This window comes from Streptomyces neyagawaensis, assembly GCF_023516595.1.
GTDB classification, from domain to species: domain Bacteria; phylum Actinomycetota; class Actinomycetes; order Streptomycetales; family Streptomycetaceae; genus Streptomyces; species Streptomyces neyagawaensis.
Genome location: NZ_JAMGBG010000060.1, coordinates 1 through 43,441 on the forward strand (window position 1 = coordinate 1; position 43,441 = coordinate 43,441).

The window sequence follows — 43,441 nt, forward strand, 5'->3', positions numbered from 1 at the left end:
TTTCCCCTATGGCCCCACGGTGGATGGTGCCGACGCACAATGAGCACTCCCAGTGGTTCCGGCACCCCGTCCCTTCCCTCGGAATCGATGTCACCGGAGGGACCAGGGACGCGCTGCTGCGCGGCGAGTACGTGCCGCGCCAGCGCCTGGTCGAGACGGACTTCTGCGAACGGTTCGGCGTCCGAGCGGGATCCCTTGAACCGGGCGACCGCGGCTGCCGGGGCCGTCGACGCTGGTCGGCAGTCGCTCTTCACCGAGGTGAGGCGAGGTCGGCGGTGAAGGCGCCGCTGGTAGCCCGGGTGCCCTCGATCTCCAGCTCCCCGGTGGCCTCCTCGGTACGGCCCACGGCCGTGGTGTCCTGCCCGAAGAGCACCTCGTCGACCCGGCAGCCAGCCTGCGAGCCACTGCTCTCCCCCGCCCCGAGCCGTCGACCCCGGCTCCGGCCTCCTCGCCGGAAGCGCGGACGGAGGGTCCGGCTTGCGGGCAGTCGAGAGAGAGCCGCCGGGGCGTCGTCCTGGATGTAGTTGATGTACACGTGCGGGCCGCCGACGGCCAGGACAGCGGCCGTCACCACACCGGCGATCAGCAGGCGTTGGGGGCGCCTGAGCATGCCAACCGATCTTCTTCATGGATGTGGGCGGAGGGCGGCCCTGGAGTGGGACCCCGCCCCCGGAGCGACCGTCAGCTTCCCGAAGATCCGGCTTTCTGGGCCATGGTCCTGGCCCAGGCGACTTCGAGCTTGCCCGTCGGTGTACGGGGCAGGGTGCCCGTCAGCACGACGGACCGTGGGACCTTGTAACCGGCGAGGCTCCTTCGGACCCAGTCGGAGAGTTCCTCACCGGTGGCGGCGGCGCCGGGTGCGACCGCGACCACGGCGGCCACCCGCTCGCCCCACGTCTCGTCGGGCACGCCCACGACCACGCAGTCCATGACGTCGGGGTGCGTCAGCAGCACGTTCTCCACCTCCTGCGGGTGCACCTTCTCCCCGCCGGTGTTGATCACGCCCGAACCGCGTCCGAGGAATCTGATCGCGCCGTCGGTCTCGATCTGGGCGAGATCGCCGGGTATGGAGTACCGGACCCCGTCGATGATGCGGAAGGTCCGCGCGCTCTTCCCGGTGTCCTTGTAGTAGCCGAGCGGCATCGGCCCGGAGTAGGCGAGCATCCCCGTCTCACCGCTGCCGGGCTCGACGAAACGGTCCCCCGCGCCGATCACCCGGGTCGCGGGCAGCGGATGGAAACGGGCCGGCAGCTCCCGCACCGACGAGGTGATCGCCAGGGCGAAGGGACCGCCCTCACTGGAGGCGATGGCATCGACGACCGTGACGGCGGAGCGTTCGTGCAGTGCCGACTTCAGCCGGTCGTCGAGTGCGGTGCCGGAGCTGAGGATCGTGCGCAGGGAACCCAGGTCGTACGGTGTGCCGGCGGCTTCGGCGCGCACCAGTTCGTCGACGAGCGGCCGGCAGACGGCGTTGCCCGCGACCAGCAGGGTGTCGACCTCGCGCTCGGCGAGCGTCCGCCAGACGTGGACCGGATCCAGTCCGCCCTGCCGTGCCATGACCGCCCGGCCGCCCACCAGGAGGGTGCCCATGGTGTTGAACAGGCCGGTGGCGTGCATCAGCGGGACGACCGGCATCGTGGTGGGCGCTCTGCCCTCGTGGCGGGCGGCGACCGCGACCGACGCGGCTTCGTCGAGTGTTTTCGGCAGCTCGGTGACGCCGGCCTGCCGGAGGATCGGGATGGAGTGGAGCAGGTCGCCGACCTGCCACATCACGCCCTTGGGCTTGCCCGTGGTGCCGCCGGTGTACATGAAGAGGCGATCCGATCCGGGTCGGGGCCGGGCCTCGCGCGGCGGGTGCGCCGCGAGCAGTTCTTCCAGCTCGGGCACCGCGGGTCCGGCCGGTCCTTCGGCAGGCGGACCTCCCGCCCTCACGAGCAGCTTCAACGTGCGGACGTGTCCGGCGGCGTGCGTCACCCGGTCGGCCAGGGCGCCGCTGAAGACGAGTGCCGCCGCGTCGGCGTCCGTGAGCAGCTCGGACAACTCCTCCCCGGTGTAACGGTAGTTGGCGTTGGCGGGGACGGCGCCGATCTTGAAGGCGGCATAGACCGTCTCCAGGTAGGCGGCGCCGTTGTACAGGTAGCAGGCCACTGTGTCGCCCGCCCGCACTCCGGCATCCTCCAGCGCGGCGGCCAGCCGTGACGCGCGCTGGTCGAACTCCCCGTAGGTCAGTTCGCGACCGGGCTCGACGATGGCGACGGCATCGGGCAGGGCGCGGGAGACCGCCTCCCAGATGGTGCCGATGGACACGTCCAATGCTCGGACCTCCTCATCGTGCGGGTACGGACACCCGGCAGCGGGAACGACCGACCGTGCGGCCGAGTTCACGGGAAGCCACAGGCTAGGCAGGCGCGGCCCAACAGGGAACGCGAGCAATGACTGAACCCGCTCGGCGCTTCGACAGGTGATGAACAGGTCAAATGACGTAGCACCGCCGCAGGCACGCCGGGCTACGATGCTGCCGTCGGCCGTGCCCCGACCCCTCCCCTCGCGAGCGCACCTCACCCCGTGGGGGCGTTGCGCAGATGAGGAGGCAGGTCATGCCAGGTCCACCGCTCGTCGAGTGGGGGGACGTCGCGGCCGCCGCGATGGACGGCCTCGCCGTGGTGGACTGCGCCGGCCGCTTCGTCCAACTGAATCCCGCAGCCGTCGCGCTGTGCGGCGAGCGCAGGGAGGCCGACCTGATCGGCGTCCCCTCTCCGTTCGCTCTCACGAGCAAGCCCACCGCCTGCCCGGGGTTGCTGGAGGACGAGCCGGACGAGCAGGTGGCCTACTGGGTGACCGACTCCGGGGAACGGCGCGAGTTCGCCTACCGGGCCCGCGGCCTGCCGAGAGACCCGAGTCTCAAGGTCGTCTCCTTTCGCGACGTGACCGACGAGGGACACCGTTACCGCAGGGTCGCGGCCATCGCACGGACCTCCGTCGCCCTGGCCTCCGAGGGATCACTGGGTTCCACCCTGGACGCGGTCGCCCGGCAGATCGTCCGGACCGACGGAGTGGCCGGGGTGCAGATCCTGACCCTGGACAGCACCGGCCGGGAACTGCGGCTGATGGGCTCCGCGGGGATACGACGCTCGGACACGTTCCTCGACCGCCTGCTGGAGTGCCGGGACCGAGGCGCCCGGCTGTGCGTACTGGACACCCTGAGGGAACGCAAACCGATCGTCGTCCCCCACCGGTGGGCCCAGATCCGCGAGGACCCCGCCTGGGAACCGCTGCACGACTACCTCGCCGAACTGACGTGGGACTCCTTCGTCAGTGTGCCGCTGACGGTGCGCGGCCGTGCCGAAGGCGTGCTGAACGCGTACTTCGCACCGGGACAGGAGGTCGGCACCCGGACGTTGGAGTTCCTCGCCGCCATGGCCGAGCAAGCTGCCCTCGCCGTCGACTACGCCACTCTGCTGCAGCGTGAGCGCGACGGAGCGCGCCAGGACGAACGCCAGCGCCTCGCCCGGGATCTGCACGACTCCATCGTCCAGCAGGTGTTCTCGATCGGCATGCAGGCCAACGCGGTCGGAGTGCTCGGGACACGCGGTGTGCCGGTACCGGCCGAGGCCGTCCAGAACTTCGCGGACGAGATCGGAACGCTTGCGCGGACCGTCCTTGCCGACCTGAGGGCGATGGTGCACGAGCTGCGCCCCTCCTCCACCGCCGACCTCGGACTGGAGGAGACGGTGAACACGCTCGTCAAGAGCACCGAGAACCGGACCGGTCTGGACTTCCACCTCCGGTTCGGACAAGGGCTGGACACGATCGAACCCGAACTCGCCGAGGACGCCTACCGGATCGTCGCGGAGGCCATCCACAACGTGGTCAAACACGGGGAGGCCACCCTCGCCGTCGTCCGCCTCGGCGTCCACGGCCACACACTGACCGCGAGCGTCTCCGACAACGGTCGTGGCCTGCGGGACCCGAGCGGGCACCCGATTCCGCCGGAGGGCGGCCGGAGCGTCGGCTCAGGGCGAGGCACGGAGGGCTACGGACTGACGACCATGCGGGAAAGGGCGGAACGATGGGGTGGCACCATGAGGATCAGGTCGCGCGCGGAGAAGGGTACGACCGTGCGCGTGGTCATACCCCTGCCCGTGTGGGTACCGGACCTGTCCCCGGAGGACCCGGACAGCTCCGCGAACACGGCGTTGCCGGTGCCGCTCTGAGAAGCGGGCAACCCAGGCCGACCCGGGTGCTGATCGTGGACGACCACGCCGTCGTACGCCGTGGCATCCGCGCCTACCTTGAGGTCCTGGACGACATGGAGGTCGCAGCGGAAGCGGCCGACGGGCAGGAGGCGCTCACCCGGCTGGACGCGATGGCGGCCCACGGCGAGCTGCCGGACGTGGTGCTGATCGATCTGCTCATGCCCCGGATGGACGGCTCCACGGCGATCGGCCTGATCAAGGAACGTCACCCCGGGGTGCGCGTCGTGGTGCTGACCAGCTTCGGCGAGATGGAACGTGTCCACGCCGCCCTCGCGCAGGGGGCCGCCGGTTATCTGCTCAAGGACGCGGAGGCCGGCGAGGTGGTCTCCGCCATCCGCGCGGCGGCACGCGGAGAGGTCTTCCTCGACCCCGCAGTCGCCCGAGGGCTCACCCAGGAGATCGTCTCGCCGCCGACCGGGCTCGGCTCGCTCACCAGCCGGGAGCGAGATGTCCTCGTCCTCGTCGCCGAGGGGCAGTCCAACCAGCAGATCGCCGACGAGCTGGTGATCAGCGAGCGCACGGCCCGTACGCACGTCAGCAATGTGCTGCGCAAACTCCGTCTCACGTCGCGGACCCAGGCGGCGCTCTTCGCCGTACGGCAGGGACTGGTACCGCCGCGCGGCTGACTGCGGCGCGGGGGCGTCAGCTTCCGCAGGCGGATCACCCGCGGTGAGCGACACCTCCGAGCGCGACACATGTCCCGGTTCCCCCGGGACACAGGACGGCCGCCGAAGCCGTCATCGGGCAGATCCTTCTGGACCCGGCCCATTCCTACGCTCGGGGGAACGCCATACCTACTGCCTGCTCAGGGGGACACCATGCTCGACGGCCGAGTCGCGATCGTCACGGGTGCGGGCCGCGGCCTGGGGCGGGCCTACGCACGTGCGCTGTCGGCAGCGGGCGGCGCTGTCGTGGTGAACGACCTCGATGCCGACGTGGCCGCGGAGACCGTCGAGGCGATCACCGCGGCGGGAGGCTCGGCCGTCGCCCATGTCGGCGCGGTCGGCAGCTCCGAGTTCGCCGAGGCGCTGGTCGAGCGGGCCGTCGCCGAGTTCGGCCGCCTCGACGTGATGATCACCAACGCCGGCGCACTGCGGGACAGGACCCTGCGCAACACCACCGACGAGGACTTCGACCTCGTCGTCACGAGCCATCTGCGCGGCACGTTCACCTGTGGACGCGCCGCGGCGGCCCGCTTCCGTGAGCAGGGCGACGGCGGCCGGCTCATCCTCGTGGGTTCGCCCGCGGGGCAGCGTGCCAGCTTCGGCCAGACCGCCTATTCGGCCTCCAAGGGCGCGATCGTCGCGATGACCCGCACCTGGGCTCTTGAACTCGCGAAGATCGGCGTCACCGTCAATGCCGTCGTACCGACCGCCCTGACCCGCATGGTCGCGACCATGCCCCGTGTCGGTGACCTCGTGGCGAAGGTTGACGCGGGTGAGCCGATTCCCGAGGGAGCCCGCCGCCAGGGCCTGGGCTCCCCGGCCGATGTCGCCCCGCTGATCGTGTACCTGGCGTCGAAGGAGTCGGCCCGCGTGACCGGTCAGGCCATCGCCGCCGGAGGAGACCGGATCGCCCTGTGGACGCACCCCACCGAGGTCGCGACCCACCTCCGGCCGGGCGGCTGGTCCCCCGATGCCGTGAGCGAGCTCTTCGCCGACGCCTACGCGAACCAACTGCAGGACTTCACGGCCACGCCGCTCGATCTCGAAGCCATCGGAAGCATCTGACGGTTCCGGGGGCAACCAGGGCTCCGGGACCCTCGGCGCCCGCCGGGGCTGTGCCGGTCAGTGGAAGCAACGACTCCTGAACAGCAGGCCCCATGAATGTCGGATGTCGTGAACGGCGTACGTCATCTGTCTCCACTTGCCCAGATGTCGTTCGTTCCCCCTTTTAGGCGCCTTCCTCTCGGCCCACCCAGAGCAAGGACCGGCTCATGCCATAACCCCCAGTTCCTCCCACTGTCGTCCCACTCCTGACCAGCTCTTCCGGACCAGTCACAGACCAAACTTCGGCTCACTCCTCAGACTCCGCGCCCCGGCTGATCCGCTCCCACTCCTGCATGGACTGCTCGAGCCGGAGATGAATGACCTCCGCAGGCCGCATCGCCGCGTAGTACATGCAGCCGAAGAACGCCTCCAGGTGAGGGCCGCGCCCGCGCTGCTGGGCAACCGCCGTGAGCAGCTGGGCGACCTGGGCGCGATTGAGACGGCAGCCGGGTCCACCTCCTCGTTGACTGCTGGAGCGCTCCACCTGAGCCCGTTGAGGGGGATCTCCGTGAAGTAACCCTTCTCCACGGCATATATTGAGGACTTCGTTGAACGCGGCCCGCTTGCGCCGTGCTGTCTTGGCAGCAGCCTCCTTGCCGTCCAGCTTGAGACACAGGGCGTCCAGCGCCCGTCGCAGCACATCGGCCTCCGCGAGAGCGCTTTAGGTCCCCCTGTTTCAGGGCCCACAATCCCACAGGCAGGCGTACATCAGCCTCGGCGGCAGACCGTGCCGGACCGCCTGGGCCACTGCCCAGTCGACCGCCACGAGGCTCGCCTCCGATCCGCCGGCACCTGCGACCAGGGCAGCTCCCTCGCCCTCACCGCCTGTCGTCGAACCGTTGCCGGACCAGCAGAGAGGCCCTCCCTCGCCGTCGCAGCCGGGGCTGGGCCGCAGGAGGGGCGGTTCGGCCCTGCGCCGGGGGACGTTCGTCCCACGCCTGTCCGTGCCGGAAACCATGGCAGCGGGCCTCTCACTCAGCCGCCGGGTCGGAGGGGCGCCAAGTGAGGGCCTCTCGGCCCTGCCACCTGCCCGCTCGGTCCCTGGGCGCGCAGGTGCCCACGCCGGACGCTGGACTCGAAGCCCGGAGGAGAGCCGGCCGGGGACCGTCGCGCAAGCGCAGGAGGACAGGCATGAAGCCCACGAAGATCGGCGCTCTGATGGCCCGTGACGTCGTCACGGCGGAGTACGGCACTCCCTTCAAGGACGTGGTCCGGCTGCTGGGCGAACACCGCATCAGCGGGCTCCCGGTCGTCGACGAGGACAACAAGGTCATCGGGGTGATCTCGGAGACCGACCTGATGCTCCGTCAGACCGAGGAGCCCGGGGAGGAGACGTGGATCGGCCGGCTGCGTCGCCTGCGCCACAGTGTCCGGGAGACGGACGCAAAGAGCCGGGCCCGAACCGCCGGCCGGCTGATGTCGGCACCCGCCGTCACCGTACGAGCCGACGCCACCGTCCCCGAGGCCGCCCGGCTGATGGCCGAGCACCGCATCGAGCGGCTGCCCGTGGTGGACGAGGAAGACCGGCTCGTCGGCATCGTCACCCGCCGTGACCTGCTGACGGTGTTCCTGCGCACCGACGAAGAGATTCGGCAAGCCGTGGAGCAGGAGGTCATCGTCAACACACTGTGGCTGGCTCCGCGAACCGTCACGATCTCCGTGCAGGACGGCGTGGTCACCCTCGCGGGCCACATCGAACGACGCACCGAGAAGTCCATCGCCCTCGCCATGACAGGTCGGATGGACGGCGTGGTCGGCGTCGTCGACAACCTGTCCTACCGGATCGACGACACGCACCTCCAACCGGCCGAACAGGCCCTGCACGGCGTGGCCGACGACTGGCTGCGCAAGCTGTGACATCCCTGCCTGGCTCCTGACAGGAACACAACGCCCAGTTGTGAGCGGGCAAACGAATGGAGGCAGCCATGATTCCGCTGCTGCTTGTCGGTGCGGCCGTGCTGGGCGCGTGCCTGGTGTTCGGCTACAGCTCGTTCGTGGTCGGCTTCGTCCTGATGGTCGTCGGCGTCCTCGGCCTGATCGCCTTCATGTCCACGCCGGGCATGGTCCGCCGCCCCGGTGAACGAGAAGTGATCATCGAGGAGAAGCACTTCATCGGCGAGGGCGACGACCATCGCCACTACCGCACGTGACCGACCCGACCGCCTGGTTGCGGAAGGAGCGACTGCCACGAGTGCGGAAGCAGCACGCCCCGACAACCCCGCTCGGCTGACCGCCGAGCTCCACCCTCGATTGTCCCGGTGGCTGTGGCTGGTGTCCCGGTGGCTGTGGCTGGTGAAGTGGCTCCTCGCATTTCCCCACCACGTCGTTCTGGCTTTCCTCTGGGTGGCATTCGTGGGGGTGAGCGCGGTGGCATTCGTGGGGGTGAGCGCGGTGGCGTTCTTCGCGATCCTCTTCACGGGCCGGTAGCCGCGAGCCCTGTTCGACTTCAACGCGGGTGTGCTGCGGTGGAGTTGACAGGTGGCGTACTACGCGTACGGCGCCCTCGGCACCGACCGCCACCCACCGTTCAGGAGTGGCGCCGCATGGCGGGCGGTGGGAAGTTGGCCATGTGGCCTTTGGGAATGTCGAGGTGAGGTCATGGACGTCCTGGTGGGGTTCGCGACCGCGCACGGTTCGACCCGCGAGATCGCCGAGCGACTGGCCGCCCAGCTGAGGGAGGCAGGCCTGAAAGCTGAGGCGAGGGCCATGGAGACGGTGGACGACGCGGACGCGTACCGCGCCTTCGTTCTCGGCAGCGCCGTCCATGGACAGGCCTGGTTGGATCCGGCCAAGGACTTCGTACGGGACAACCTCGGCCTCCTGGGTGCGGGGCCCGTGTGGCTCTTCAGCGTCGGGATGCCGGGCGCCCTGCGAGGACCCGGAAAGCGCCTGGCGCCACGGGAGGCGGATGTCATTGTCGCGAGCCTGCCAGGAGATCTCTCGTACCGAGCCCACCGTCTGTTGTCCGGCGTCATCGCGCGGTCTCACCTGCCCTTCAAGGGACGGATCATGTTCCGCCTGATGGGCGGCCGGTTCGGCGACTACCGCGACTGGGACGCCATCGACGCCTGGGCAGCCGACATCGCCGCCGAACTGGCTCACCGATGACAGCGCTTCGCCGCTCTCGACGATGCGGTGGGGTTCCGCGACGAACCGGGCTGAGGACGCCACGACGAACGTGGTGAACCACACCGGCCGGCCGGAGGCGGCCGGCAGGGAGCGGGCCGTCGTGATGTCGAGTTCGACGAGACGGTGGATCGCGGCCCGGGGGCGCCCCGCCTGCTCGGCGCGGATCACGAGCCGCCGAGCGCGTGGGCAGGACTCCACATCGACGCGGCGCGGTCGCCCCTCGGCGTCCGCGACACCCGGCGGCCGGTTCGCCATCGGCGGACAAGGCGGCCTTTCGGGCGCGCCATGAGCCGGATCCGCGCGTGCCCGTGCCTACCGCGCGCTGGACAGGCGTGCGGCGATACGCCTCGGCCAGGGGCCAAGGGCCGCCGTCCACGACGTCTCGTTCCGCCACAGCAACTCGTGCGGGTCCGCGTCCCACACGAGGCGCAGGCGCACGTCGGATTCACCCATCGTCCCGACCATGAGCAGATCGCCGTCGAGGCGGCCCCGCATGGCGCCGCGAGGGCCGTAGCTGTCGGCGAACGTCGCCCGGTACCACCCGACGCCGGGTCTCAGCCGACCACCCAGTGCATCTGCCATCTCAGGACGAAGGCGCCGTCGAGCAGGAGTACCACGATCGGCCGACTCCACGGCGGTACCACGATCGGCCGACTCCACGGCGTGTGGCGTGTGGGTCGGCAGTGTGCGCGCGGCGGCGCAGCCGGTGGAGAGTGAGCGCAGCCGGAGTCATGGTGAGGACGAACGACACCGCCGTCGCCGCAACCAGCAGAACCGCGGACCGAGAGACGGCCCTTGCGCGGGTCCGGGCGTCTGGTCCGATCGGCACAAGGGTTGTCTGACCGACGGGCACGCCCGGTCACCGGACGAGTACCCGCTCCCCGGGACGCGGCACGACGGCGGTCCAGCCCAAGGTCCGGTCGATGCGGTCGCGCAGCGCCTCGGCCGCGTCGGGCTCTCCGTGCACCAGGTACGTCGCCTGCGGGGCTTCGGCGCCGCGCAGCCAGTCGATGATCTGAGCGGCGTCGGCGTGGGCCGAGAAGTGCGGTACGTCGGCGACGGTGGCGCGCACCGGGACGTACTCGCCGAACATCTTCAGCGCCTTGGCACCGTCGACCAGATCACGGGCGCGGGTGCCCTGTGCCGCGAAGCCCACTACGACGACGGCGTTGCGTGGGTCGGGCAGCAGGCGCCGCAGGTGGTGCAGGACGCGTCCGCCGGTGGCCATGCCGGACGCCGAGACGATGACGGCCGGTCCGCCGGCCCGGCTGATGTCGACGGAGTCCTGGATCGACCGTGCGGCGAGGAAGGGCTCGGGGTTGAACGCGGCCGTGCCCGCCGCCGTGACCTCGGGGCGCAGCTCCGCTGCCCGGGTGAGGATGGCGTCCCGGTAGACGTCCAGGGCGGCCAGGGCCATGGGGCTGTCGACGTACACCGGCACATCGGCCGGGAGCCGGCCCTCACGGCGGAGCTCGGCGAGTTCGTGCAGGACAACTTCGGTGCGGTCGAGGGCGAAGGCCGGGATGACGACGGTGCCGCCGCGGGCGAGGGTGCGCGTCAGTACGCTCGCGAAGTGGTCTCGTGCGGTGTCCTCCTCGTGCCGCCGCTTGCCGTACGTCGACTCCATCAGCAGTACGTCCGCCCCGGAGAACGGCTCCGGAGGGAGCAGCAGGGGATGGCCCGGCCGGCCGAGGTCGCCGCTGACGGCCAGGGTGTGCCCGTCCTCCAGGGCGAGCCGGGCCCAGGCCGAGCCGAGGATGTGCCCGGCGGGGTGCAGGGTCAGCCGGGTGCCCGCAGCGATGTCGGTCGGCGTGCAGGTGGGCACAGGGTCGAGGAGCTTCAGGGTGCGGTCCACGTCCGAGTCGTCGTACAGCGGCCGGGCGGGCCGGTGTTTGGACCAGCCGTGCTCGTTGGCGTGCTGGGCCGTCTCCATCTGCAGCTTCGCGCTGTCCCACAGCACGATCTCCGTGAGCCGGGCGGTGAACTCCGTGGTCACGATCCGTCCCCTGAAGCCGTGCCGCACCAGTCGGGGCAGGTATCCGCAGTGGTCCAGGTGAGCGTGGGTGACCACCACCGCCTCGATGTCCGCGGCGTCGCAGGGCAGGCCGCGCCAGTTGCGCCTGCGCAGACCGGCGAGGCCCTGGAAGAGCCCGCAGTCGATCAGGACGCGTGCGTGGTCGCTCTCCACGAGGAACTTGCTGCCGGTGACCGTCCCGACACCGCCCACGAACGTCAGCAGCGCGGGCCGGGAAGGCGAGGGATGCGGTGCCTCAGTGGTCATGACGCGGGTCTCCCCCGGGATGCGGCCGATCGGCCCCGGCGGCTTCGTGGCAGAAGCGGTGGGAAGGACCTGAGGGGACGCGGCTAAGCGGTTCTGGGCGCGCACCGCACCACCGTGATCCCCGAGATGCAGACGGGTCCTTCCCGCCCTGCCATGCCCTCGCCTTGGCGATCACGTCGTACGCCACCGCGCCTGCGGTGCCGGACTCCTCAACTGTGGACTGACGTGCGTCGGTCGGTCGGCTCCGGTCGGTGCGGTGCGTAGGTCGACGGCGGCCTGTGCGCACGGCCGCGCAGCAGGCGGACGGCGAGCGCGTCAAGGCTCGCCGTGAGAACCATCGTCGCGGCTGTCGCCGCGACCAGCAGAACCGCGAACCGCTCCCAGAACTCCGGCGTGAGACTCGTACCCACTGCCCTCACTCCCCCTTCGTGTCGGCGTCCTTCTCCTGCCTTCCAGCCAACTCCGTTACAGATGACGGCGCATGAGCCGTCCGGTCCGAAACAGAGGCCTGGAACGGCCCTTGCGCGGGCCGGCGCGGCCTGGTCCGACCTGACACGGTGTGGAGGAACGGCTCAGGGCTGCTTTCCCTCCCTCCCCTGGTCGTGCCTCAGCCCGGGGGGACACGGCAGCCGGCCGTGCCATGGGTCAGAAGGCCCCGCTACGGGTCCGCGCGGTCTTTGCCGCGGGGGCGCTCGGCCTGTGTGGCAAGGACCTGGAGGACCTGTCACCCGCCCTGCGCCCGCGCGCAGTCTGGGCATGCAGAGGGAGCATCGGGGAGGGGAGAGATCATGGCGACCGTCATCTTCGACAGGGCCACACGGAGATTCCCGGGGATGGACCACCCGGCTGTCGACGCGTTTGATCTGGAGATCGCCGACGGCGAGTTCATGGTGCTGGTGGGGCCCTCCGGCTGCGGGAAGTCCACAGTGTTGCGCATGCTCGCCGGGCTGGAGGACGTCGACTCCGGAGCCATCCGCATCGGCGACCGGGACGTGACCCACCTGCCGCCCAAGGACCGTGACATCGCGATGGTGTTCCAGAACTACGCTCTCTACCCGCACATGACGACGGCGGACAACATGGGCTTCGCCCTGAAGATCGCCAAGAGGCACAAGGACGACATCCATCGCCGTGTCACGGAGGCTGCCGGCGTCCTCGGCCTCGGCGACTACCTGGACCGCAAGCCCAAGTCTCTCTCCGGCGGCCAGCGCCAGAGGGTTGCGATGGGGCGGGCCATCGTCCGCGAGCCACAGGTGTTCCTCATGGACGAGCCGCTGTCCAACCTGGACGCCAAGCTGCGCGTACAGACCCGGACGCAGATCGCCTCGTTGCAACGGCGGCTCGGCACGACGACGGTGTACGTCACCCACGACCAGGTGGAGGCCCTGACCATGGGCGACCGCGTGGCGGTGATGAAGGACGGCGTGCTCCAGCAGGTGGGGACGCCGAAGGAGGTCTTCCAGCGCCCCGCCAACGCCTTCGTGGGCGGTTTCATCGGCTCGCCCGCGATGAACCTCTTCCGCCTCCCCCTCACCACGGACGGTACCGAGCTGGGCGGCTTGATCGTGCCCGTGCCGCGGACCGCCCTCGAGGGGGACGCCACGGAGATCCTGCTGGGGGTACGGCCCGAGCAGTTCGAGATCCTCTCGCCCGAGGACCTGGAGACTCCGGCACTGGATCTCGTGGCCGACGCGGTCGAGGACACCGGTGCCGTCGCCTACGTCCACGCGACCGCCAAGGTCGGGCAGGAAGCCGTCCCGGTGGTAGTCCGTCTCCCCGGACGGCCGGTGCACGGCAAGGTGGAGCAGCTGCGCGTCACCGTCCGTCCGGAGGCCGTCCACTTCTTCTCGGCCCGGACGGAGCTGCGGCTGCCGGCCGACGGGAACTGAGGCACCACTGCCCACCGGTGGGGCCGGAGGCCTCCTGTCAGGCCCGGGCGGCCCGTGGTGATCCCGCGCCCGGTCGGGCGAAGGCTGCGTTGAGAAGCCTCAGGGTCGGACCGAGGGGAGCGAGACCGACAGGAGCATGACTGACCGCCGTGCTCGACAGGAACGGGAACAGGCTCGACGCCCGCCGGGCCCGACGCAGTGTGCCCCGCGGCTCTGGTCGGCAGCCCGGCCGGTGTGGGCATGCCTGCGGGGCCACAATTTCCATTGAACTGCTCACCATTGAGTCAGATCCACCCGGCAGGGAGGCGAAGGCGCGCGGCCGATCCTTCCTCCGAGGGCGCACCTGTGGTGCGGCTTCAGCGCGCAATGGCGCTCAGATGTGCCGCGCCGGGATGCTCCTGGTGCGCGCCTTCGCCTCCTGCACCGGGACCGTGGTGATCGGGACTCCTTTCCTGTACTCCGCCGTCGCCTCGTCTCTCCCCTGGCCGGGCGGATAGCTGCACTGCCGTCGACGCGAAGCCGGCTTGCCGACCAGGCGCACCGCACCCGGTGGCCCGCCGTCACCGCCGGACGGTCAGTGGCACCGTGTCCTCGATCACCGCTCGGCCGTCCTCCGGTGACTCCCAGTACGCCGTGAGCGTGCCGACGCCCGAGCGGGCGGCCTTGTAGGGGATCGTCACGTCGAACGTGCCGCGGGTCCCGGTACCGGAGGTGGCTGTGACGTAGACGTCGGCCGCGGTGCGCCCGGTGACGTCGGTGATCTTCAGCTTGAGCGTCGCCTCGAACGTGTTGGCGCTGCCCCAGACCCGGACCGGGGTGCGGATGCTGTCGCCGATCAGTGGAGACTCCACCAGGACGAGCGGTGCCAGATCCTCGAAGTCGGCGCGGGTCACGGGTTCGTTGAGGACGATGCCCTCACCGCCGAAGGACGTCACCGGCTTGCCGTCCAGCTCGAACTGAACCTTGTGGATGGACGGGAAGCGGGTCGCGGTGAAGACGACCTGTGCGAGCCGGGCCTGCATCGACAGGCTTCCGCCACCGTCGTCGTACCGTCCGGACAGATCGATTGTCGCCACGTGGCGGTGGACCACGACCGACCGGAGCGTCGTTCCCGAGGGAATGGCCGTGGTACGGCCGTGGCGGCGTTCGTACCGGTTGGGCCCCGCCAGCAGGGCCCGCAGGGCTCCGGCCGCGGTGGTGGGCGCGGTGACGGTACGCGGGGCGGGCGAGACCTTCTCCCCGTGCAGGAAGTACACCGACGTTCGCACCTTGGATACGCCGCCGGACGTCACCGGCGGCGCCGGTGTGTCGTGCTTGGTCGGCCTACCGGAGGTGGTGGGCCTGGCGGACGCGCCTTGACCGGGGGTGGCGCTCTCGTCCCCGGTCGTCCCTCCGGTGGTGCCCCCGGCGCTCGGTGTGCTCAGCCGGTCGCCCCCGACAGACGTGCCCGGGGAGCCGGTGTCGCTGCCGCATGCCGTCGCCAGGGACGAGACCAGTACGACAGCAGTGGCCAGCACAATGGGTCGGCTCAGTCGGTGATGCGTGCGCATGGTGGGAATCTCGGGGTTCATGGCAGCCTCCTCCACACCTCAAGCCAACGCCTCCGGCAGAGCCACCCCAAGTGCCGTACGGGTACATGTAGGTGTGCCTTCTGGTGTACTCATTCCGGTCCATTTGGCGGCATATGAGGCATCAGGCGGATGGCCGACCGCACCAACAGACGCGGCCGTGGCTGCCACCCGTGGCTACCCCCTCAGCTCCGACCCGGGACAGCACACCCAGTGGCGGTGCGTGGTCTCCAATGCCTCTTCCAGCACGTGCGGATCGTGGTGCCCCTTGTAGATCCCGGGCGGCCGCCGGTCGAGGCCGAGCAGTTGAGCCAGTTTGCGCTCGGCGGACCACGCGCTCGCCGAGACCGGTACGCAGCGTCGACAGCTGAGAAGGCTGCCCACCGGCGAGGGCAAGACCGCGGGGTTCACGCTCGGGCGGGGAGGGCTACTGGTCCGTCACCGGCACCAGCCAGCGCAGGACGGTGCCGCCGGTGGCCGGGCTGGTCCACTCCAGGTCGCCGCCCAACTGCTGCGCACGTTCGGCCATGTTGCTCAGGCCGCTGCGCCGGCCCTCGGCCGGGATACCCACGCCGTCGTCGGAGACCTCCAGCCGCACTTCTCGCCCGTCGGTCTCCAGCACCACCTCGGCGCGGTTGGCCCGCGCGTGCCGGGCGATGTTGGTCAGGGACTCGGACAGCACGGCCACGACATGGTCGGCGATCTGCTTGGGCACGTGGGTGTCAAGCAGGCCCTCCATCCGCAGGCTGGGCGCGAAGCCGAGCACCGGCGCGGTCTCGCCGACCATGCGTACCGCCCGTGCCCGCAGGCCGGGTCCGGCTTCGTCGCGCGACCGGAGCCCGAAGATCGTGGACCTGATGATTTTGATGGTCTCGTCCAGGTCGTCGATCGCCCGCACCACGCGCTCCGAGGCCTCCGTGTGCTCGATGAAGCGGCCGGCGCTCTGCAGCGTCATACCGGTGGCGAACAGTCGCTGGATCGCCAGGTCGTGCAGGTCCCTTGCGATCCGGTCGCGGTCCTGGAGTACCGCGATCTGTTCTGCGTCCCTGCGGCGTTCGGCCAGTTCCATCGCGACCGCGGCCTGTGCCGCGAAGCCCTGCAGTGGTTCGGCTTCCTGCTCCGCGAACACCTTCCGGCCCGCCTCCCTGACGAGCAGCACCACGCCGCGTAGCCCCTCGCCGGAGCCGATGGGCACGGCCACGGCCGGACCGAGGCCGGTGAAGCGCTGCGGGCCCGTCGCCACGCGCTCGTCGCGGGAGATGTCCGGGGTGGAGACGGGAGCGGCGTCGGAGAAGGCCTGGCCGATCAGGCTGCCGTGCACGGGCAGTACCAGTCCGCGGTGCGCCTCCGCCTCCTGCCCGATGGCCAGCTCCACCGTGAGCGAGTCGGTGCCGACCATCGGCAACGCGACCACGGCCAGGGCCGCACCGGTGATCTCACGGGCCCGATCGGCGATCAGCTGCAGAACCTCGCTGCGGTCGCTGCCAGACATCAGGCTGTGCGTGATCTCGGCACTGGCCCGCAGCCAGCGCTCGCGCAGCCGGGACTCCTCGTACAGACGGGCGTTGTCGATCGCCACACCGGCCGCCACGGCCAGCGTCGACAGCACCGACTCGTCCTCGTCGTCGAACTGCTGCCCACCGCGCTTCTCGGTCAGGTAGAGGTTGCCGAAGACCTGGTCGCGCACCCGGATCGGAACGCCGAGGAAGGTGTTCATCGGCGGGTGGTGCGGCGGGAAGCCGTACGAGGCGGCATGCTCGGAGAGCTTCGTCAGCCGCAGCGGCTCCGGATTGCGGATGAGTTCACCGAGGATGCCGTGGCCTTCCGGGTAGTTGCCGATCTGTGCGACCTGCGCGTCGCTGACGCCGACCGTGAGGAAGTCCGACAGCCGCTTGCCGTCCGGACCGATCACACCCAGGGCGGCGTACTCGGCGTCCACCAGCACGGCCGCGGCCTCCACGATGCTGCGCAGCGCCTGTTCGAGGTCCAGCTCCCGGCCGACCGAGAGCACCGCCTCCAGCAGGCTGTGCACGCTGTCTCGGGTGCCGCGGGCGGCGTCCAGGCGGGCCTGCAGCTCCTCCAGCAGCTCGTCCAGCCTCAGCTGGGGCAACCGTACGCGGGCCTCCCGAGGCTCCTCGGAACTTCCCACCCCTGATCCTCCAGGTCCCCATCAACCGTGCCGGCAACCGGCCGTGACTGTTCATGTGCCACGGTACGGCCGACCGCAGGGGACGGTACAGGAGCAAGCCGGGTCGCAACGGCTCCGCAGGTCGGGGCCTTCTCGACGCCTGCCGCCGAGCCTCGGACTGCCCGGCGCATGGTCATGCCGTGTGGGGCACGACGGCGACCGGGCAGGCGGAGTGGTGCAGCAGGGTGTGGGCGACGCGGCCGAGCCCGAGTCCGAAAGGGCCCTTGTTGCGTCGGGCACCGACGACCAGCAGGTCCGCAGTGGCCGACGCGTCGAGCCGGATCTTACGGGCGGGGCCCTCGTCGGTGCGCCGGTGCAGTTGCACGGACGGGTGTTCCTCGGCCACCTCGTTCAGCGCGGCCTCCAGCGTCTCGGCTCCTCGCTGTCCGTGCACGCGGGCGGGTTCGCCTGCCAGCAGAGGATGGTCGGGGGTCTCGTGCGCGGGGCACCGCCGGGCCCGCACGGCTTCGAGGACGGCTCCGCGTCGCTCCGCTTCCTCGAAGGCGAAGCGCACGGCTGCCGAGTCGTGTGCCTGCTTGCCGACACCGAGCAGGAACTCGGCGATGTCGCCGCGCCCGCGGTTGCCGACGACCAGCGCGGAAGCGCGTCGGCACTCCCGCACCAGCGCGTACTCCGGCTCCTCCGGGACCACCTCGGTGAACACTTTCAGGTCCGGTTGGCGGCTGTGCGCCCGTCGGGCGGCGCCGTCGACGATCCTGTCGGCCAGGACCAGCTCGGATGGCTTGCCGAGGTCCTCGGCCGGCGCCGCGCCCTCGTACCACTCCCACAGCGAGGCATGCACGAGCCGCAGCGGCACCCCGCGCGGGGCGGCCTCGTCGGCCGCCCGGTCGACGACCCGCAGACTGGGCTCGGAGCCGTCGACTCCGACAACCAGGGGGAGCTCTGTCTGTTCCATCGTCCTCACCGTCCCGTGCCGAGATCGAAGACAATCCGGGCCTTGATCTCGCCACGCAGCACCGCGTCGATCGACTCGTTGACGGAGACGAGCGGGCGAGTCTCGTAGATGGCCTTGGTGCGTCCGGCCGCGTGGAGTTGGAAGACCTCCGCGAGGTCCTGCCGCGTGCCGACGATCGAGCCGATCACCGAGGTGCCGTTCAGGACGGTGTCGAAGATCGGGACGTGAATCGTGCCGTGCGCCGGCAGGGCGACCATGACGAGCTTTCCACCGCGCCGCAGCCCGGAATTGACCGCGGTGAACGCCGCCTCGTTCACCGCGAGCGCGATGGCGGCATGCGCCCCGCCGTACCGCGTGAGCACCTCGACCACGCAGACGTCGGTGCCCCGGGGCGCCGGCCACAGCGTCCGCCCCAGCACCTCGTCGATGACCTCCTTGCGGATGTCCCGGTCCGGCCGCAGGAAGGCCTGGAGCAGACGCGCCGGGTGACGATGCCGACGAGCCTGTCCTCCTCGTCCACCACGGGCAGCCGCTCCACGTGCCGCTGGGCCATGGTCCGCGCGGCCTCAACGATGGTGTTGTCGGACCATCAGGTCGCTCTCGGAGATGACCCCGATGACCTTCCGGTCCTCGTCGACCACTGGCAATCCGCTGATCCAGTCGTCGGACAGCAGCCGGGCGACCTCCTTGAACGGGGTGCCGTAATCGGCGCGGACAACCTCTCTGGTCATCACGGAGCACACCGTGCTGTGCCCCACGTCTGTCTTCCCTTCTCAGCGAAGTCGGCGCAGATGCGGATCGTGTGACTTGCGCGGCAGCAGGCGTACGCGCACGTCGAGCACACTGACTCCGCCCGGGCTCGCGAGTACGGGGTTGAAGTCGGCCTCGGCGAGCTGCGGCAGGTCGGCCGCCATACGGGACAGGCGCAGCAGCAGCTGTTCGAGCGCCGCGAGATCGACCGGTCCGTTGCCGCGCGCCCCGAACAGGAGCGGAGCACAGCGTGGTGAGGTGATCAGGTCGTGCACGTCGTGGTCGGTGAGCGGCGCGAGCCGGGCGGCGTGATCGCGCAGGATGTCGGTCGCGGTGCCGCCGAGCCCGAACAGGACGAGCGGGCCGAAGACCTCGTCCTGAACGACTCCGGCGAGCAGCTCGGTGCCGCGGGATGCGAGCGGCTGGACGACCACTCCGGTCAGCAGTCCGTCGAAGCGGGTGTCGAAGTCCCGGAATGCGGCACGGACCTGGGCGTCGCCCTGGAGGTCGAGATGGACGGCGTGCTGCTCACTCTTGTGGACCAGCCCCGGCCAGTGGGCCTTCATCACGACCCGGCCGTCGGGGCCACGCAGCCGCTCGGCGGCAATGACGGCCTCGTCCTCGGTCTCCGCCCAGGCCCACGGGAGCTGGGGGATGCCGTAGCAGGCGAGGAGGTCGGCACAGGTGCGCGGGTCGAGCCAGCCGCCGTTCGGGTGCGCGGTCAGGTAGGTCTCTGTGACCTCACGGGCGCGGTCCGTGTCGACCTCGTCGAGCTTCGGGACGGTTCCGGCGGGACGGCTCAGCCAGGCCGCGCGGTGGGCAGCGTGGGACAGTGCCCGGGCGGCGGCCTGGGGTTCGGCGTACGACGGGATCGTGCAGCCGTCCGTGGCAGGCAGCAGCCTGACCGGCAGGTCCTGTTCGAGCCGTACCGTGATGACGGGCTTGGCCCGGTGTGCGGGGGCGTCCGTGAGGGCACGGACGAGGTCGTCGCCGGTCGCGGCGGCCACTGCGGTGGGGACGAGGGCCAGCAGCACGGCGTCGACGCCCGGGTGCCCCATGATGAGGTCCACGGAGTCCCTGAGCTGGTCTTCCGTGACGGCTGCGGTGGCGTCGACCGGGTTGCCGACGGACGCGCCGTCAGGGAGTACGGCGAGCAGGGCGTCGATCAGTTCGGGCGTGAACGGCGGGAGGGCGAGTCCGGCCTCGGAGCAGGCGTCGGCGGCCAGGACGCCCGCGCCGCCCGCATTGGTGACGATCGCGACGCGGGTGCCCGCCGGCAGCGGCTGGGAGTGCATCAGCGCGGCCGTTTCGAGGAGTTCGCCGACCGACTGGGTGGCGGTGATGCCTGCCTGTGTGAACAGTGCCTGGCGGGTCATGGTGCGGGTGGCGGCGGCCGCGGTGTGCGAGGCGGCGGCGCGGCGGCCCGCCTCGGTACGGCCGGCGTCCACGGTGAGGACCGGCATACGGCGGGTCACGCGCCGGGCGGTGCGGGAGAACGCACGCGGGTTGCCGAACGACTCCAGGTGCAGCAGCGCGAGGTCGGTGCGGCCGTCGCTCTCCCACCACTGGAGCATGTCGTTGCCGCTGACGTCGTACTTGTCCCCGAGGGAGGCGAAGGAGGACACGCCGATGCCGAGCCGGGACAGCCCGTCCAGCAGGGCGATACCGACACCGCCGGACTGCACGGCAACGCCCGCCGTACCGGCACGGGGATGGTCGGCGGCGAAGGTGGCGTCGAGGAGCAGGGCGGGCTCGGTGTTGGAGATGCCGAGGCAGTTGGGGCCGACGAGCCGCATGCCGTAGGTGCGGCAGGCCGCCATCAGGGCCTGGGTCTGCGTGCTGTCGAGGCCTGCGGAGAGGACGAGGAGGGCCTTTGCGCCGGCCTTGCCGCACTCCTCGGCGGTGGCCGGGACCGCGGCGGCGGGCACGGCGACGACCACGAGGTCGGGGGGCCTGGGCAGGGCGGCGACCGACGGGTATGAGGGCACGCCGAGGATCGAGGAGGCGGCGGGGTTCACCGCGAGGAGCCGCCCGGTGTAGCCGCCCGTGTGCAGGTGGTGCAGGACGGCCCTGCCCACCGAACCCGCCTTGCGTCCGGCGCCTACGACGGCGATCGCTTCCGGCCGCAGCAGGGCTTCCAGGCTGGTCACATTGGCGGCCCGGCCACGGGCCTCGACGGCCGACAGGTAGGTGTCGTCCTCACCGAGTTCGATCGTGCAGCGCACCTCCGGGCCGTCGAAGCGGCGGGAGGTGCGCAGGCCGAGGTCCGCGAAGAGCTGGAGCACCTCGCGGTTCTCGCTCAGGGCGTCTGCCGTGAAGGTGGTGACGCCCTCCGCGCGGGCGGCCGAGACCAGGTGCTCGACGAGGAGAGTGCCGACGCCGCGGTGGTGCAGTCCCTCGGCGACGGCGATGGAGATCTCGGCCTCCTCCTTGCCGCCGCAGGTGTCGTACTCGGCCAGGCCGATCACCTGGCCCTGCTTCTCGGCCAGTAGAGCCCCGTAACCGGGGCTGGGCGGGGCGCAGGCCCGGTCCGCGGCCAACGCGGCCGAGCGCCGGCTCGCTGCGAAGAAGCGCAGTCGCAGATTCTCCGGCGACATCTCCTCGTAGAGTCCTTGCACCTGCTCGTGATCGCCCGCTGCCACGGGGCGGATGCACACCGTGGTACCGTCCGCGAGCAAGGCATGGACTATGGGCTCGCTGTGTGCGTCGTCCGTCATCGCGGGTCTCCTCCAGGCGTTTTGGCCCTTCGAGCATCCAGCGGTTCGCACGGCCACCCCAGGGGCTGTCCGGGGCGACTTGGAGGGCCGATCGGCCCTAAGCGGCGACGGCCCCGCTCGTGGGTCCGGGGTTCGTGGCCAGCAGTCATCGGGCCGCGCATGGTGCGTCCCGCCGCCCGGGAGTCGGGACGGACGTGGCGAGCGGCCGGACGGTGACCGGGCCGGGCCGTGCGCAGCACCCACGGCGGTGGACAGCGGTGGAGAACGGCCGCCGCACGGGTGCTCGGTGCGGTGGCACGGGGTGCCCCGGATCGGTCGCAGATCAGCATCCGGCATCAGGTCAGGCCGACGCTGCGGCCGAACGGCCTTTCCACCGTGGGCCGACAGTCCCCGATCCGGCAGCACCCCCGGCCGGACGGCTCATCAGGTGTGGATGCGTCGCCACGAGTGCCAGCAGGGCGATGGCGGGGCCTTCTGGTGCCTCAGCCGGGACCTTGGGCCCCTTCAACCTCAACCCGGCGGTCACGCGACCCACGACAACGCGCTGGGGCCACGCTCGAAAGCGTGGCCCCGGTCCTGCGGTCTTGGCGGTCCTGCACCGACCGCGTGCGTGTCGATGTCAACCGACGAACTCCCCCACTGCCGCCTTGAGTTCGGAAAGTCCCTTCTTCGCGTCGGCGAAGAACATGCCGGTCTTGGGGTCGGTGTAGAGCTCGTTGTCGACGCCCGCGTAGCCGTGGCCCATCGAGCGCTTGATGACGATCACGCTCTTCGCCTGGTCGACATCGAGGATCGGCATTCCGGAGATCGCGTTGCCGGGGCGGCGCGCGATCGGGTTGGTGACGTCGTTGGCACCGATGACCAGGGCGACGTCGGCCTGCGGGAACTCGGGGTTGACGTCGTCCATCTCCTTCAGCTGGGTGTAGGGAACGTTGGCCTCCGCCAGAAGCACGTTCATGTGGCCCGGCATGCGGCCCGCGACCGGGTGGACCGCGTAGCTGACGTCGATGCCGTGGTCCGTCAGCACCTTGGCCAGGTCGCCGAGTTCGTGCTGGGCCTGGGCGGCGGCCAGACCGTAGCCCGGGACGAAGATGACCTTGCTCGCGTACGCCAGCTGGATCGCCACGTCGTCCGCGGAGATCGACCGCACCTGGGCCGGCGCACCGGATCCGGTCGCCGCCGGTGTGCTGTCGCCGGTGCCGAAGCCGCCGATCACGATGTTGGCGATGGAACGGTTCATGGCGTCGGCCATCAGCTTGGTGAGGATGCCGCCCGAGGCACTGACGAGCATGCCGGCGATGATCAGCGCGGTCTCGTCGAGCACGAAGCCGGCCATCGCGACCGCCGAACCGGTGAAGGCGTTCAGCAGGGAGATGACCACCGGCATGTCGGCGCCGCCGATCGGCAGGACCATCGTCACGCCGAAGAGCAGCGCGACCGCCACGAGCCCGTACAGCGCGACCCGGCTGTCCGGTGCCAGCACCAGCCAGACCGTGCCGACGACGAAGGAGGCCGGCAGCAGTACGTTGAGCAGCCGTGCGCCCGGGAAGACCACGGGTGCCCCCGACACGACGCCCTGCAGCTTGCCCGCCGCGATCAGCGACCCGGAGAACGTGACCGCCCCGATGACGATGTCCAGCGCGCCGGGCAGCGAGACACGTGCGCCCAGGGCGGCCGGGTGCCCGGTCTGGAGCAGGTCACCCACAGCGATGAGCGCGGCCGCTCCGCCGCCGACGGCGTTGAAGAGGCTGACCAGTTGGGGCATCGCCGTCATCCGGATCTCGCGGGCGGCCCACAGGCCCAGGGCCGCCCCGAGGACGCCGCCCGAGGTCAGGACGAGCCATCCGGTGGTGCTGATCACGTTCTCGCCCAGGATCAGCCACGCGGTGGCGGCGATGGCGACGGCCATGGCCCCGGCGGAGAGAGTGTTGCCGCGGCGGGCGGTGCGCGGGTGGTTCATCAGGTGCAGGCCCATCACGAAGCAGGCGGCCGCGGCCAGGAAGATGTAGTGGACGGCATGGGAGACGGTGTCCATGACGGTCACACCCCCGCCTTCTGGTTCTTCTCGGCGGACTGGTTCTTCTCGGGGGACTGGTTCTTCTCGGGGGGCGGCTTCGCCTTGAACATCTCCAGCATGCGGTCCGTGACGACGTATCCGCCGACGACATTCATGGCGCCGAAGGCCATGGCCGCGAAGGCGAGTACGTAGCCGAGCCAGGTGTGGGACTCGGCCGCGATCAGCATCGCGCCGATGACGACGATGCCGTGCACCGAGTTGGAGCCGGACATCAGCGGAGTGTGGAGGGTCGCGGGGACCTTGCTGATGACCTCGATGCCGACCAGCACGCTCAGGACGAACACGGTGATCGCGGTGAGGAGATCGAGGTTGTTCATGAGGAGTCTCCTCCCAGGAGTGCGGCCGTGATCTCGTCGGCCGGGTCGAGGTTCAGTTCCCCGTCGCGCACCAGGTGCCCGAGCAGCGCGACGAGGTTGCGGGCGTACGCTGTGGAGGCGGCGGTCGCCATGGCGGAGGGCAGATGCCCGGCGCCGATGAGGGTGACTCCGCCGTCCAGGACGACTGTCTTGTCGGGTTCGGAGCCCTCGACGTTGCCGCCTAGTTCACTCGCGGCGAGGTCGACGACGACCGAGCCGGGCTTCATCCGCTCGACCACGGCCGCGGTCACCAGCAGCGGCGGCTTGCGGCCCGGCACCTGCGCCGTGGTGATCACGATGTCCGAGCGAGCGATGTGCGTATCCAGTGCCTCCCGCTGGGCCCGCTGCTCATGCTCGGTCAACTCCCTTGCATAGCCGCCGCGTTCGGTGTCCTGTTCCCCTTCCGGCGGGCTCTCGATGTCGAGGAACCGGGCGCCCAGTGACTCCACCTCCCCTCGGGACGCGGGGCGTACGTCGTACGCCGAGACGACGGCGCCGAGGCGGCGGGCGGTGGCGATCGCCTGCAGTCCTGCCACTCCGGCACCGAGGATCAGGACTTGGGCGGGACGCATGGTGCCCGCGGCGGTGGTCAGCATCGGGAAGAAGCGGTCGTACGAGTCGGCCGCCACCAGGGCCGCCTTGTAACCGGCGACACTGGCCTGGGAGGTCAGCGCGTCCATGGACTGGGCGCGGCTGAGGGTTCGGGGCAGCAGATCGAGGCTCACCGTGCGTACGCCGCGCCCGGTCAGATCCTCGACCAGGGCGGGGTGCCGCAGCGGCTGGAGCAGACCGATCAGGGTCTGCCCGGCGCGCAGCGCCCCTGCGGCCTCCGGGTCGGGCGGGCCGACGCACAGGACGGCGTCCGCGCGTGCGTACAGCTCGTCCGGGGTGACGACGGTCGCGCCGGCGTCGGCGTATTCGGAGTCGGTGAACCAGGCGCCGGATCCGGCTCCGGTCTCGATCAGGACGTCGAGGCCGGTTCGGCGCAGGAGGGTGACGGACTCGGGGACGAGGGCGACACGGCGTTCGCCGGGTGCCCGCTCCCGTACGGCACCTACGGTGACGGTTCCCATGATGTGTTGCCTCTCCCTGTGGCCCGGTCGATCCGGTGGATGCCGGGCCGCAGAACTCTCAGAACTCGAAGACGAGCCGGGCTTCGGCCCGTCCGCCGAGGACCTCGTCGAAGGACTCGTTGACCTGCTCCAGGCGCCGCTGCTCGGCGATCACCTGGGTGCGTCCGGCCGCGTGCAGCGCGAACACCTCGGCCAGGTCCTGACGTGTGCCGACGATGGAGCCGATGACGGAGATCCCGCCGAGCACGGTCTCGAAGATCGGCACGTTGATCGACGCATTGTCGGCGGGCAGTCCGACCATCACCAGACGCCCGCCACGGTTCAGTGATCGGTAGGCCTGCTCGAAGGCCTTGGCGCTCGCGGCCAACACCACGGCCACGTCCGCGCCGCCGGCCTTCTTGATCTCCTCGACCGGGTCGTGCGTGCGGGCGTTGACGATCTGGTCCGCGCCCAGCTTGTGGGCGAGGCCCAGCTTGTCCGGTTCGAGATCGACAGCGGTGACGAAGCCGCCGACGAGTCGCGCGTACTGCACCGCCAGGTGGCCGAGGCCACCGATGCCGAAGACGGCGACCCGTTCGGCCGGAACTACGTTCGCGACCTTGATGGCCTTGTACGTGGTGACGCCGGCGCAGGTCAGCGGTGCCGCGTCGAAGGACGACACGCCGTCGGGGACCTGGACGACCGCGCCCGCGTCTGCGACGGCGTACTCGGCGTAGCAACCGTCCACGGAGTAGCCGGAGTTGACCTGGCTCTGGCAGAGGGTCTCCCAGCCGGAGAGGCAGTAGCGGCAGGTGCCGCAGGACGAGCCGAGCCACGGAATGGCGACCCGCTGGCCGATCAGGTCCTCGGAGACGCCGGCGCCGACGGCCTGGACGGGGCCGATGCCCTCGTGGCCGGGGATGAACGGCGGCTGCGGCTTGACGGGCCAGTCGCCGTGGGCGGCGTGGATGTCGGTGTGGCAGAGGCCGGAGGCCTCCATGCGGACGAGCACCTGGCCGGGGCCCGGCTCGGGGACGGGCAGGTCCTGGATCTCCAGGGGCTTGCCGAAGTCGGTGACGACTGCTGCCTTCATGATCAGCTCCTCGGATGGCGGGTGTGTTCGGGCCCGTGTCTCGTCCGGGTCCTGTATGTGGGTGACGAAGCGCAGCCCGTCGCCTGCTGCGAGGGAGAAGCCGCCCGGTGTTCCCTCCTCGACGTCCAGGACGAGGCGCGGGCGGCCGAGCGCCTGGTACAGGTCGGCGTCGATGTGGAAGGTGCAGCCGTCCAGGACGCCGAGCAGCATGTCGCCCTCGCCGAGGGCGAATTCGCCGCCGGGGAAGCACATCGGATCGCTGCCGTCGCAGCAGCCGCCGGACTGGACGAACATCACCGGCCGGCCATGGGCGGCGCGCAGGGCCGCGATGGCCTTGTGCGCCGCCCGGGTGGCGGTGACGCGCCCGGCGTTGCCGTTGTGAAGCGTCGCGGGCATGTCGGTGCACCTCTTCGGATCCGCAGGGACTGGTGCGGGAACTGCAGGGACTGGTGGACCCGGCGGTCCGCTCAGAACAGCCCGAGCGGCTTGGTGCCGTAGCTGACCAGGAGGTTCTTGGTCTGGCTGTAGTGCTCGAGCATCATCTTGTGCGTCTCGCGTCCGATGCCGGAGACCTTGTAGCCACCGAACGCGGCACCCGCGGGGTACTGGTGGTAGCAGTTCGTCCAGACGCGGCCCGCCTTGATGGCGCGGCCCATCCGGTAGGTGCGTCCGGTGTCGCGGCTCCACACGCCGGCCCCGAGGCCGTACAGCGTGTCGTTGGCGATCTCGAGCGCCTCGGCCTCGTCCTTGAAGGTGGTGACCGCGAGGACCGGACCGAAGATCTCCTCCTGGAAGACCCGCATCCTGTTGTGGCCCTTCAGGACGGTCGGCTCGTAGAAGAAGCCGTCCGCGAAGTCCCCTCCGATGGCGGGACGGTGGCCGCCCACGAGCAGTTCGGCGCCTTCCTTCACGCCGATCTCGACGTAGGAGCCGATCTTCTCGACCTGCTGCCGGGAGACCTGGGGGCCGATCATGGTGGCCGGGTCGAGGGGGTTGCCCTGCTTGATGGCGCGGATGCGCTCCAGGCAGCGACCCATGAACTCCTCGTAGATGTCCTCCTGGATGAGGGCACGGGAGGGGCAGGTGCAGACCTCGCCCTTGTTGAACGCGTACAGCACGAGTCCCTCGACGGCCTTGTCCAGGAAGTCGTCGTCCTCGGTGGCCACGTCGTTGAAGAAGATGTTCGGCGACTTGCCGCCCAGCTCCAGGGTGACCGGGATGATGTTCTCGGACGCGTACTGCATGATCAGCCGGCCGGTGGTGGTCTCTCCGGTGAAGGCGACCTTGGCGATGCGCTTGTTGGTGGCCAGCGCCTTGCCGATGGCGGCGCCCGGGCCGTTCACGACGTTGACGACACCGGCGGGGAGGATGTCGCCGATGACCTCCATCAGCTTCAGGATCGACCACGGGGTCGGCGAGGCCGGCTTGAGGACCGAGGCGTTGCCCGCGGCGAGCGCCGGGGCCAGCTTCCACGCGGCCATCAGCAGCGGGAAGTTGAACGGAATGATCTGCCCGACCACGCCCAGCGGCTCGTGGAAGTGGTAGGCGATCAGGTCCTTGTCGATCTCGGTGATCGAGCTCTCCTCGGCGCGTATCGCGGCCGCGAAGTAGCGGAAGTGGTCCGCCGCGAGCGGGATGTCGGCGGCAAGGGTCTCACGGACGGGCTTGCCGTTGTCCCAGCTCTCGGCGACGGCGAGTTCCTCGCGGTGGGCGTCGATGGCGTCGGCCACCTTGTTCAGCACCGCGGCCCGCTGAGCGGTGGACGCCTCGCCCCACTTGTCCTTCGCCGCGTGCGCGGCGTCCAGGGCGAGTTCGATGTCCTGGGGGCCCGACTTGGGGACCTCGCAGAACGGCCTGGCGGTGGCGGGGCTCAGGTTGGGTGAGTACTCACCAGTGGTGGGTGCCTGCCACTTGCCGCCTATGAAGTTCTCGTAGCGGGGCGAGACGTCGACGGGGCTGCCCTTCGCACCCGGAGGCTCGTACGTCATGATCGTCACCTTTCGCGAGGGTTGTGGTGATGCTCAGCACGCTAGGAGCGGGAACGCTGCAACACCGCTGCATGTCGTCCGGCCTGCGGCTGGAGAGCTGATGCGGCATCCAGACCGCGGGCCCGTGCTGCCGCGGCAGCACGCTGCGCCGAGCCGCCCGGCAGTCTGTGGGCGAGCGTGAGCCACGCGAGCGAGTCCTCGGCGCCCCAGGCCGCGTCCACCCAGCGGCGCAGCAGCCCGGCATCGCCACTGCCGAGGACTGCACCGCGCAACTGCTGCTCCAGGGCCCGCCGGTGCTCGACGATGGCCGGCGCCTCGGAGCGCGGCAGCAGCGGGCCGCGGTAGCGGGCCAGCGCCTCGTCCACCCGCCCCTCGGCGAGCAGCGCCGAGACCTCCCCGAAGTCGGTGCGCACCGGGCAGAGGAGCGCGTACGGTCGCGAGCCGAGCAGGGCCGGGCCGAGCACCGCGCGCAGCCGGGTCATCTCTGCCCGCAGGGTCGAAGGGGGCACCTCCCGCTCCGACAGGTCCACAGCCAGCCGGTCGCCGTGCACGCCCCGGCCCTCCAGGGCGAGCGCCACCACGATCTCGCTGTGGCGCGGGCTCAGCCGGTGGACGCGCCCGGCGTTCTCCAGCAGGGCACAGTCCCGGCCCAGTGCGGCCAGGCCTGCACCCGCCCCACATCCGGCGGAGGGCGCGTGCGGCACCCACCCGTCCGGGCCGAGCGGAGTCGGCGGTACTGGCAGTGCACGGGCGAGCTCCGCCTCGGCCAGCAGCGCGGCTCCGCGCACCGCGGCGAGGGCGGGTGGCGTGGCGATGGTGGCGCCCCCGGAAAGGTCGACCACACCGAGCAGGCGCCCGGTGCCGGGGTCGCGCACGGGGGCAGCGGCGCACGACCAGTCATGCACGGCAGAGTTGTAGTGCTCGCCGGCCACGATCTGGACGGGCTGTCCGACCTCCAGCGCCGTGCCCGGGGCGTTGGTCCCGGCCTGCGCCTCGGACCACATGGCCCCCGCCACGAAGTGCATTCGCTCGGCGCGCCGCAAGGCCGCGGAATCCCCCTCCACCCACAGCAGGGTCCCGTCGGCGTCACCGACCGCGAAGAGGTGCCCGTCATCGGCGGCACCGGTTCCCAACAGCTCCCGCAACAGGGGCAGTACGGCGGCAAGCGGATGGCCCCGCCGGTACGCGGCCAGCTCCGCGGAGGTCCTGAACAGGGGCGGCAGACGACTGCCGTCGGGCCGTACGCCGCACACCGCGCAGCGACTCCACGAGTCGGCCACCAGACGCCGCACTCCTGACGGTGACGGCGTGCCGAACGAGGTCACGAACTGCTCGCGCACCGTGCGCAGCGCGGACGCAGAGGCCGATGTGGAGGTGGAAGTGGGGCTGGAGGCGGATGTCGAGGCAGCGGTGGAAGCGTCCATGGCGTCTCCCTCGTGCCATGCTTCCGGTTGGGTCACACCAACCTCACCGGCACTCGGTGGCGCGTTGTAGAGGCCGAATGACCTCCTTCTCAGGGGCCGTTCGGCCTGCCGCGGACCAGCGCCAAGGGTGAGCGGGCCTGAGAAGAGCCGACGGCGCGAAGGCCGTCCCGATCGGGAGGACGGGGAGCCCCTCACAGTTCTCCTGCTCCCCGTTCCGCGTCCCGGTGGCCCGCCCGGAGGAGGGACGAGCCGCGCTGTCGGGGACCCGGGGCAGCGACAGCCGGTGACGCGCGTCCGGGCCCCGCCCCTTGGCCTCAGCGGCTGGGGGGCGGGGCCCGGCCGTGCCGCAGCCCTCAGGGGTCGTACGGGGGGGGATGAAGCGCCGTATCGACGACAGCCCCGGCCGAGAAGCATGCCCCAGGTGAGATCGGGGCACGGACGGGCCTACAAGCACTGAGAGGTCACCGCACCAACGGTTCCGGCTGACGAAGCACAGCCGCGCCCAGGCCTTGCCCGAACTCCAGCTGGCGCCGGCGCCCGGGCCACGAGGGCCGACGAGCAGATGACGCGGTAGTCGACGAACGGATTCGTCGATATGCTCGGCGAACAGCATGCGCGTCGGCGCTGATGCCGACGACCGCAGGCACTGGGCCCTCACTCTCAGGCTCCGGCTTCGCCCTCCACGGATGGTCAGCGTCGTCGGGATGCTCGTGGCCCACAGACGCTCGGCGGTGCCGCCAGGAAGCGGCCTTGGCGGGACAAGGACGAACCGTGAGGGCCCATCGGTCCCGACCGTGGCGGGAACGGCCTCTGTCGGGCCTCCCCGCTCCGCCAGACGTCAGCCGACAGTCAGATCGGGGCGGACGAGCGTGCCCGACCTGCCATGGACGACCTCGTACGCCGCGTCGAGGGCACCGATCGCGGCCAGGCCACCCGTACGTTCGACGAACCGGGCCGCGGCCTCCGTCTTGGGACCCATCGAACCGTCGGGAAACCTGCCACAGCGCAGCTCGTCGGGTGTGGCGTCGAGGAGGGGCTGCTGGTCCGGGGTGCCGTAGTCGGCGTAGACGTTCGGAACGTCCGTGAGGATGAGCAGGAAGTCCGCCTTGAGGTCCTCGGCGAGCAGGGCCGCGGTGAGGTCCTTGTCGATCACCGCGTCAACTCCGTACAGCGCGCCGGTGTCGAGGTCGGCGGTGACGGGGATGCCTCCGCCGCCGGCGCAGACGACCAGTGCTCCGCAAGCGAGCAGGTCATGGATGGTGTCAGTCTCCACGATCTCCTGGGGTGACGGGGAGGCGACGACCCGGCGCCAGCCGGTGGTGTCCTGGGCGATGTGCCAGCCGCGCTTCCGGGCGAGTGACCGGGCGGTGTCCCGGGGGTACACCTGCCCGACGAACTTGGTGGGTCGCGCGAAGGCCGGGTCGTCGGCCCGCACGAGAGTGTGGGTCACCAGCGCGGCGATCTTGCGGCCGGGCAGGGCGTTGTACATGCTGCGGGCCAGCAGCGAGCCGATCATGCCCTCGGTCTGGGCGCCGAGCAGGTCCAGCGGATAGGGGGCACTCAGCGCGCGATCGGACGCGCTCTCCATGGCGAGGAGGCCGATCTGCGGGCCGTTGCCGTGGGTGAGGACGACCTCGTGCTCGTGCGCGAGTGCGGCGACAGCCGTCGCAACCCGGTCGATGTTCGCCTGTTGCACGGCCGCGTCAGGGCGTTCGCCCCGGTGCAGCAGGGCGTTGCCGCCGAGGGCGATGACGATGCGCATGGTTCAGTCCTCCAGAGTGGCGACGAGCACGGCCTTGATGGTGTGCAGCCGGTTCTCCGCCTGGTCGAAGACGATGGAGGCGGGTGAGGAGAAGACCTCGTCGGTGACTTCCAGCGCGGCCGGGCCGTAGTTGTGGTGTACTTCCTCGCCGAGCCGGGTGTGGTGGTCGTGGAGGGCCGGCAGGCAGTGCATGAACTTGACGTCCGGGTTGCTGGTGGCCGCGAGTGTCTTGTCGTTGACCTGGTACGGCAGCAACAGGTCGATACGCTTCCCCCAGGTCTCGGGGGGGGCTCCCCATGGACACCCAGGAGCGGCCTCGCAGGTCTATGGTCATGGTGGCCCTCCGTTCGGTCAGGCAGCCGCGTCGCGTTCGACCGGGTAGCTCATGCAGCGCGGTCCGCCACGGCCACGGCCCGGTTCGGCGCCGGCGATGGTGACGATCTCTGGAAGGTGTTCACGGCGAGCTTCCTCGGGCCGTACGGACGTGGTCAGTCGTGGTGCCGTGGCGTGTACTTCGGGGAGCCGCCAGTGCGGTACCTCCGCCGCCCCCGAGGGTTTCCCTTGCCGGTTACGGGTGCCTCGGGCGCCCGTGCCCGAGGGACCGTGGCCGCCGGCTGCGCGGGCACCGACTCGTCGTACTCACCGCGGTCGCGCTTGAGCCACACGTAGACCGGCAGGCCGAGCAGCAGCACGAACAGCCCGTAGTAGACGGTCTGGTAGCCGCTGCCCTGGATCGACCAGTACGAGAAGGCCATCGCGAGCGCGGTGACAGTGACGTCCCGGGCCAGCTGCCTCGGCTTCAGGCTTTCCTGGCCACGTACCAACAGCCAGTACAACTGGGCGGCGGCGGAGAACAGGTACGGGATCACGGCGGTGAGCACGCTCAGCAGGACGATCTTGGTGAAGACGTCCTCGAAGCGCGTGTAGCTGAACACGGTGATCAGCGAGGCGAGCAGGGCCGAGGCGACGATGCCGAAGACCGGGACGCCGCTCTCTCCGCGCAGCTTGGCGAAGGTCCCGGGGAAGAGTCCGTCGCGGGCGGCGGCGTACGGCATCTCCGCGCACAGCATGGTCCAGCCGTTGAGGGCGCCGATACCGGAGACGATGGCGGCCACGGCGACCGCGTCGCCCGCCCAGGTGCCGCCGAAGATGTTGTTCGCGGCGTCGGTGAACGGCGCGGTGGAGGCGCCGAGTTCGCCGTGCGAGACGGTACCGAAGACGGCGAGGGTGCCCAGGATGTAGATGACGGCGCAGACGAGCGTGCCGTACACGGTGGCGCGTGGCACGTTCCGGCCCGGCTCGCGTACGCGGCCCGCGACCACGGAAGCGGCCTCCAGCCCGAGATAGCTGAACAGGGCGATGGCCGCGGCGGCGGAGATCGCACCCAACGCCGACCGGCCACTGGCGTTGAAGGCACCGAAGTTGTCCGGGTCGATGAACAACAGCCCGATCGTGGCCATGAACACCAGCGGCACGAACTTCAGCACGGTGGTGACCACTTGGAATGCGCCGGTGTATCGCACACCGGTGAGGTTGATCGCAGCGGGGATCCACAGGCCGATCAGGGCAATGAGCACCGAGATCCCGGTCCTGTGCCCGGTGTTGACGAACACCTCGACATAACCGACCCAGGCCACCACGATCGCGGCGTTCCCCGCCCACGCGGTGATCCAGTACGACCAGGCGTTGAGGAACCCGGCGAACTCCCCGAAGGCCTCACGGGCGTAGACGTAGGGCCCGCCGCTCGCCGGGACCCGCTTCGACAGTGTCCCGAACGTCACGGCCAGCGCGAGCGCGCCGAGCGTGACGGCGACGAACGCCACGAGCGAGATGGGTCCGTACGGGGCGAGGGCCGACGGCAGGGCGAAGACCCCGGTTCCGATGATGCTGCCGATCACGAGCGCGGAGGCCGCGGGAAGGCCAAGTGCCGCCTTCGGGGCGGCTGGTGCGCCGTCGGCGGCGGCTTCGGGTCCTTTGAGGGGCGCGGACATGACTGTGCTCCTTGGGCTGATCGCAGAGAGGGAGTCGATCCACGGTTGATCCTTCTGCTCCACGGCGACCAGGGTGAGTGGCCACAAGCCCCCCTCTTGGCCCATTGGTCCCGAGTGCCGGCGGCTCTGTCCGCCCGCGGCGTTGCCTCGATGCGTGGATTCAGTCGTGCGGGACGACGGCCACGGGGCAGCAGACGTGGTGCAGCACCGCGTGCGTGACGGGACCGATGTGACTGCCCAGACGGCCGTCCCGCGTCCGGCGGCCCACGACGACGAGGGAGGCCCCGGTCGACGCGCGCACGAGTTCGGAGGTGACCCGGCCTTCGGCCACGGTCTCGACGACAGGGACACCGGGGAACTTCTCGCACCACGGGCGCAGCGTCGCGACGACGGTGCGTTCCTGCGCGGCTCCGCCACCGTCCTGCTCGGCATCACCGCCACCTTCGCCCACGACGTCCTGGCGTTCGAGGATCTCGTCCGCGGTCTTCGTCCGGACGAAGGGTTTCGGAGCTTCGTTCCAGGTCTTGATCCAGTTGCGGATCTCCCTCTCCAGGGACTGGACGTTCTTGTGCACACCTCGCGCAGCGAATTCCTGACTCAGGACACTGGGGGCCGCGGGTTCGTGTGGAGCCCACGGCCCGCGCGGATGGCGCAGTCAGCCCAGCGGAAGGCGAGCGGCGACGTACTCGGTGAGGTCGAGGAGGCGGTTGGTGTAGCCCCACTCGTTGTCGTACCAGCCGAAGACCTTCACCAGCTCGCCGTGCGCCTGGGTCAGCGGCGCGTCGAAGACGCAGGAGGCGGGGTCACCGACGACGTCCCGCGAGACGATAGGTGCCTCGGAAACCCGCAGGACGCCCTTCAGCGGCCCATCGGCGGCCTCCCGGAAGGCGGTGTTGACCTCCTCGACGGTGACGGCCCGGTCGAGGACCACACTAAGGTCGGTCAGAGAACCGTCCTCCACGGGGACCCGTACGGCGATGCCGTCCAGGGTGCCGGACAGTTCCGGCAGGACGAGGCCGACGGCACGGGCGGCTCCCGTGCTGGTGGGGATGATGTTCACGGCGGCGCTGCGGCCGCGGCGCAGGTCCTTGTGCGGGCCGTCGAGAACGACCTGGTCGTTGGTGTAGCCGTGGATGGTGGTCATCAGGCCCTTGTCGATACCGAAGGACTCGTCGAGGACCTTCACCATCGGCGCCACGCAGTTGGTGGTGCAGGAGGCGTTGGAGACCACATGGTCCCGCTCCGGGTCGTACGTGCCCTCGTTGACACCCATGACCACGGTAGCGTCGACACCCTTGCCCGGCACGGACAGCAGCACCTTGCGCGCGCCGGCCTCCAGGTGCAGGCCGGCCTGTTCACGGGTGCGGAAGCGGCCGGTGGATTCGATGACGACGTCCACGCCAAGGCTGCCCCAGGTCAAAGCGGCCGGGTCGCGTTCGGCCGTGACGGCGATGCGGTGTCCGTCGACGGTCAGTGAGTCGTCGTCGTGTTCGACGGTGCGGTGCAGGCGACCGTACGTCGAGTCGAACGCCAGCAGGTGCGCCAGCGTGGCCGGCGAGGTGATGTCGTTGACCGCCACGACCTCGACGGGTGTGCCGGTGCCACGCTCCACGCGTTCCAGCACGCAGCGCAGGTAGTTGCGGCCGATGCGGCCGAACCCGTTGATGCCGACGCGCACGCTCATGTCCGTCGTCCTCCCGATCGATGCCCGGCGGTGTGCCGGGGTGGGTTCCGAGCCTGCGCGCGGACAATCGGGAGGGGCAGGGGCCGGACGGGGGCGGACTGTGGGACGTTCGGCCCCGAGCTGGGCTTCGCCGTTGCCCGGCGCCCGCTTGCGCGTCGCGTCAGCGGCCTTCCTGCCTCAGCCGGCCCCGGGCTTCGGTGGCGATCACGGAGGCCTGGATGCGCCGCTCCACGCCGAGCTTGGCGAGCAGACGGGAAATGTGGTTCTTCACCGTCTTCTCGGCCAGGTACAGGCGCTGACCGATCTGTCGGTTGGTCAGTCCCTCGCCGATCAGGGCCAGGATCTCCCGCTCCCGGTCGGTCAGACCCGGCAGGGCGTCCGGCTCCTCCTCCTTCTGCTGTCCGCCGCGCAGCCTGGTCATCAGCTTGGTGGTGGCGCTCGGGTCCAGCAGCGACTGGCCCCGGGCCACCGTGCGCACGGCCGCCACCAGGTCGGAGCCCTGGATCTGCTTCAGTACGTAACCGGACGCCCCCGCCATGATCGAGTCCAGCAGCGCCTCCTCGTCGTCGAACGAGGTCAGCATCGGACAGGCCAGGTCCGGTATGCGCGAACGCAGTTCCCGGCACACCGCGACACCGTCGCCGTCCGGCAGGCGCACGTCGAGGACGGCGACCTGCGGGCGCAGAGCGGGGACGCGTGCCAGGGCCTGCTCCGCCGTGGCGGCCTCGCCGACCACGGTGATGTCCGGTTCGTCGTTCAGCAGGTCGTGCACCCCGCGCCGTACCACCTCGTGGTCGTCCATCAGGAAGACCTGGATCGGGTGGCCGGGGCCGGACTGCTCGCCGTCCGCCATCGAATGGTCCTGTTGCGCGTATGCCGCGTCCACACCGCTGTCCGCGTGGACGCGGTGGGCCGTCTCGCTGGAGATCCTTCCCGGTTCGGAGTGGTATGCCCAGGGCCGGTTGGCCCCTGTTTCCCCCGGTACGCGCTGCCGCCGGTCGACGCCGTCGAGAGAAACAGGGACGTCGGCCGGCAGTCCGTGACGGGGCCCCACGGTCCCGGTTCCGGGGCCGGGTGGCCCTGGGGCCGGGGCGGGGCCTCGCATCAGGCTGGAGCCACGGAACGATCACAAGGAGCGGAACAGATGACCGTCAGGGACACCGACTTCCAGCAGACCGCCACCGCCGTACGGGTCCGAGGCGCGGGCGACGTGGACGAGCAGGCGCTCGCCTACGTCCGCACCAAGGTCGACGCGGTCCTCGGCCGGTCGGGCCTGCCGCCCGTCAGCGGCGAGGTGCGGATCGAGAAGGCCACGGCGCACCACGCCGGGCACCTGTGGACGGCACGGGCCGAGATCCGGGTGGACCGCGACCTCGTGGTCGTCCACGCCGGGGAGGCCACCTCCCACGAGCTCGCGGACCGGCTGCAGGACCGGCTGCGCGGCCAGGTGGAGCGGGTCGTGCACCGCGGCGACGCGGCCCGCAAGTCGGCCACGCCGCCGCCCTGGCGCGGGGGCCCGGCGGACGGGCGGCAGGAGTAGGGACCTGGAGCCGGGTGCGGAGCGGTTCACCCTCCCGCGCCCGGCCCGTCCAGCGGCCCTGGGAGAGAAGGAGGGCGGCGTGAAGACCCACACCGTCGGAGAGGTGATGACCCGTGAAGTCATCCAGGCACATCGGCAGACGACGTTCAAGGACCTGGTACGGCTGCTGAACCGGCACCGGATCGGCGGACTGCCCGTCGTCGACGCGGACGACAAGGTGGTAGGGGTGATCTCCGCGACCGACCTCGTCCGCGGGCAGGCGGACCGCGCCGACCGGCGGATCCGCCTGCCGGGCCTGCGCCGTCCGGTGCGCGTCCCGGCGGGCGGGGCCCCGGGGCTCGTCGCCGCGGAGCTGATGTCCTCACCTGCGGTCACGGTGCATCCGGAGCAACCGGTCCCGGAGGCAGCCCGCATGATGGAGCGTCACCACATCGAGCGGCTTCCCGTCGTGGACGAGGAGGACCGCCTCATCGGCATCGCCACCCGCCGCGACCTTCTGCGTGTCTTCCTGCGCACGGACGAGGAGATCCGCCGACAGGTGATGGACGAGGTCCTGGTCGGCGCCCTCGGCCTGTCCTCCGACGCGGTCACCGTGTTCGTCCGGGACGGCGTGGTCACACTGAAGGGACGCCTGGAACGTCGGAGCGACATCCCCCTGGCGATCCGATCGGCCTGGCGGGTCGAGGGGGCCGTCGGAGTGGTCAACGGCCTGACCTACAGCGTCGAAGACTGCCACCCGGCCGAGCCGCGCCCCATTGACGAACCCGTTCAGGGACCGCCCACGTGAGGTCCCGGGCCCGAGGGTACCGTCCGGCCCTCCCCGACCGGGCCGGGCGGACAGAGGAAAGGACCAACGGCGTCTGCGGCCGGGCCGCACCGCGGACGAGAGTGGGATCGGAGCGGCACCGGCATCCCTCACGGTGCCGCCCCGTAGCCCCGCCGGACCACCTCCGGCGGCACCGACGTACCGGAGGCGCACTCCCATGACCCGACAGGAAGCCGGGACCACGACCACGACCCCTCTCACCGAGGCTCCGTCCGACACCACCATCGCGGTGGACCGGTTGGTGACGGCCGGGTTGAAGGCGCTCGCCGACTACGAGGAGCTGGACCAGGAGCAGGTCGACCACATCGTCAGGAAGGCCTCGGTCGCCGCACTGGACCAGCACACCGCGCTGGCACGGCTCGCAGTGGAGGAGACCGGACGCGGCCTGTTCGAGGACAAGGCGGCCAAGAACATGTTCGCGTGCGAGCACGTCACGCACAGCATGGGCCACATGAAGACCGTCGGCGTGATCGCCCGCGACGACGTCGAGGACCTGGTAGAGGTCGCGGAACCGGTCGGCGTGATCGCCGCGGTCACCCCGGTCACCAATCCGACCTCCACCACGATCTTCAAGGCGCTGATGGCGCTGAAGACCCGCAACCCGGTCGTCTTCGCCTTCCACCCCTCCGCCCAGCGGTGCAGCGCCGAAGCGGCGCGCGTCGTGCGCGACGCCGCCGTCGCCGCCGGTGCGCCCGAGCACTGCGTGCAATGGATCGAGACCCCGTCCATCGAGGCCACCCGCACCCTGATGCACCACCCCGGCATCTCCCTCATCCTCGCCACCGGCGGCAACGCCATGGTCAAAGCCGCGTACTCGGCCGGCAAGCCCGCCCTCGGCGTGGGCGCCGGCAACGTCCCCGCCTACGTGCACAAGAGCGCGAAGCTGCGCCGGGCCGTCAACGACCTGGTGCTGTCGAAGTCGTTCGACAACGGGATGATCTGCGCCTCCGAGCAGGCCGTCATCCTCGACGACGAGATCTATGACGCCGCCCTCGCGGAGTTCCGCACCCTGCACGCCCACCTGGCGACCGCCGAGGAGAAGGCGAAACTGGAGGCCTTCCTCTTCCCGACCGGCAGGACGGCCGGCAGCGGCTGCGAGCCCAAGGTCAACTCGGCGGCCGTGGGGCAGAGCCCCGCCTGGATCGCGGAACAGGCCGGGTTCACCGTCCCTGCCGACACCTCGCTCATCCTGGTCGAGGCCGAGCGGGTCGGCCGGGACGAGCCGCTGACCCGCGAGAAGCTCTGCCCCGTGCTTGCCGTGCTGCGCGCCGGTTCCGAACAGCGGGGCTTCGACCTCTCCGCGGACATGGTCGCCTTCCATGGTCAGGGCCACAGCGCCGTCATCCACACCGAGGACCCCGCGCTCGCGGAAGCGTACGGCCGCCGCATCAAGACGGTGCGCGTCATAGTCAACTCCCCATCCTCGCAAGGGGCCATCGGCGGGATCTACAACAGCCTGCTGCCGTCGTTGACACTCGGCTGCGGCTCCTGGGGCAGCACCTCGGTGTCCAACAACGTCTCCGCCGCCCAGTTGCTCAACATCAAACGGGTCTCCACCCGCCGCAACAACCTCCAGTGGTTCAAGGTCCCACCGAAGATCTACTTCGAGCCGCAGGCCCTGCGCTACCTGCAGTCCATGCCGGACGTCCACCGCATTACCGTCGTCACCGACGCCACCATGACCCGCCTCGGCTTCGTCGACCGCGTCACCCACATCCTGCAGCGCCGCCGCGAACCGGTCACCGTGCAGATCATCGACAACGTCGAACCCGAACCCAGCATCGACTCCGTCCGCCGCGGCGCCCGTCTCATGGGCGACTTCCGCCCCGACACGATCATCGCGCTCGGCGGCGGCTCACCCATGGACGCGGCCAAGGTGATGTGGCTGCTGTACGAGCAGCAGGCCGACGGCAAGGACATCGACTTCGCCGACATGCGGCACAAGTTCTCCGACATCCGCAAGCGGGCCTTCCGCTTCCCCGTCCTGGGAAAGCTCGCCCGCCTGGTGTGCGTGCCCACCACGTCCGGAACCGGCGCCGAGGTCACCCCCTTCGCCGTCATCTCCGACCCGGCCACCGGCAAGAAGTACCCGCTCGCCGACTACGCGCTCACCCCCAGCGTGGCCATCGTCGACCCGCTGCTCACCGCCGAACTGCCTCCCGCGCTCGCCGCCGACAGCGGCTTCGACGCCCTCACCCACGCCATCGAGGCGTACGTCTCCGTCTACGCCAACGACTTCACCGACGGCCTGTCACTCCACGCGATCCGCCTCATCTTCGACAACATCACGGCCTCCGTGAACGACGGCGCGGGAAGTCCTCAGGCGCGGGAGAAGATGCACAACGCCGGCACCATCGCGGGCATGGCCTTCGGCAACGCCTTCCTGGGCATCGTCCACGCCATGTCCCACACCCTCGGCGCCACCTTCCACATCGCCCACGGCCGCACCAACGCCGTCCTGCTGCCGCACGTCATCCGCTACAACGGCACCGTCCCCACGAAGCTCACCGGCTGGCCCAAGTACGAGCACTACCGCGCCCCCGAACGCTTCCAGGACATCGCCCGCACCCTCGGCCTGCCGGCCGCCACGCCTCAGGAGGGCGTGGAGTCGCTGGCCTCGGCCGTGGAACGCCTGCGCGACAGCGTGAGCATCGAGCCGTCGTTCAGCGCCCTCGCCGTCGACGAGCGCGCGTTCCTCGACGCCCTGCCCCAGCAGGCCCTGAACGCCTACGAGGACCAGTGCGCACCCGCCAACCCACGGATGCCGATGCTCGACGACATGCAGGAACTCATGCGCACGGCCTACTACGGCCAGAAGGACGCCGCCAGCGCATAGGCCGACCGGGAGCACATAGGCCGACCGGGGCGCGGTAGGGCCGTTCGGCCCTACCGCGCCCCTCACTGCCCGCATTCAAATGGCCTGATCCACCCCCGCCCGTGACCCGCCGGCCACCGGGCTCCACCCCGAGACCTCGGGGGGTCTCATGCCACCGATCTTCGAAGGGACACGCAGATGCGGTACCGGCCCCGCCGCCACCGACACCGCGGCGACCAGCGCCGTTACGGCAACGGCACTCCTACCGAAGCACCCGCGCAGTGAGTGACGAAACCCTACGGAAACCCACCATGGCCAGCAACAACGCCCTGCCCTCCACCGCCGGTCCACGGCACAGCGCGGAACTCGACAGCGCCGAGGCCCTGCGACTCCTGGGCAGCGTCTCCCTGGGCAGGATCGTCTTCACCCAGCACGCGCTCCCCACGATCCGGCCGGTCAACCACATCCTCGACAACGGCGATATCATCATCCGCACCCACGAAGGCTCGGCGATCACCTCGCACACCCGCCATGCGAACGGCTCAGGCGTCGTCGTCGCCTACGAGGCCGACGCCATCGACCCGGGCACCCACCTCGGCTGGAGCGTGGTCGTCACCGGCTACGCCCGCCTGATCACCGATCCCCACGAACTGGCCCGCTACCAGGCACTGCTCCATCCCTGGGTGAAACAGACCATGGACTACGCGGTCCGCATCCACCCCCACCTGGTCACGGGAATCCGGCTCACCGCCGCGGACGAGACCATCAGCGCCTGACCCCGACGGATCAGCGATCCAGTGCAGGACTCCGCGGACTCCTGCACGGCTCGCCACCGAATGAGAAAGAGGCTCCGCCGAGAAAGAGGCTCCTCACTTCTCTTGCGGTCCGGCAACCGACCCCGGGGGCTGTACAGGGCGAATGCAGGATTACGCCAGCGTCGTCATCGTGTGTCATGGACGGATCTTCGACGAACGGGCCGGGTCTACGAGGGGGCTGTGTGGTGGAGCCTGGGCTGCGGAAGGCATCGCGGGTGCGGGATGCCGTACGGCTGCTCCTTGTACTGGACCGCTGTGGCGCGCCCTGCGACCCCGACACCGGGAAGTCACCGCAGGATGCCGTGACCGTAACAAGGGGTCAGGCCTCGACCACCCGCCAGGTCACAACTGACCTATCCGGGGCCGGCACCACACCGGGGTCACAGGGCCCGGAGCCCGTGCTCCCGGAACTGCTCACGCACGCGCTCGGTCAGCTCCGGCGCCCAGCAAGCCGGAGGTGTCCAGAGCGGTGTGCAGGGCGGCCTCCTTGCAGCGGCTCAGCACCGCGCCCGTGAATGCCGGTTGGAGCAGGGGCTCACCTGCCGTGAGGGTCACTCCCCCACCCGCCGTGGTGATGAAGGACCGGTACTTGTCGTGCTCGGCCACCACCTCGTCGACGGTGGCCTCGCGCCCGCATGTGCCAGGTGTCGGGGTTGGCGCAGTACAGGCAGCGCAGCGGGCAGCCGCTGACGAACCGCGTGCCTGGGCCGTCGACGCCGGCGGACAGGTCAAGGAGTGGATCCGGCCCGAGACCTGTCCGGCGGCGAGCTGCGTCACGGGGTTCACAGGGCCCCATGGAAGGTGCGGCTGATCACGTCGAGCTGCTGCTCTCGGGTCAGACGGACGAAGTTGACCGCGTAACCGGAGACCCGGATCGTCAACTCCGGGTACTTCTCCGGGTGCTCCATGGCGTCCTCGAGCGTCGCCCGGTTCAGCACGTTGACGTTCATGTGGAAGCCGCCGGAGGCCATGTAGGCGTCGAGGATGCCGGCCAGGTTCACGGCACGCTCGGCCGGGTCGTGGCCGAGCCCCTCAGGCGTGACGGTCGACGTGAGGGAAATGCCGTCGCGGGCGCCGTCGTACGGGAGCTTCGCCACCGACAGCGCGGAGGCGACCATGCCGTGCCGGTCGCGGCCGTTCATCGGGTTCGCGCCGGGCGCGAACGGGGCACCCGCGCGCCGGCCGTCGGGGGTGTTACCGGTGTGCTTGCCGTACACCACGTTCGAGGTGATGGTCAGCACCGACTGCGTGTGCTCCGCGCCCCGGTACGTGGGGTGCTTGCGCACCTTCGCCATGAACGACTTCACCAGCTCGACGGCGAGACCGTCGGCGCGGTCGTCGTTGTTGCCGTACGCGGGAAACTCCCCCTCAGTGCGGAAGTCGACGGCAAGGCCCGTGGCGTCCCTGAAGACCTTCACACGCGCGTGCTTGACCGCGGACAGACTGTCCACGGCGACCGACAGACCCGCGATGCCGCACGCCATGAAACGGTGCACGGGGTAGTCGTGCAGCGCCATCTCGATCCGCTCGTAGGCGTACTTGTCGTGCATGTAGTGGATGACGTTGAGCGCGTCGACGTACGTCTCCGCCAGCCAGTCCAGCACCCGGTCGTACGCCGCCGACAGCTCGTCATAATCAAGGTACTCGCCCATCAGCGGGGGCATCTCTGGCGCGATCTGCTCACCGGTCATCTCGTCCCGGCCGCCGTTGACCGCGTACAGCAGCGCCTTTGCCAGGTTCACTCGGGCCCCGAAGAACTGCATCTGCTTGCCCACCGCCATCGCGGACACACAGCAGGCGATCGCCGTGTCGTCACCGGTGCGCGGTCGCATCAGCTCGTCGGACTCGTACTGGATGGAGCTGGTGTCGATCGAGACCTGCGCGCAGAACCGCTTGAAGCCCTCGGGCAGCCGCGGAGACCACAGGACGGTGAGGTTCGGCTCCGGGGCGGGGCCGAGGTTGTACAGGGTCTGCAGGAAGCGGAAGGACGACCGTGTGACCAGCGGGCGGCCGTCGGCGCCGATGCCGCCGATGGACTCCGTCACCCAGGTCGGGTCGCCGGAGAACAGGGCGTCGTACTCGGGGGTGCGCAGGAACCGTACGATCCGCAGCTTGATCACGAAGTCGTCGATCAGCTCCTGCGCGCGGGTCTCGTCGATACGGCCCTCGTCCAGGTCCCGCTGGAGGTAGACGTCCAGGAAGGTGGAGGTGCGGCCCAGCGACATCGCGGCGCCGTTCTGCTCCTTCACCGCCGCCAGGAAGCCCAGGTACAGCCACTGCACCGCCTCATGTGCGGTGGCGGCGGGCCGGGTGACATCACAGCCGTACGAGGCGGCCATCTCGGCCAGCTCCCCCAACGCGCGAATCTGCTCGGCGAGCTCTTCACGGTCGCGGATGACGTCCGGGGTGGAGGGCCGCGCGTCCAACAGGGCCCGCTCGGCCCGCTTGGCCTCGATCAGCCGGTCGGTGCCGTACAGGGCGACGCGCCGGTAGTCGCCGATGATCCGGCCGCGCCCGTACGCGTCCGGCAGCCCGGTGATGATCCCGACCTTGCG

34 protein-coding genes and 6 pseudogenes are annotated in these 43,441 nt (G+C 70.4%); 12 read left to right on the top strand and 28 right to left on the bottom strand.

Translation table 11 applies throughout. The features are described from left to right. Positions 1-250 precede the first annotated feature (250 nt). Together M8J73_RS25230 and M8J73_RS25235 are read right to left on the bottom strand one after the other, a co-directional pair. Positions 251-610, bottom strand: a complete 360-nt coding sequence (locus tag M8J73_RS25230) for a hypothetical protein (protein ID WP_055539191.1) — start codon at positions 608-610, stop codon at positions 251-253. 71 nt (positions 611-681) lie between these two features. Next, positions 682-2,307 (bottom strand): AMP-binding protein, encoded by a 1,626-nt coding sequence (locus tag M8J73_RS25235; RefSeq protein ID WP_240501318.1) that lies wholly within the window; start codon positions 2,305-2,307, stop codon positions 682-684. A gap of 290 nt (positions 2,308-2,597) precedes the next feature. Here M8J73_RS25235 and M8J73_RS25240 point away from each other — a divergent pair, with 290 nt between their 5' ends. The 3 genes from M8J73_RS25240 (at position 2,598) to M8J73_RS25250 (ending at position 5,986) form a co-directional block, all read left to right on the top strand. Further along, complete coding sequence (locus tag M8J73_RS25240; RefSeq protein ID WP_055539189.1) at positions 2,598-4,214, top strand: GAF domain-containing sensor histidine kinase; 1,617 nt, start codon at positions 2,598-2,600, stop codon at positions 4,212-4,214. Between the two features lie 26 nt (positions 4,215-4,240). Beyond that, the gene (locus M8J73_RS25245; RefSeq protein WP_055539188.1) at positions 4,241-4,882 is read left to right on the top strand and encodes a response regulator; all 642 of its coding nucleotides are present in this window, start codon (positions 4,241-4,243) and stop codon (positions 4,880-4,882) included. Between the two features lie 192 nt (positions 4,883-5,074). Further along, a complete protein-coding gene (locus M8J73_RS25250) occupies positions 5,075-5,986 on the top strand; it encodes an SDR family NAD(P)-dependent oxidoreductase (protein ID WP_055539187.1) in 912 nt (303 codons plus the stop codon). A gap of 286 nt (positions 5,987-6,272) precedes the next feature. Here the strand turns inward: M8J73_RS25250 and M8J73_RS25255 are convergent, their stop codons facing one another. Further along, positions 6,273-6,665: a site-specific integrase gene (locus tag M8J73_RS25255; protein WP_240501317.1), complete on the bottom strand. Its 393-nt coding sequence runs from the start codon at positions 6,663-6,665 to the stop codon at positions 6,273-6,275. Positions 6,666-7,156: 491 nt separating this feature from the next. Here M8J73_RS25255 and M8J73_RS25265 point away from each other — a divergent pair, with 491 nt between their 5' ends. The 4 genes and pseudogenes from M8J73_RS25265 to M8J73_RS25280 all read left to right on the top strand — a co-directional run bounded on the left by M8J73_RS25265 (position 7,157) and on the right by M8J73_RS25280 (position 9,133). After that, positions 7,157-7,882, top strand: a complete 726-nt coding sequence (locus M8J73_RS25265; RefSeq protein WP_055539186.1) for a CBS domain-containing protein — start codon at positions 7,157-7,159, stop codon at positions 7,880-7,882. Between the two features lie 68 nt (positions 7,883-7,950). Continuing rightward, on the top strand, positions 7,951-8,175 hold the full coding sequence (locus tag M8J73_RS25270) for a hypothetical protein (RefSeq protein WP_055539202.1): 225 nt from the start codon (positions 7,951-7,953) through the stop codon (positions 8,173-8,175). 13 nt (positions 8,176-8,188) lie between these two features. Beyond that, positions 8,189-8,497 (top strand): annotated as a pseudogene (locus tag M8J73_RS25275) (hypothetical protein); the annotation flags it as partial. A 126-nt stretch (positions 8,498-8,623) separates the two neighbouring features. Further along, positions 8,624-9,133 carry a flavodoxin domain-containing protein gene (locus M8J73_RS25280; protein ID WP_055539185.1) on the top strand — a complete coding sequence of 170 codons (510 nt, stop codon included), beginning with the start codon at positions 8,624-8,626 and terminating at the stop codon, positions 9,131-9,133. 333 nt (positions 9,134-9,466) lie between these two features. Here the strand turns inward: M8J73_RS25280 and M8J73_RS25285 are convergent, their stop codons facing one another. Continuing rightward, positions 9,467-9,736: a hypothetical protein gene (locus M8J73_RS25285; protein ID WP_157873155.1), complete on the bottom strand. Its 270-nt coding sequence runs from the start codon at positions 9,734-9,736 to the stop codon at positions 9,467-9,469. A 277-nt stretch (positions 9,737-10,013) separates the two neighbouring features. After that, positions 10,014-11,435: an MBL fold metallo-hydrolase RNA specificity domain-containing protein gene (locus M8J73_RS25290; protein WP_055539183.1), complete on the bottom strand. Its 1,422-nt coding sequence runs from the start codon at positions 11,433-11,435 to the stop codon at positions 10,014-10,016. 788 nt (positions 11,436-12,223) lie between these two features. On the opposite strand from M8J73_RS25290, the gene M8J73_RS25295 reads away from it, so the two are divergent. After that, entirely contained in the window at positions 12,224-13,324 is a 1,101-nt protein-coding gene (locus M8J73_RS25295) for an ABC transporter ATP-binding protein (protein ID WP_055539181.1), read from the top strand. Positions 13,325-13,884: 560 nt separating this feature from the next. Here the strand turns inward: M8J73_RS25295 and M8J73_RS25300 are convergent. The 21 genes and pseudogenes from M8J73_RS25300 to M8J73_RS25395 form a co-directional block, all read right to left on the bottom strand. After that, positions 13,885-14,895, bottom strand: coding sequence for a GerMN domain-containing protein (locus tag M8J73_RS25300; protein ID WP_055539180.1), 1,011 nt, complete (start codon positions 14,893-14,895; stop codon positions 13,885-13,887). Positions 14,896-15,319: 424 nt separating this feature from the next. Next, the gene (locus M8J73_RS25305) at positions 15,320-17,041 is read right to left on the bottom strand and encodes a sensor histidine kinase (protein ID WP_055539179.1); all 1,722 of its coding nucleotides are present in this window, start codon (positions 17,039-17,041) and stop codon (positions 15,320-15,322) included. Between the two features lie 172 nt (positions 17,042-17,213). Next, entirely contained in the window at positions 17,214-17,996 is a 783-nt protein-coding gene (locus tag M8J73_RS25310) for a universal stress protein (RefSeq protein ID WP_055539178.1), read from the bottom strand. Positions 17,997-18,001: 5 nt separating this feature from the next. After that, a pseudogene (locus M8J73_RS25315) lies at positions 18,002-18,358 on the bottom strand (zinc-binding dehydrogenase); the annotation flags it as partial. After that, positions 18,310-18,549 carry a CBS domain-containing protein gene (locus tag M8J73_RS45560; RefSeq protein ID WP_372504014.1) on the bottom strand — a complete coding sequence of 80 codons (240 nt, stop codon included), beginning with the start codon at positions 18,547-18,549 and terminating at the stop codon, positions 18,310-18,312. The gene M8J73_RS45560 and the pseudogene M8J73_RS25315, both read right to left, overlap by 49 nt. Before the next feature lie 13 nt (positions 18,550-18,562). Then, positions 18,563-18,727, bottom strand: a complete 165-nt coding sequence (locus tag M8J73_RS45565) for a CBS domain-containing protein (protein ID WP_372504015.1) — start codon at positions 18,725-18,727, stop codon at positions 18,563-18,565. Positions 18,728-18,769: 42 nt separating this feature from the next. Then, complete coding sequence (locus tag M8J73_RS25325; protein WP_055539176.1) at positions 18,770-21,463, bottom strand: bifunctional acetate--CoA ligase family protein/GNAT family N-acetyltransferase; 2,694 nt, start codon at positions 21,461-21,463, stop codon at positions 18,770-18,772. Positions 21,464-22,082: 619 nt separating this feature from the next. Next, the gene (locus M8J73_RS25330; RefSeq protein ID WP_055539201.1) at positions 22,083-23,498 is read right to left on the bottom strand and encodes an NAD(P)(+) transhydrogenase (Re/Si-specific) subunit beta; all 1,416 of its coding nucleotides are present in this window, start codon (positions 23,496-23,498) and stop codon (positions 22,083-22,085) included. A gap of 5 nt (positions 23,499-23,503) precedes the next feature. Further along, entirely contained in the window at positions 23,504-23,857 is a 354-nt protein-coding gene (locus M8J73_RS25335; protein ID WP_055539175.1) for an NAD(P) transhydrogenase subunit alpha part 2, read from the bottom strand. Next, the gene (locus M8J73_RS25340; protein WP_055539174.1) at positions 23,854-24,969 is read right to left on the bottom strand and encodes an NAD(P) transhydrogenase subunit alpha; all 1,116 of its coding nucleotides are present in this window, start codon (positions 24,967-24,969) and stop codon (positions 23,854-23,856) included. Before M8J73_RS25340 ends, M8J73_RS25335 begins: the two co-directional genes overlap by 4 nt. A 58-nt stretch (positions 24,970-25,027) precedes the next feature. Next, positions 25,028-26,041, bottom strand: a complete 1,014-nt coding sequence (locus tag M8J73_RS25345) for a zinc-dependent alcohol dehydrogenase (RefSeq protein ID WP_055539200.1) — start codon at positions 26,039-26,041, stop codon at positions 25,028-25,030. Between the two features lie 69 nt (positions 26,042-26,110). After that, positions 26,111-26,437: pseudogene (locus M8J73_RS44885) on the bottom strand (DUF779 domain-containing protein); the annotation flags it as partial. Positions 26,438-26,508: 71 nt separating this feature from the next. Next, positions 26,509-28,029, bottom strand: a complete 1,521-nt coding sequence (locus tag M8J73_RS25355) for an aldehyde dehydrogenase family protein (protein WP_055539173.1) — start codon at positions 28,027-28,029, stop codon at positions 26,509-26,511. A gap of 41 nt (positions 28,030-28,070) precedes the next feature. Further along, positions 28,071-29,453 (bottom strand): GAF domain-containing protein, encoded by a 1,383-nt coding sequence (locus M8J73_RS25360; RefSeq protein ID WP_249829090.1) that lies wholly within the window; start codon positions 29,451-29,453, stop codon positions 28,071-28,073. Between the two features lie 838 nt (positions 29,454-30,291). Continuing rightward, positions 30,292-31,215, bottom strand: a complete 924-nt coding sequence (locus M8J73_RS25365; RefSeq protein WP_055538752.1) for a carbamate kinase — start codon at positions 31,213-31,215, stop codon at positions 30,292-30,294. A gap of 3 nt (positions 31,216-31,218) precedes the next feature. After that, a pseudogene (locus tag M8J73_RS25370) lies at positions 31,219-31,522 on the bottom strand (ornithine carbamoyltransferase); the annotation flags it as partial. A gap of 44 nt (positions 31,523-31,566) precedes the next feature. Next, a pseudogene (locus M8J73_RS25375) lies at positions 31,567-31,659 on the bottom strand (arginine deiminase family protein); the annotation flags it as partial. 44 nt (positions 31,660-31,703) lie between these two features. After that, the gene (locus M8J73_RS25380) at positions 31,704-33,113 is read right to left on the bottom strand and encodes an APC family permease (RefSeq protein ID WP_055538753.1); all 1,410 of its coding nucleotides are present in this window, start codon (positions 33,111-33,113) and stop codon (positions 31,704-31,706) included. A gap of 253 nt (positions 33,114-33,366) precedes the next feature. Next, entirely contained in the window at positions 33,367-33,780 is a 414-nt protein-coding gene (locus tag M8J73_RS25385; protein ID WP_055538750.1) for a universal stress protein, read from the bottom strand. A gap of 81 nt (positions 33,781-33,861) precedes the next feature. Beyond that, positions 33,862-34,890: a type I glyceraldehyde-3-phosphate dehydrogenase gene (gap, locus tag M8J73_RS25390; protein WP_249829091.1), complete on the bottom strand. Its 1,029-nt coding sequence runs from the start codon at positions 34,888-34,890 to the stop codon at positions 33,862-33,864. Positions 34,891-35,050: 160 nt separating this feature from the next. Further along, positions 35,051-35,743: a response regulator gene (locus M8J73_RS25395; protein ID WP_249829093.1), complete on the bottom strand. Its 693-nt coding sequence runs from the start codon at positions 35,741-35,743 to the stop codon at positions 35,051-35,053. Between the two features lie 291 nt (positions 35,744-36,034). Here M8J73_RS25395 and M8J73_RS25400 point away from each other — a divergent pair, with 291 nt between their 5' ends. The 4 genes from M8J73_RS25400 to M8J73_RS25415 all read left to right on the top strand — a co-directional run bounded on the left by M8J73_RS25400 (position 36,035) and on the right by M8J73_RS25415 (position 40,847). Then, entirely contained in the window at positions 36,035-36,430 is a 396-nt protein-coding gene (locus M8J73_RS25400) for a hypothetical protein (RefSeq protein ID WP_055541699.1), read from the top strand. 79 nt (positions 36,431-36,509) lie between these two features. Further along, the gene (locus M8J73_RS25405) at positions 36,510-37,217 is read left to right on the top strand and encodes a CBS domain-containing protein (protein ID WP_240501626.1); all 708 of its coding nucleotides are present in this window, start codon (positions 36,510-36,512) and stop codon (positions 37,215-37,217) included. Between the two features lie 196 nt (positions 37,218-37,413). Further along, positions 37,414-40,092 (top strand): bifunctional acetaldehyde-CoA/alcohol dehydrogenase, encoded by a 2,679-nt coding sequence (adhE, locus tag M8J73_RS25410; protein WP_055541698.1) that lies wholly within the window; start codon positions 37,414-37,416, stop codon positions 40,090-40,092. A gap of 290 nt (positions 40,093-40,382) precedes the next feature. Continuing rightward, complete coding sequence (locus M8J73_RS25415) at positions 40,383-40,847, top strand: pyridoxamine 5'-phosphate oxidase family protein (protein ID WP_206187994.1); 465 nt, start codon at positions 40,383-40,385, stop codon at positions 40,845-40,847. A 471-nt stretch (positions 40,848-41,318) separates the two neighbouring features. Here the strand turns inward: M8J73_RS25415 and M8J73_RS25420 are convergent. Further along, a pseudogene (locus M8J73_RS25420) lies at positions 41,319-41,663 on the bottom strand (radical SAM protein); the annotation flags it as partial. Positions 41,664-41,668: 5 nt separating this feature from the next. After that, positions 41,669-43,441: pyruvate formate lyase family protein (locus M8J73_RS25425; RefSeq protein WP_249829092.1), on the bottom strand; the 1,773-nt coding region annotated here is incomplete at its 5' end.

Coding starts and splice junctions, on each gene's coding strand:
- M8J73_RS25230 (WP_055539191.1), bottom strand. CDS start 610: ATGCTCAGGCGCCCCCAACGCCTGCTGATCGCCGGTGTGGTGACGGCC.
- M8J73_RS25240 (WP_055539189.1), top strand. CDS start 2,598: ATGCCAGGTCCACCGCTCGTCGAGTGGGGGGACGTCGCGGCCGCCGCG.
- M8J73_RS25250 (WP_055539187.1), top strand. CDS start 5,075: ATGCTCGACGGCCGAGTCGCGATCGTCACGGGTGCGGGCCGCGGCCTG.
- M8J73_RS25265 (WP_055539186.1), top strand. CDS start 7,157: ATGAAGCCCACGAAGATCGGCGCTCTGATGGCCCGTGACGTCGTCACG.
- M8J73_RS25270 (WP_055539202.1), top strand. CDS start 7,951: ATGATTCCGCTGCTGCTTGTCGGTGCGGCCGTGCTGGGCGCGTGCCTG.
- M8J73_RS25280 (WP_055539185.1), top strand. CDS start 8,624: ATGGACGTCCTGGTGGGGTTCGCGACCGCGCACGGTTCGACCCGCGAG.
- M8J73_RS25285 (WP_157873155.1), bottom strand. CDS start 9,736: ATGGCAGATGCACTGGGTGGTCGGCTGAGACCCGGCGTCGGGTGGTAC.
- M8J73_RS25290 (WP_055539183.1), bottom strand. CDS start 11,435: ATGACCACTGAGGCACCGCATCCCTCGCCTTCCCGGCCCGCGCTGCTG.
- M8J73_RS25295 (WP_055539181.1), top strand. CDS start 12,224: ATGGCGACCGTCATCTTCGACAGGGCCACACGGAGATTCCCGGGGATG.
- M8J73_RS25300 (WP_055539180.1), bottom strand. CDS start 14,895: ATGAACCCCGAGATTCCCACCATGCGCACGCATCACCGACTGAGCCGA.
- M8J73_RS25310 (WP_055539178.1), bottom strand. CDS start 17,996: ATGGAACAGACAGAGCTCCCCCTGGTTGTCGGAGTCGACGGCTCCGAG.
- M8J73_RS45560 (WP_372504014.1), bottom strand. CDS start 18,549: ATGGCCCAGCGGCACGTGGAGCGGCTGCCCGTGGTGGACGAGGAGGAC.
- M8J73_RS45565 (WP_372504015.1), bottom strand. CDS start 18,727: ATGACCAGAGAGGTTGTCCGCGCCGATTACGGCACCCCGTTCAAGGAG.
- M8J73_RS25325 (WP_055539176.1), bottom strand. CDS start 21,463: ATGACGGACGACGCACACAGCGAGCCCATAGTCCATGCCTTGCTCGCG.
- M8J73_RS25330 (WP_055539201.1), bottom strand. CDS start 23,498: ATGGACACCGTCTCCCATGCCGTCCACTACATCTTCCTGGCCGCGGCC.
- M8J73_RS25335 (WP_055539175.1), bottom strand. CDS start 23,857: ATGAACAACCTCGATCTCCTCACCGCGATCACCGTGTTCGTCCTGAGC.
- M8J73_RS25340 (WP_055539174.1), bottom strand. CDS start 24,969: ATGGGAACCGTCACCGTAGGTGCCGTACGGGAGCGGGCACCCGGCGAA.
- M8J73_RS25345 (WP_055539200.1), bottom strand. CDS start 26,041: ATGAAGGCAGCAGTCGTCACCGACTTCGGCAAGCCCCTGGAGATCCAG.
- M8J73_RS25355 (WP_055539173.1), bottom strand. CDS start 28,029: ATGACGTACGAGCCTCCGGGTGCGAAGGGCAGCCCCGTCGACGTCTCG.
- M8J73_RS25360 (WP_249829090.1), bottom strand. CDS start 29,453: ATGGACGCTTCCACCGCTGCCTCGACATCCGCCTCCAGCCCCACTTCC.
- M8J73_RS25365 (WP_055538752.1), bottom strand. CDS start 31,215: ATGCGCATCGTCATCGCCCTCGGCGGCAACGCCCTGCTGCACCGGGGC.
- gap (WP_249829091.1), bottom strand. CDS start 34,890: ATGAGCGTGCGCGTCGGCATCAACGGGTTCGGCCGCATCGGCCGCAAC.
- M8J73_RS25395 (WP_249829093.1), bottom strand. CDS start 35,743: ATGGCGGACGGCGAGCAGTCCGGCCCCGGCCACCCGATCCAGGTCTTC.
- M8J73_RS25400 (WP_055541699.1), top strand. CDS start 36,035: ATGACCGTCAGGGACACCGACTTCCAGCAGACCGCCACCGCCGTACGG.
- adhE (WP_055541698.1), top strand. CDS start 37,414: ATGACCCGACAGGAAGCCGGGACCACGACCACGACCCCTCTCACCGAG.
- M8J73_RS25415 (WP_206187994.1), top strand. CDS start 40,383: ATGGCCAGCAACAACGCCCTGCCCTCCACCGCCGGTCCACGGCACAGC.